The sequence below is a fragment of the Pirellulales bacterium genome, assembly GCA_035546535.1.
Classification (GTDB): Bacteria; Planctomycetota; Planctomycetia; order Pirellulales; family JACPPG01; genus JACPPG01.
The window spans coordinates 1-53,300 of the sequence record DASZWQ010000201.1; the positions used below are offsets into that span (position 1 = coordinate 1).

A 53,300-nucleotide genomic window follows, 5' to 3' on the forward strand; every position below is an offset into this window, starting at 1 on the left:
ACTAGCCGCGCACCGACCACTCTGATGGCGGCTCTGCCATCCATGGGCCGGAGTGGCCAGGAATTGGCGCGCTAGATGCTCTGCGCAGGAGTGCTTACATCTCATTTGCAGGTTCGTAAACGCCGCGGGCCGCTTGTGCGCTCAATGTGGCGCCAGGGTCCTGCTCAACGGGGAGAAAGAAAATGGCACCGAACTTCGTGAAGGCTCTGGCCTCGAACGTCAAGAACGGCTCCTTGAATGCGAACGCCGAAATGGCGAACCGTCGCGCCGTGGCGTTCCGGGGCGCCCACGCGGTGGCGGCGATCCTGCTGGCGCTCGGCGCATGGAGCTCGCTGTCCTGCAGTCTGGTTGCGCAGGCGATCAAGCCTGAGGAGCGTCGCACCGGCCCGCGCCCAGCGAACGAGCAAGTACGCTCCACCGAGGGCCCGATTTTTCGCGCGAGCGCTTTGGAGAAAGCCGGCGTGGAGACGAAAGACGGCAAGGATGCCGGTAAGATTCAGGATTTGATTCTGGATCTCGATACAGGTCGCGTAGCGCTGCTCGTGCTGGACGGCCAGGTGGCCGATGGCGGATCAGCCAGCGTTGTTGTGCCGATGAGCGCCCTCGGGGATATCAACGGCAACAAGGAGTCTCTCCGATTGTCGTCCGAACAGGTGCAAACTGCCCCACATCCACCGAAGGATAAGGGCGACATCACGCGCGAGTGGACGGCCGTGGCTCTCCAGCATTTCGGAGTTACTCCGTATTGGAACAGCGAAAAGCTCGACGTCGGGTCGAAAGATGTGCTGATGCCTGTCAGCCGTTTGCGCGGCGGCGTCGTCACCGGTAAGGACGGCAAGGAAATCGGCCGCATCGCCGACTTCGCAGTCACTATGCGCGGTGACATTGCTTACGCGGGCGTGGCCATGGAAGGCAACGACCAAAGGCTTCATCCCATTCCGCTCAGCGCCTTTGTCGTGCCGGCGGGGAATGCGGCCTGGCAGTTGAGTCTCGCGCGAGACATCGTAGCGAACACCCCCACATTCGCGGCCGCGGACTGGCCGAAAACGCTGGATCGCGGCTGGCTTGAATACGTCCACGTGCGTTATGGCCGATCGGTTTTCGACGGCGTCAACCGCACCGCCCATCCGAACCAGGCCCGTGCGGAAAAGAGTGAAGTTCGCTGAGGCCTTCCTCTTCACGGCCGAGGACCTCGATCGGTTGCGATCGGAAGATCTGCGCTATCCAAGGCCGGACCGTCAACGACCAGCCAGGCGCTATAGCATCCGGGGCCGCCGAAATCATTGAAGAAGAACAGAGAACAGAACGGCACGCGACGTGCATCTTTACGGGGCGGTCCGACCAGGTGATTCGATGAGAATCTCACTGACTTCCGTTCAAGGAGCATAATCATGTTGTACTGGACATTAGTATTTTTGGTCGTTGCGATGGTGGCAGCTCTGTTCGGCTTTTCGGGCATTTACGTGGCCGCTGCAGGCATCGCGAAAATCTTGTTCTTCATCTTCCTGGTGTTGTTCGTCGTCAGCCTGTTAGCCGGGGGAATCAATCGACGGCCCATCGCGTGACGGACAAGAGGAAGAGGGTGAATTGCCAATTCGCCGCAAGGCGGACGGAGGCCCGAGGATTTTCGCCAGAGATTCTCGGGCCTCTTGTTTGCGCGGTTGCCAAGAGGATCGCAGGCGGTGATGCTTTTGATCACAATTGGCAAACAACACTCCGCTGTCACAGAACCAAGGAGTCGAGATTTTGGCGGAAACATTGATCGGCGAGGTGGATGCGCTAACGGCGCCCTCGCAAGGAGCATTTCCGCAACCCGATGGCACGACCCGGTGGTGCGTGTGGGCACCCCACCATGAGCGAGCCTCGCTGGTATTGTGGGAGGGTGATCAAAGACGAACGCATGTCATGCCGCGCGACGAGGATGGCCATTTTCGCTGGCAAGGTCGCGCGGCCCATGGCCAGCGTTACGCGTATCTGCTCGGCGACGATCCCCGCGAGTATCCCGATCCTGCCTCACGCTGGCAGCCGAGTGGCGTTAACGAGCCGTCTGCGGTGTTCGATCCCACGCGATTTCGCTGGTCCGACAGGGGCTGGCGCGGTATCGCCAGCGATGCGCTCGTGATTTACGAATTGCACACCGGCACATTCACGCGCGAGGGAACCTTCGCGGCCACGATCGATCGCCTGAACGACCTGCGCGATCTGGGCGTCACCGCAATCGAGTTGATGCCTGTCGCACAGTTTTCCGGAACTCGTAATTGGGGTTACGACGGCGTGCATCCCTTCGCCGCCCAGAACTCCTACGGCGGCCCCGAGGGATTGCAGCGGCTGGTCGACGCGGCGCATCGGGCGGGCATGGCCGTGATTCTCGATGTCGTCTACAACCATCTTGGGCCCGAGGGAAACTACTTCGACCAGTTTGGCGGTTATTTCACGGACCGGTATCACACCCCGTGGGGTCGGGCGCCGAACTTCGACGGCCCGGGCAGCGACGTCCTGCGGAAACTAGTCCTGGACAACGCGGCCATGTGGATTCGCGATTTCCACCTCGATGGATTACGACTCGACGCGGTACAAACCATCTACGACACAAGCGCTTTGCACATCCTGGCTGAACTGCAGGAAATCGTGCAGCAAATTGCCCAAGAACAAGGACGCCGCGTGGTGGTGATCGGCGAGACGAATCAAAACGATATTCGCCTCGTTGCGCCCCGCGCCCAGGGGGGATACGGCCTGGATGGAATCTGGGCCGACGACTTTCATCACAGCGTACACGCGCTGTTGACCGGCGAGCGCGATGGATACTATCGGGCTTTCGGCGAATCCGAACATATCGCGAAAGCGCTGCGCGACGTATTCGTTTACGACGGCCGCTACAGCCCCTTCCACCATCGCCGCCACGGTAATCGCGCGGGCGGGACGCCGCGCGACAAGTTCGTGTTCTGCGTGCAAAATCACGACCAGATCGGCAATCGCGCGCTGGGTGATCGACTGACTGCTACCCTCTCGCCTGCACAGTTGCGGCTGGCCGCGTCGCTGTTACTGCTGTCGCCGGCGACGCCGCTGTTGTTCATGGGGGAAGAGTACGGCGAGACGCGTCCATTTCCCTTCTTTTGTTCGTTCTCGAATCCGGACCTTGTTGCGGCGGTAAGACGCGGACGGCGCGAAGAGTTGGCCTCCGTGAAATTTCGTTGGCGGCACGAGCCTCCCGATCCACAAGCCGAAAAGACGTTCCACAACGCTCGGCTGTCTTGGGACTGGAACAACGATCCGGACCGAGCCGGCCTCCGCGCGCTTTATAAGGAGCTGCTCTGGGCCCGACGAGCCTGGTTTGCCGCCAGGCCCTCGGAAATCACTCGGGCCGAAATCCTGGATACGGGCTGTGAGGCGGCGTGCCTGTGGTTCGAGCGAGGCATGGAGCAGCCCGTGCAAATCTGCGCGAATCTTTCCGCGCGCGAGGTACAAATCCCTGAGCTGGCCGCGGCCGATCGTCGCCTGCTTTTTTCGTCGGCGGCTCACGCGTACGGAGGTACGGGCGAGCGAACGACCATCTCGAAACTGCAGCCGTTCGAATGCGTGGCTTGGGGAGCGGTGGCTTTGCAATCTGTTCCCGCGCTACGCCGGTAATCGTCTCGACCGGAAGGGGTTGGCACGCGCGGCAACCATGCGCCACAGTATCACCGCTCGAATGATCGGCGCGAGGGGGCTGCTTTTCGCCAGCAGGGGGATGACACAACCTCGTCTACCGCGACCGTGTCAATCACCTTCAGCCCCGTCGCGAGTCGGCGGCACGAATGCAACACCAGTTGCTTGGCATGAAACGAACGGACGACCCCCGAAACCACCACCGAACGTCCCGGGACATCCACATCAATCGACACGTTTTGGCCTGTGGTCGGCATCGCGCGCAGCAACTCTGCCAGAATATGACGACGCAGTTCCTGCTCTGGAGAGGTTGTGGCACGCGCGCCCCGCACGACCGCGGAGACGGGGGCTAATCTTGTCAATGAGGTGACCTCATACGAGCCAGGCAGCATAAGTCGATAATCCTTTATTGCTGAAGGCAACTATTGCTGAAAACTATGTGGGAGCAGGCGGACAAAAGAGAAGCAGCGTTGGGTGCAAATCAAAGACCGAACCATTCGGATGGGTGGAAAGGATTCCAGATTTCGGGCCGCGTCTTGATTAGCACGGCAATATTCGCACCCAACGGGGCACCCTCGTATGGGAGAGGCGCTCAACCGGGTCCGAAGCCGCGCTTTGCCTGTGCCTCGCCGGCGACCAGCCTGACTGCGAAACGCACAAAAATCAGTACGTGTCGACCGCGCGGCCAGGTGCTAAAAATCGCACGAAAAACCTTGATTCCAGGTACGCAGGGCCCCCGAGTTGCGGTATCCTTCGGCGGGTACGAAAATTGCATAGTCAGCCAACCAGGACGGGGCTCATCACTTCGCGCGCCAGGGCCGGGACCTTTTGTGACTTCAGGGTTTTCCAGGGCAGAGACGTCGGTCGAGGTTCTGGTTGTCGCTGACGACGCAGTCCGGCGGCAATCTATTGCCAGCGGATTCTCCGGCGCCGGTTTTGTTGCGCGCGAGGCGGGAAACTGTCTCGAGGCGATTCGTGCCGTTTCGCGCCACCGGCCGGATCTTGTAGCACTCGATCTGCACGCGAGCGTGCTAGCCGGCGCGCAAACCGCGCGAATCCTCCGGAGTCTGGAAAAGCACGGACGCCGCGTGCCGATTTTGGCAGCTCCCCCGGCCGCGGAACGCGAGCGCGAAGGTTGCCTCGCGGCGGGCGTTGATCGCTTCCTGCCCCTGCCCTCCGACCGCGAATCACTTCGCAAGACAATGGTCGAGCTCGCGATGGAGGCGACACGCCGGCCTGGATCCACCTCGGTGACGGAAGATGCGGCGGCAGGCCGCCGAGCGGCAGCCATCGACCTGACCGGGACGCTCTCGCGCTTGGGCGGCGATCAGTCGCTGCTCGCGGACTTGACCCAGTTCTTCTTCGAGGATGCCTTCGGCCTGCTGGTGGAGATGCATCAAAGCATCGCTCGAGAGAGCTGGGACGAGGCACGGCGCGCGGCCCATAGCCTTAAAGGACTAGCATCGAATTTCGGAGCGGGCCCGGCCGTTGCCGCCCTACAAGCCGTGGAGATGTGCGACCGGTCGGCCGCGACGGCCGAAACTGCCGCGACGATGAATCAGCTTGCGTCTCAGGCCGATGAGGAGATTCTCTGGCTAGCGGCCGCATTGGCCGAGCATGCGCCCTCGGATGATCACGACCAGTCGTAAGAGGCGTTGGCAGCACCGCGCGCTATCCGCAAGGCCATGACACGGTAGATACCTGGGTCGCCCCCACCCAGTTATTCGGCGACCTCGACCTCGTCGGGATCGGATACGCCGTCGTCGATCTTGATTTGCCGATCGATCGACAAACCCAGCGCGTGAATCTTGTTGCGCAAGCTTCCGCGCGTGATGCCAAGTTTCTTGGCCGATCGCGAGATGTTTCCCTGCGTGCGATCCAAGACGCGCAAGAGTACGTACCGCTCCACGGCGGCAATAATGTCCTTGTAGAGGCCGTCGCCGTCGGAATCCAGCAACCGATCGATCTGCTCGGTCAAATCGCCTCCAGGGACTTCGCCTCCGGCGAAAGCGGGCGAGTCACTGTGTGTGACAGACGACGGCAGGAACTCCGGCAACAGCACCGGGCCGACGGTATTCAATAGTGCCTGGCGCAACACGTTCTGCAACTCGCGGATATTCCCCGGCCAAGGACACGCCAACAGGGCATCCAGCGCTTCGGGCGAAATTCCGCGGACGTCTTTTTCCAATTCGGCGGCAAATCTGCGCAGAAAGTGCTCGAGCAATAGCGGCAAATCGGCCGTGCGTTCGCGCAGCGGGGGTAAATTGATCGTCACGCCGCTCAAGCGGTAGTACAAATCGGCGCGAAATTCGCGCGCGGCCACCATTTGTTCGAGGTCGCGATTCGTGGCCGTGATCACACGCACGTCCGTCGAAATCGTCTGGTTGCCGCCCACGCGCTCGAACTGTTGTTGCTGCAGCACGCGCAACATCTTGGCCTGCAATAGGAGCGACATATCGCCGATTTCGTCCAGGAATAACGTGCCGCCGTTGCACTGCTCGAACTTGCCGATGCGCCGTTGATCGGCCCCGGTGAATGCCCCCTTTTCATGACCAAAGAGCTCGCTTTCCAAGAGTGCGTCGGGAATGGCCGCGCAATTCACGGCCAGAAAAGGCCGCTCCGAGCGCGGACTGTGCTGATAAATCGCGCGGGCAACCAGTTCCTTGCCCGTACCGCTCTCGCCGCGGATCAAGACGGTAACATTCTGTGGCGCCACACGGCCCACAGCCTTGTAGACGTCCTGCATGGCGGGACTACGCCCGACCAGCCGATCGGCCCGATCATTGGGCGAGGTTGAGCCGGGGACCGAGACCGGAACGTTCATCAACCGGCGGACCTCCACGGCCTGCCCGGCCAGCTTGCGCAAAGCCGCTACGTCCAGCGGCTTCATCACAAAATCGTAGGCCCCCAGGGTCATGGCCTGGATCGCCACGTCGCTCGAATCCAGGGCGGTCACGAAAATGATCGGCAGTTTTGGGTCCAGGGCGTGGAAGGCGCGAAACGCCTCGAGACCGGACATTTCCGGCAGGTTTATGTCCAACAGGACCGCGTCGGGCGATTTGCGACGCAGCACGTCCAGGCCGTCTTCGGCCGTGGCCACTTCGAGGACATTGATATCCGTGCCTTCGAAGGCCTGGTGTACAAGATGACGCACCGCGCGGTCGTCATCGACAACGAGCAAGGTAGGCATGCAGGAACTCAAGGATTATGGAATGCGGCGGAAGCGCCCGAAAAGATTCACGCCGGCAGGGACCCGAGCTTCTAGTCCATTGTGGTGGTTTGGCGCCTCGTTTCAATGGCCGTTGGGAATGCAGCTTGCATGCCGGAAACTTGAGCACGAGTCAGGAACGCCAATTGCACACCTTCGGAAAGCTGTTTTTGCACCGGCCTGAACGTCCAACGACCAAAGTGATCTCGTAACAGGCACATTGGTCGACGAACGCGGTTAGACGCCCACTTGCGACAGCCAATTGGGACGGGCGTTCTCAATGCTCGTGGGCCAGCTCTTCGCAGCCGAGGGGGAAGGCAGAGCGTCGATGAATCGATCTCGCATCGCGGTGCAGCGGCAGTTTGCGCACGTGGCCATCGCCACGGCTGCATTGCTTTCCATGGTTCTAGCTACGTACACCACGGTAGCCTATTGGCACCTGCGAAAGATCGCAGCCCATCAGGCGGGCGTGCGGCAATCAACAGCCGCGGTTTTGGCCGGCGGCCGGCTTCTGTCCGCAATGCACGCGGCCGAAGCCGGTGCTCGCGGCTATTTGCTGACCACCCGGCACGAGCATCTTGATTCGTACCAGACCGCGCTCGGGGACATTGCCCGAGCGCAGCGCGCGCTGCGAGAAACGGTGGCCGACGTTCCGGATCACGGCAGGCGTCTGCAGGCGATCGACGAGCATATCCGCCGCCGACTCTCGGATTTGGCCGCCGAGGTCGAGCTCGCAAGTCGAGAAGGCGGTGACCGCGCCCGAGTCAGGGAGGCCGAGAGTCACGGGCCGCAGGAGATGCACGAGATCCGTCAAAACCTTCGATCGATCGAGCAGGCGGAATTAACACGCCGCGATGCTCTCCGCGACGCCGCCGAGGTCAGCATCCACGACGCGGTTGTATCGCTGATCATTTCCACGATTTTCAGCTTCGCGATCATGGCGGTCGGTTTCTATGTGATCCAGCGGGAAATGGCCGCCCGTAGAAAGTTGGCCGAAAGCTTGCAGGCTGCCGATCGCAAGAAGGACGACTTTCTGGCCCTTCTCGGGCACGAGCTTCGCAATCCCTTGGCCGCGATTCGAAACGCGATCGACGTGCTGGACCTCTTGGGCTCCCCCTCGCAGCCGCTGGAAGAAATGCACGGCATCATCAACCGCCAAACCGCCGTCATGGGGCGCTTGGTCGACGATTTGCTCGATGTTTCTCGTATTGCCCACGGCAAGATCGAGCTGCGCAACTCCCAGCTTGATCTGATCGAACTTGTCGAACGCACGATCGCCGATACGAGCAGCGCTGTTCATGGGACCGACGTGACAATTACTCTCGATGCGCCCCACGAACGGGTATGGGTTCGCGGCGATGCGACGAGACTGGGCCAGGCGATCGGCAATCTGTTGCACAATGCCGTGAAATTCTCGCCGCCTGCCGGGCTGGTTTCCGTGCGCATCGAGCCTGTGCATGCCAAACACCAGGTAAGGGTCGCAGTCTCCGATCAAGGCATCGGCATGAACCAGCGGACGCGCGAACGTGTTTTTCACCCCTTTGCTCAAGGCGCGGCCAACGGCGATCGCAGCCAGGGGGGATTGGGGTTGGGTCTGGCATTGGCCAAAGGACTCGTCGAGTTGCACGGAGGCGAGATCGAGGCGTCAAGCGTCGGGTTGGGGCGCGGCTCGACGTTCACGATCGCTCTACCACTGGTACCGTATGTCGCGCCGGAAGAAGATCGTTGCGGTTGCACCGTCGATCCGCCCGAAAGCTGCCGCGTGCTGATCATTGACGATCGTCGCGATTCGTCGTTCCCCGTGCAGCGCATGCTGGAGCATGGCGGACACGAAGTCCACGTCGCAACGAATGGGGCCGCGGGTATCGCGCTGGCCCAGGAATTGGAACTCGACGTCGTGTTCTGCGATATCGGCTTGCCCGGCGGCATCAGCGGTTATGATGTCGCGCGGGCCTTGCGCGATTCCCCCAAGACCGCGACGCTATTCCTGGTAGCCTTGACCGCCTATGGCGACGAGGAGGCCCGACGTCAGGCCTTGGCAGCCGGGTTTGATCGTCATCTGACCAAACCGGCGTCGCTGCATGATATACGCAGCATATTGTCGTCCTTGCCCTGCGGAGCAGCCGCCGACCAGCGGGCCGGCATCGTGTCCTGAAAAAATCCAGCGCCTGGCTGGGGGCCGGTCAGATGGTAGGCCAACGATCGCCCGACGATACCTACTATTTCCGTCGGTTCCGGTTCCTACGGACAGAGCCCGCCGCGATTTGTACAATGGCCGCGCGGAACGCCGGGGCTGCGGTGGACGCATAGCGGCCACCCGGGGGCCTTTGAGAAATGCCGGCATAATTCTTGCATGACATTTGGTGGGCGGGACAGGAATCCTTCTGAGCATTGGGTGACGATGTGAACGGAACATTCGAATCTACCGAAACCGAACGAGATGGGCAGGCAGCGATCAACCGGGTTCTCGTGGTCGACGACGACCGCAGCAATTCCGAGATCGTTTCACGGGTGCTGGCCGCTCACGGTTACGCGGTCGACACGGCGCCCAATGGGCAAGCGGCCTTGGAATTGGTCAAGCGGCATCCGTATCGACTCGCTGTTGTCGATTACCAGATGCCGGGAATGAATGGCGTGGAGTTCTTTCGCTCGGCCCGAGAACTGCGGCCCGACCTGCGTGGGGTATTCTTGACCGCCTATGCCAATATCAACACGGTATTTCCGGCGATCGAAGCCGGCGTGGAACGCGTGCTTGCCAAACCGCTGGATTCTCGCGAGCTGATCCGCATCGCCGACACTTTAACGGCCCCCGGCGCGCCGCCGGACTAGCTTCCGGATTTCTGCCGGGCCGGCCACGGCCGGGCTCATGGGGAAAGTTCCTTTCGCACCCTTTGGAGGGCGCGGGGGGGTGTATATTGCACTGGGGCTTCCAGCCGAGCGAGCCCGTCGCTGTGTTGGCGCAGCGGGGTGGAGTAAGCCAGTTTCCCCTGGTTCCGTAATAGTAGACCGCTCGTGTCCCGTACGGGTCTGTCGTGATATGTCGTGGCGGCAATATTCGAAGCTTCTGCCTTATCTCGTCGCGTTTTTGATCATTGTCGCGTCGAGTCTGATCATTAGCCTCTTCGCGACGAGCAGCTCGGTGCTCATAGCGATTTACGTCGCGGCCGTGGCGGCCGTGAGCTGGTACGGCGGTCTCGGCCCGGCCTTGTTCGCCACGGGCCTGAGCTATCTGATCGCCAACTGGTTTTTCGTACCCAGCCAGGATGCGTTTCGCCCCAGCGCCGCGGCATTCGTGTATCTCTTCGTCTGCATGTCGATCGGTCTCTTCAGCGAGATTTCCAAGCGGGCCGTCCGCCGCGCCCGCACGAATGCCGAACAAGTCCGGCTGGTCGTCGAGAGCATCACCGACGGCTTCGTGGTCGTCGACAGCTCCTGGCGGCTGATCTACATGAATCGGGCCACCGAGGAATACAACCGGCGACACTTGCTCGATGGAAACTCGCCGGGCTCAGACGGCACCTTTCCCTTGACGGTCGGCGACGCGGCGCGGGACAGGCTGCGGCGAGCCGCGGCGGAACGCGCGACGATCGAGTTCGAGGACTTTTATATTCCCTGGCAGCGCTGGTTCGAATTCAAGGCCGCCCCCACCGATGAAGGAGGCCTTGCTATTTATTTTCGCGACGTCACCGAGCGGCGCCGCAGCGACGACGAGGCGCGCAAACTGGCCTTGATCATCGAATCGACGGAAGATGCCGTCATCGGACTGGATCTGAATGCCAATGTCACGAGTTGGAATCAAGCCGCCGAGAAGCTGTACGGATATAAGGCCGAAGAAATTGTCGGCCGATCAGTGCTTATGATTCTGCCTCCTGATCAGGTCGATGAAGAGAAAAGAATTCTGTCGGCGGTGCGCCGTGGCGAGTTGGTCCGTCATTTCGACACCGTTCGCATGCGGAAGGGGGGCCGACCGGTCGAGGTCTCGTTGAGCGTGTCGGTCATTCGCGATGACAGCGGACAGATCGTCGGGTTCTCGAAGATCGCCCGCGATGTCAGCGACCGCAAGCGTGCGGAAAAGGCCCTGCTCGAGGCCGACCGGCGCAAGGACGATTTTCTTGCCCTCCTGGGTCATGAGTTGCGCAATCCACTGGCCGGCATCGTCAGCGGGGTGGAGGTTCTTAACCAGTTGCCCGCGGGCGACCCGGACGTACGCAATGTGCTGGCGATTATCGAGAGGCAAGCGGCGCATATGAGTCGATTGATCGATGACCTGCTCGACGTATCACGCATCGTGCGTGGCAAGATCACGCTCGATCTCGCGCGCTTGGATCTGGCCCTGGTCGTGCGGCAGTCGGCGGCCGATCACAAATCGCAATTCGAACAGAAACAGCTCGCTTTCGACGTGCAAACGCCGTCTCACCCCGTGTGGGTCGAGGGAGATTCCGTTCGCCTGGCGCAGGTCGTGGGAAACTTGCTCGATAACGCTGTCAAGTTCACCGACGCCGGCGGACGTATCTCGACCCGCGTGAGCTTGGACACGGATACGTCGCGGGCCGTCGTCGAGGTGTGCGATACCGGCATCGGCATGACTCCCGACACGATCGGTTCGCTCTTCGAACCTTTTGCTCAAGCCGAAGAATCGCTCGAACGAAGTTCCGGTGGGCTCGGACTGGGATTGGCCGTGGTCAAGGGGCTGATCGAGTTACACAACGGTACCATCGAGGCCACGAGCGCCGGCGCCGGTCAGGGCGCGACATTTACGATCCGTCTACCGACGTGCATGAGCCCCCACCCGAAGAATCAACTTACCGACAATGGTTCGCAGGTGACGGATACTTTGCGGGTGCTGGTCGTGGACGACAATCGGGACGTACTGCACGTTGTCAGCAAGCTCTTGCAACTTGGCGGCCACACGGTCGCCACTGCCCACGATGGATCGAGCGGCGTGGAGCTGGCTCGGGAGTTTCAACCCGACCTGGTTCTCTGCGATATCGGGCTGCCGGGCGAGATGAACGGCTACAAAGTGGCCGAAGCACTACGTGCCGATCCGGCCACGCGCTGGACCCGGCTGGTGGCCGTTACAGGCTTCGGCCAGGAGGAAGACCGTCGGCGCGCACTGGCCGCGGGATTCGACCGACACCTGACCAAGCCGGTTGGCTACGCGGAGCTCGTGACACTGATCGCCGACATCGACCAGGGCTAGTGGATCAGGGGGTGATGCGGTAGCCGATCTCGGCCGCGTCGGCCGGCACTTCGCCGAAATGCACCCAACGGCAGGCCTTGTTTCCATCGCGACTCCCGTCGTTTCGTCGGATACCTCCGGCCGCCAGCCTGCTTCGTGGTCTCTTCCGGTGTATGCTACGAGGATTGCGACGCCGCGCTGGTTGCGCTCTTCGAGAGGTCGGCGCCGTATATCGGTCGTGCGACCCACACAGGCTCTGATGAAACGTCGTGGCATCATTGGCGGCTGGCTGTTTCTTCTGGCGCTGACCACGCCGGAACGCCTGGTCGCTGCGCCGGATGCTCCCTCCTTTGCCGAAGCGGTCCAGCCGCTGCTGGTGGCCAAGTGTAGTCGCTGCCACGGCCGGGAAACGCAGAAGGCCGAGTTGTCGCTGCACGCGGCGGGCGGTATTCAGAAAGGGGGCGAGTCGGGTCCTGTGATCGTGGCGGGTAAACCTGACGAAAGCCCTCTTTTTGAAAAGATTCATGCCGGCGAAATGCCGCCTGATCAGGAGAACCCGCTCACCGAAGCCGAGATCGAATTGATCCGCCGCTGGATCGAAGCGGGGGCCTCGTTCGGCCAAGACGCGCCGCAGCAAGTCGCCGTTACGTATCACGATATTCTGCCCATCGTTCTGTTGCGCTGTGCCTCGTGTCACGGCCGGCAGCGACAGGAAGGCGGGCTCGACCTGCGCTCGCGCGGTGGCATGTTGAAGGGGGGCAAATCCGGTCCGGCCATCGTACCGGGCAAACCCGACGAGAGCTTGATGGTCAAGCGGGTGCGCGCCGCGGAGATGCCACCTCACGCGCGACTGGTGGAAGCCATGGTCAAGCCGATGGAGCCGGCCGAGCTTGCCAGGCTCGAGCAATGGATCGCACAAGGCGCTCCCGACGCGGCCGCCGAGCCCGACCTCGCCGGCACGGCGCAAGATCCGCTGGTCAGTGCCGCGGACCGTGAGTTCTGGGCGTTCAAACGGCCGCAGGCGTCTGTGCCGCCAACCGTTTCGCAAACAGCGCTTGTGCGCAACCCGATCGACGCTTTCGTGCTGTCCAAACTCGAGGCGGCCGGCCTGTCGCTCTCGCCCGAGACGGACCGTCGCACGCTCGCGCGGCGCGCGTATTTCGATTTAACCGGCCTGCCGCCCGAGCCGGTCGAGGTCGAGGTTTTTGCCACCGACCCGGCACCCGATGCTTACGAGCATTTGATCGATCGGCTGCTGGCGTCGCCGCGCTACGGTGAGCGCTGGGGCCGGCACTGGCTGGACGTCGCTGGCTATGCCGACTGCGAAGGACGCCGCGAGCAGCACTTGCCGCGGGACTTTGCCTGGCGCTATCGCGATTACGTCATCCGCTCGTTCAACGCCGACAAGCCGTACGACCGTTTCCTCGTCGAACAGCTTGCCGGCGATGATCTCGTCGACATCGAGCGGCCGACCGCGCGGACGCAAGAGTTCGAAGATTGCGTCGTGGCAACGGGCTTTCTGCGCATGGCTCCCGATCCCACGTGGGCCAACCTGACCGGTTTCGTGCCGGATCGTTTGGAAGTAATTGCCGATGCCGTCGACGTGCTCGGCTCAGGCGTGATGGGTTTGACGTTCAAATGCGCGCGGTGCCACAGCCACAAGTTCGATCCGATTCCGCAGCGTGACTATTACCGGCTGACGGCGATGCTCAAAGGAGCCTACGACGAGCACGATTGGCTGAAGCCGCAATTGATCGGCTACGGTGGCGCGGTGAGCGCCGGCGCCGGAGAAAGATTTCTGACGTGCGTCGCCGATGACGAGCGGCGTCGCTACGAGGCCGAACGAGACAAAACGCAACAAGAGCTCGCCACGCTGCGTGCCACGGCCGAGACGCCGGAGCGGAATCAGCGGATCAAGGAACTCGAATCCCGCCAGCCGGCCGAGCCGAAGATCATGGCCCTGTGGGATCGAGGCGAACCGTCTCCGACGTATATCTATCGCCGCGGCGATTATCAGAATGCCGGCGCGCTGGTATCGGCAGGCGTGCCCGCGGTTCTAGCCGACCCTGCCAGGCCGCTTACGATCGCGCCACCGCGCGCAGGCGCGGCATCCACCGGGCGACGGTTGGCGCTCGCCCGCTGGTTGGTCGATCCGCAACATCCGCTTACTTCCCGGGTGATGGTCAACCGGATCTGGAAGCATCATTTCGGTCAAGGGCTGGTCAAATCGCTCGGCAACTTTGGGCGCACAGGCGATCCGCCGAGCCATCCCGAACTGCTCGATTGGCTCGCCTGCGAATTCATGCGGCAAGGATGGAGCATGAAGGCGATGCACCGGGTGATGATGACCTCGAGCGTGTATCGGCAGTCGTCCGCGGTCACGCCTGCGCACGAGAAGCTTGATCCCGACAATCGCCTGTTGTCGCGCATGCCACTGCGACGGCTGGAAGCCGAAGAACTGCGCGACACGCTGCTGCTGGCCGCAGGCCGGCTGGATGAAAAGCGTTTTGGGCCGGCCGATCCCGTGCAGGTGCTGCCCGATGGCATCGTGCAGTCGGGGCAGCGGCGCAGCATCTATGTTCAGCAACTGCGCAAGCACCCGCCGACGCTGTTGGAATGCTTCGACCTGCCGGCGATGAATCCGAATTGCCTGTCGCGAAGCGACTCGTTAGTTGCCCTGCAGGCGCTGCACTTGCTCAACGACACAACAGTGCGGGAATTGGCGGGCTACCTGGCCAAGCGCGTGCAAGTCGCGGCCGGAAGCCGGCCAGCGGATCAGGTCCGGCAATTGTATTTGATCGCGCTCAGTCGGCCGCCAACGGCCGAAGAGAATTCGCTCTTCCTCGAAACGCATGCGCGGCTGACCGAAGCCTGGCAGTCGCAGTTAGCCGCTGCCGGCGCGCCGGGTGATGACGCCGCGACGCGCGCCCTGGCAACCTTGTGCCACACGATGGTGAATTCGGCTATGTTCCTGTACGTCGATTGAAAGTCTCGCCCAGCGGATGAATCATATGTCCTCACTTGCCGAAGATGCACGCAGCGCGGTGCCTGTTTCGCGGCGCAGCTTCCTCGCGCACATGGGGGCAGGTCTGCAAGGGGCGGCCTTGCTCGATCTGCTGGGGCGCGAACTTTTCGCCGCCGCCGCTGCTGAGCCATCGCCCGCGCAGCCGGCGAACCTCTTGCCGCGGCCTTCACATTTCCCGGCGCGGGCCAGGTCGGTCATTCATCTATTCATGAATGGCGGACCGAGTCAAATGGACCTGTTCGACCCCAAGCCCGAGTTGGACCGCCGTCACGGCGAGGCGTATTTCGATCGCATTGCCGGCGAGGTTGAATCGCCGGCGGCGGCGGGCGCGCTGATGCGCAGCCCCTTCAAGTTCGCGCAGCACGGTCAGTCGGGGATGTGGGTATCGGACGCGCTGCCGCACCTGGCCCAACAGGCCGACGATCTCACGCTTGTGCGCTCGTTGTACACGACGAACATCACGCACGAGCCGGCCCTGTACCTGATTCAATCGGGACACATGCCCAGCGGATATCCGTCGCTCGGTTCCTGGGTGGTCTACGGGTTGGGGAGCGAATGCCAGAACTTGCCGGCGTATGTCGTGCTCGACGATCCGCGTGGTTTACCGATCAACGGCATCGAAAACTGGACGGCCGGTTTTCTGCCGCCGATTTGCCAGGGGACTCGATTCCGCCCAACTGGCTCGCCGGTGCTGAACCTCCGCGCGGCGGTGGATGATCCTGTGGCGATCACGGAATTGCAGCGCGACCTTTTAGGCCGTCTCGACGAGATGCACCAGTCGGCGCGGCCAGGGCAGCCGAATCTGGGCGCCAGGATTGCCAGCTACGAACTGGCAGCGCGGATGCAACTTTCGGCCACCGACGCGCTCGACCTGGCGCAGGAATCGGCCGCGACCTTGGAGATGTACGGCATCGGCCGCGAACCGACCGACTCGTACGGCCGCCGCTGCCTGTACGCGCGCCGACTGATCGAGCGGGGCGTCCGCTTCGTGCAGCTTTATATCAATCAACAAATCTGGGATAACCATTCGGCGCTGGCCACCGACATGAAGGCGGCCTGCGACCGTACGGACCTGCCGATCGCCGGATTGTTGCGCGATTTGAAGCAGCGCGGCCTGTTGGACGATACCCTGGTGGTCTGGGGCGGCGAGTTCGGACGACTGCCGATGGCGCAACTGCCGCCCGACAAAGATGAGCGCAAAGCAGGGCGCGATCATAACAAGAACGCGTTCTGTGCGTGGCTGGCCGGTGGCGGCGTCAAGCCCGGCGTGACGTACGGGGCAACCGATGACTTGGGCTTCGCCGCTGTCGAAAACCGCGTCAGCGTCCCCGACTGGCACGCCACGATTTTGCATTTGCTAGGTCTGGCGCACGATCAGTTGTACGTCGACCAAAACGGTTTGAAAGAAAAACTTACCAGCGTCAACCCCGCCCGCGTCATCGACGAAATCCTGGCTTAATCGCGGTCTTACCTTGCCTCTGCTCGTCGGCTGATCCCGCCTCGCTCGTCCTCTACGCCACCAACAAGCCCGGTACCATTCCCGATGAATTCTGTTCGCGCGACCATCGAACCCGCGGTCTCCGAGGAACCACTTGGCGAAGCCACGCGTCTGCGCGACTTGTCGCCCGAGCAATGGAAATCAGGCATCGCGGCATGGCTGGGCTGGATGTTCGATGGGCTGGACATGCACTTGTACGTGCTCGTGGCCGGCCCCTTTGTCGCCGAACTGCTCGGAGCAACGAGTACCAAAGACCCCGCGGTGGGTTACTACAGCTCCTGGATTCAGGCGGCGTTCTTGTTTGGCTGGGCACTCGGCGGCGGATTCTTCGGTCGCTTCGCCGATCGCATCGGGCGTAGCCGGGCCTTGGTCCTGACGATCCTCACGTACGCGCTCTTTACCGGGCTGTCATTCTTTGCGCAGGCGTGGTGGCACTTGCTCATTTTTCGCTTTCTGGCCGCCCTGGGGATCGGCGGTGAGTGGGCCGTGGGGGCTTCGCTATTGTCCGAGACGTGGCCGCGCCGCTGGCGACCGTGGATGGCCGCCGTGCTGCAGACCGGCGTCAACCTGGGCGTGATGCTGGCCAGCCTGGCGAACTTTTTGCTTGCTGATTATCCGCATCGTTCGGTATTCCTGGTCGGCGTGTTGCCGGCGCTGCTCGTGCTGTGGATACGTCGCAGCGTGCCCGAGCCCGAAGAGTGGCGAGAGGCGCAGCAACATTCCCACGGCGAGCGGCCCGCTTTCCCTGATTTGTTTCGCGGCGCCGTGCGGCGCACCACGATCCTGTCGCTCTGCGTTTGCGGACTATCGCTGACGGGACATTGGGCGTTTTTGTTCTGGTACTTGCAGCATTTGCGCAACCTGCCCGAGCTGAGCACGTGGAGCGAAGTCGAGGTGAAACAGTTGGTTAGCCAGTTCGTGTGGCTGGTGATGGTGTCGTCGATCGTCGGCAACTTCTTCGCGGCCTGGCTGGCGCGGCGGCTGAAGTATCGCCGCGCGATCGCGCTTTTATGTCTGGGGTATTGTGCCGGCATGCTAGTGACTTATGGAGTACCGCGCGAGTACAACCAACTGTGGTGGGGACTGGCGGTAATTGGCCTGTGCCAGGGAGTATTTGCGCTCTTCACCATGTACCTGCCCCCTTTATTTCCCACGCTCTTACGAACGACCGGCGCCGGCTTTTGCTTTAACTTCGGCCGCATCGCCGCCGGCATCGGCACGGTGTTTTTCGGCCTGTCCTCCCAGGCGAACACCTATGACGCCGGAGATTACCGCCTGACGCTCGTCTACGCCGGCTTGCTGTTTCTGCCCGCCGCCATCGTGGCGTGGATGCTGCCTGAATTGGAAGATGAGAAATCCCGATCGAGGCTGCGATGAACCCAGCCACCAGCAAATTGTCGATTCCTTGCCGGGATGCCGGTTACGGAGTCGTCGCGGAATGGCCTCGGCTGCCCTCGCACATCTCCTGGCCGGAGGTCTCGGGCGTGGCAATCGACTCGCGCGATCACGTGTACCTTTTCAATCGCGGTGAGCATCCGGTCGCGATTTTCGACACCGAGGGAAGATTCCTCACGTCCTGGGGCGAGGGAATCTTCGCCCGCCCGCACGGCATTACGATCGGTCCCGACGACGCCGTGTATTGCACCGATGACCTGGATCACACGGTGCGCAAGTTCACGCCCGACGGCGAACTGCTGCTCACGCTCGGAACGAGTGGCACTCCGTCGGATACGGGCGCCACGAGCGTCGACTATCGCACCATCCGTCAGGCAGCCGGACCGTTTCATTACCCCACGAACCTGGCACTCGGGCCGGCCGGCGAAGTGTACATCAGCGACGGGTACGGCAACGCGCGGATTCACAAGTTCGCGCCCGATGGCCGACTGCTTCTCTCGTGGGGTGAGCCAGGCGCGGGCCCCGGGCAGTTTCACGTGCCGCACGGCATCGCGGTCGATCGCCGCGGCGTGGTCTACGTGGCCGATCGCGAAAACAGCCGCATACAACTGTTCTCGCCCGAGGGCGAGTTTCTTTCCGAGTGGACCGATATCGCCCGGCCCAGCCAGGTATTCATCGACACGGCGGAAAACGTGCTGGTGGCCGAATTAGGATATCGTGCCGGCATGTGGCCCGGCACCAGCCCGCCAAACGACGAGGCGACGGGCGGGCGCGTGAGCATTTTTAATATCCATGGACAACTGAAAACTCGCTGGGGCGGAGGACAGAATCCGTGCGCGGCGGGCGACTTCTTTGCCCCGCATGATATCGGCATGGATCGCTCGGGCGCGATCTACGTGTCCGAGGTCACCTGGTCGGCCGGTGGTCGCCGCGGAATGGTGCCGGCCGATTGCCATGCGATCCAGAAGTTCTCCCGCTCGAAAAGCTAAGGCACAAGAAAGGTTCCTTGATGAAAGCGTGGCGATTCTACGGCTTCGGCGATATGCGACTGGATGAAGTTCCGGTGCCTGAGTGCGCACCGGGGCACGTGCTCGTCGAACCATTGTGCGTGCAGCCCAGCGTGACCGAGGCGCAGTTGGCCCTGGGCATACCGACACTGGCCTACGAGCGCGTGAAGCGTCGCTTGGAGCAGGATGCGCCGCTGCAACTTTTCGGCCACGAGTTCTGCGCGCGGATTGTCGAGGTCGGGCGCGGCGTCGCGCGATTTCGCGTCGGCGATCGTGTGGCCGCCCGCGCCAAACAGCCGTGCGGTCATTGCCCGTTGTGCCAATCGGAGCGCAGCCACTTGTGCCGAAAGGGGCCGGTGATCGGCTTCGATCTACCTGGTTGCTTCTCCGAGATCGCCATCCTGCCCGAGGTCGCGCTCGTGAAAGTCGACGAGCGGATTTCCGACAGTGAAGCAGCCTGCTTGCAGTCGCTTAGCGACAGTGTGGCCGCCGTCGAAACGGCGCAGCTGGCCGTCGGCGACACGGTAGTGATCTTGGGCCAAGGGAGCATGGGCCTGGAATGTCTGCAGATCGCGCGGTTGTGCGGCGCCGGGTTGATCATCACGGTCGATGTCCGCGACGAGGCATGCGCGATGTCGCGGGATTTGGGGGCCGACTACGCGCTGAATGCCACGCAGTGCGACGTCGTAAAAACGATCAGCGAACTGACCGAGGACATCGGCGCCGATGTCGTGTTCGAATGCGCCGGCGGCAGCCCGAAGCAGGGATTGGCCGGCCATGCCTCGCTGCTGCAGGCGATCGCGGTCGCGCGCTCGGGGGGCAAGATCATCGGCGTCTCGTTTTACGGTGGGCCCATCCCGATCGAGATCGACCTGTTACGCGAACGCAGCCTGCGTTACGTGTTTCCGGATATCAGCACGCAAGCGCACCTGGCGCACACCGTCCGGCTGGCGGCAACGGGCCGGATCCGGTTGAAAACCACTATTACACACATCCTGTCCGGACTGGAGTCCGTACCCCAAGCGTTTGAAATCACGGCGAATAAGGGGAAGTACAGAGCCATCAATCCCGCCCAGGTCATGATGCGGCCCTAAGAAGCAAGTACCGCTTATATCGACTGACGGCCCTTGATGTGAATCTAGGGTAAAGACCGGAATTCGACCAGTTGCTTTGCCCACTCCTGAGGGTTAGCATGAACCCTTCGATGGGGGGAACGTAGTTAGGGACCCTTCCAGACAGGTATTCGGGGTAAGAGTCATGGAGCAACCAAAGCTCCGCGCGCCTCTGGTAGACCTTGCAGATCCGTTCGAGGCCGCGCGACAGGGTTCCGTCGAGCAGTTTGGCGCCCTCGTCGGAGGTTTGCGCGATTACCTGTTGCTGGTCGCCCATCGGGAGTTGTCCCCGGAGCTGCGCGCTAAAGTCAGCCCCTCGGATGTGCTGCAAGAGACGTTCATGATCGCGCAGCGGAAGATGGCCAGTTTCGAGGGGGCGAGCGAAGAGGAATTGCTCGCCTGGCTGCGCGGAATACTGCTGAACAAGATCCACTCCGCCGAGCAAAGGTATCTCGGCGCGCAAGCCCGGGACGTACGGCGCGAGGTACTGCTCGACCTGTCGCGCGGCGGTCAGGACGGCCTGGCCGCCAATGTCGACAGCCCCAGCCGCTGCGCCATGGCCGCCGAGCGCTCGGTCGTGGTTGACGAGTATTTGCGCCGCTTGCCGCACGAATATGAAACTGTATTGCGTCTCCGCTATTGGGAGCAGCTTCCACTGGAAGAAATCGCCCATCGCATGCACCGCAGTACGGATGCGGTGCAGAAGCTCTGGTTTCGCGCCGTCGAGCGCATGAAGCGGGAGTTGAATCGTAATGAGCGACCGTAACGACGCCCGGTCGGCCCACGAATCCGACGTTGACGATCAACTGGTCAAGGCAGCCTGGGCCTATGACGAACGGTTGAGCGTTTACCGTCGTGACGAGGACGCTGTTTGGGCCGAGGACGTCCCGGCCGGCGTCGAGACGCTTTCGCGGTTATTACAAGCGCAACGGACCATCGAGCTCTTATTCCATGCGGGGAGGGATGCGGCGGAAGCGTCGCTGGCGGGCGAAGCCACGGCCGACTCGCCCAGCCGGGGTCAGGAAGAAACGCTCCCGGTGCGGGATGCAACGAAACACGCGCCCCTAGAGACGCCGGCCACCTTCGGCCGCTTCGAAGTGCGGCGAGAATTGGGCCGCGGCGGCTTGGGCGTAGTGCTGCTGGCCCGCGACCCGATCTTGAACCGCGACGTCGCGGTCAAAATCCCGCGCCCCGAGGCGCTGTTGACGCCGGAACTACAAACTCGCTTCCTGCGCGAGGCGCAAGCGGCGGCACGGTTGACTCATCCCAATATCGTGGCTGTCTATGAAGCCGGCCAGGTCGGCGTGGTCAGTTACATCGCCGCGGCTTATTGCCAAGGAAGCAATCTTGCCGACTGGATCAAGGGGCGCGGTTGCACGATCGCGCCGCGGCAGTCGGTCGAAATCGTCCTGCCGATCGCCGACGCCATCGAATACGCCCACGCGCACGGCGTATTGCACCGCGATCTGAAGCCAAGCAACATTTTGCTCGAGCCCTTCGAGTCGGCCATCGCCGCGAATGATTTCGATAATGTGGGCCTCGTTCCCAAGGTGTCGGATTTCGGCCTGGCCAAGATTCAGGACCTGATCAGCGACGAAACGCGCACCGGCCTGGTGATGGGAACGCCGGCGTACATGGCTCCGGAGCAAGCCGAAGGTCGACTGAGCGACATCGGCCCTGCAACGGACGTGTACGGGCTGGGAACGATTTTGTACGAGTTGTTGACCGGCCAGCCGGCATTTCGCGGCGGCAATGACGTGGATACGCTGCGCAAGGTGGTCTCGGAAGAGCCTGTGGCACCACGCGCGTTGCGAAGCGGTATTGCGCGCGATTTGGAAGCCGTATGCCTGAAGTGCCTGCACAAGGAGCCTTCGAGCCGGTATCCCACGGCGGGGCGATTGGCGGCGGATTTGCGACGAGTGCTGCGAGGCCACGTCACCGAGGCCCGGCCGCGGACTTTGCCCGAGCGCGTCTGGAAATGGGCGCGCCGGCGCCCGGCGATTGCTGCCATGCTGCTGGTGAGCATTGTTTCCGGCATAACGATCGCGGCGCTCTCGGGGCTGTATTCGTGGCGCATGGCGACGGCCCTGGCCCTCTCCGAACAGCGGCGGGTGGATGCAATGTCCGCCCGGACGGAAGCCGACGCGCATCGCCAGATTGCCGAGCACGAACGCGACGCCAACGAGCAATATGCCTATGCCGGGCGCATGGAAGAGGCGTTTCAGACGCTCCGACAAGGGAGCATCAAGAAGGCTGCTGAATTGCTCGACAAGTATGCATCGGGTAGCCGCCTGGCCGACATGCGCGGATTCGAATGGCATTACCTGCACCGCGCACTGCACGACGAACGGCTCGTCTTGCGCGGACATCGGGGCGAAGTTTACGGTGTCGCCTTTTCGCCAGATGGTGGCACGCTCGTCTCCGGGGGCGAAGATGGCACAATCCGCATTTGGGATCCGCGCAGCGGTGAGCAGCGGCACGTCATTCATGCCCACGAAAGTTGCACGAACGACGTCGATTTTTCGCCGGATGGCAAAGTCCTGGCCAGCGCCAGTTGCGATGGCACGATCAAGCTGTGGGATACGAGCAGTTGGACTCTGCTGCGTGTCGTAACCGAGCAGTCGAAGCCGCAACTGTGCGCGGCGTTTTCACCGGACGGTCACCTGCTGGCCGGCGAAGGGGCCGACAAAGGGCTGAGCATCTGGGATTTGCAAGGAACGCTGCTGACGATCCTCGACGTGGAAAATCCGCTGAACGTCGTCAGTTGGAGCCACGATTCACGTTATTTGCTGGTGCCCTTCGTTCACGGCTACACCATTTTCAACACGAGTGATTGGAGTAGACGCGACGTCGACGTTAAGGGACCTATCATGAGCGTGGCCTTTTCGCCAACCGGCGATCAGCTGGGATTCTCCTCAAACTATGCCGTTGGCATGGCAAGTTTCGCGGCAACCAGTCCCGGCCCAATCGTCGACGGGCACCGCGCACGCATTGACAAAGTCTTATTCCGGCCCAACGGTCGTGAGCTCTTATCTTGCGGCGCCGATTACACCGTAAAGGTATGGAAAGTGCCGGAGGCGCCAATTCCGTCCGCTTCGGCAATGCAACCGGCACTCGTCGAGAGCCGTACGTTGCTGGGGCACACCGGCCGTGTTCAGGACATGATCATCGCTCCCGATGGTTGTACCCTGGCGACCGCTAGTTACGACGGCACAGTACGCCTATGGGACCTGGATGCCCCCGGTGCGTCCGTGCCGATGCTGCGGTGCCCTGTCGCAATTCAGAGCGACTATCGATTCGCACAACCCGAATTGTCGAGTGATTTAAGCCGCCTGGCGGTTCACACCGATGACGGGCGCATGCACATTTGGGACGTGACTCAGCAACAGTTGGTGCTCGATCGCGACATCGAGGCAGAGGCCGCATCGGCGATGGCCTTTGGCCACGATCTGCAGCGGTTCGTCGGGTGGGACTGGGTTCGTGGCAGGGTAATCTTCAGCGATGTGGCAAGCGCCGAAGGATTGATCACCGCTACCGTGCCGCGGGGACCCATCCACAGTACATGCTTTAGCCGGGACGGAACGCGTGCCGTGGCCGTCGAATGGACTGGGCACGCACGTGTCTGGGATACCACCACCGGTGAACTGCACTGCACGTTCGGGCGCCCCGGCGAGGGCAAAATCGAGGAGAGTTATTATGCCGATCATCTGCGCCCCGCACTATCAGACGACGGGCGCCGACTAGCCATATGTAACGTCGAGAATGCCGGCATTCTCGACGTCGATTCCGGATCGTGGACCGACATCAAGAGCATCGAAGGAGCATGTTCTGATGTCCAGTTTTCGCCCGATGGACGGTACTTGCTCATCAACGGCTATCCGAGCGGCGTGAACCTGATTGACGCCCACACGGGAGAGTTGTCGCGCGTGCTCCGCCTGCAGTCACCGGTTACGGCCTTGACCGCCTCGCGCGACGGCAAAACCATCGCCACGGCGGTCGGACGGCGCGTGCATTTATGGCACAGCGAAACAGGGCAAAGGATCGGAACGCTTGCGATCGACGAAGACGCCGGGTCGACCTTGCGTTTGCAGTTTTCCGAGGATGGCCGGCACCTGGGGGCGGTGACGACAAAGGTCTTGGAGGACGGCACCGGCCTGGCGACCTTGTACGTCTGGTGACGGCCGGTTCTGCTAATGCCGATGGTGTTCGCGACGACGCAAGTCCAGGCAGCACGGCTGGCGATCGCCGGTGTCTAAAAACCACAGATTTCCCTTGCATCTGACAATCCGAACCCCTATAAGGGTTAGACAGTTCCTCTCTTTCGGAACATGGGCCCGCTAACCAAACGTCGCTCGTAAGCGTTTGCTCTTCTGTGCGGTGCCCGGCCTTGCGCTTTGTTCATCTTCTTCGGTGCGCACTCGATCTGCCGCCGCACGTCGGGGAGCTCTGACGTTGCTTTTTATCTCGTGGCGTTTCGTGCATCCATATTTCTTTCGGGAAATCATCGAAGAGGTGTTCCTATGCTGGCCGCTCGATTTCCGAGTGTCACATTTGCTCTGCTCGCGGCGACGCTCGTCGCGCTTGTTCCATCGTCCGCCTGCGCTGCCAACCAGGACGTGGTTTTCACTATCGATCCATCGCAAAGCACGTTTAATTATTCCACCGTGGGCGGCATTTATGGGACATATGTCCCGGTTTCTCCGGGCAGCGACACCACGAGCGTTAGCGGACATTTTCTGGTGAGCTTCGATCCAACGACCGATACGCCGACGAGCATTCAGTTCATCGGCGGCGATGGCTACTACCAGCAAGACGGTTCGATGACCGTGAAGAGTCAGTCGCCGGGCGTCGTCGTCGACTACACAGGCCTGAGCTTCGATTTCAGCAGCCCGGTCTTGACCAGCAACAATGGCGTCTACCAGGCTAACACAACTACGTTCGATGTCTTGGGCGGCGCGTTAACCGAAACCTTCACCGATAACTCCAGCGAAGTATTCCCAGCACAGGGTTACACCGACAAAGTCACCGCCGGTCAGTGGACGCTGGCCGAGACCGGTGGTCCGGGGTCCGGCGATTGGACGTTGAGCGTTTCTGGGCATTACACCGAGCCCGTTGGTTCCGGTCCGCGCAATTCGACAGGCACGTTCACGCTCAATGCAGTGTCGACGGCACATTTCGGCACGTCGAACATCACGACCGTCGCGCCGGACGCCACGCAAGCCAGCGTGCTGGGGGGCGCGGCAGCCACGGGCGGAGTGACGATCAACCTTAGCGGCAATACCAACGGCGGAACCTTCACGGCGCAGCAGATTCCGAATTCCGGTGGCCTGTCGCAACAGGCGATCGCTGCCGCGCAGGTGAACCCGATCTTCGCGCTGTCGACGAGCTCGCTGTCGGCCGCGCCGCAGATTTGGAGCGTCGAGTACACCGGCCTGCCGACCGGCCAGACAGCGACGCTCGTTTTTCATTACGATCCGTCGCAATTGCCGGGCGGATTCGACCAGTCGCAACTAGGCCTGTGGCATTTCGACAAAACGGCTAATGCCTGGGAGTTCGGCGGCACGGTGAATACGACCGACCATACGATCACGTTCGTCACCAGCAGCTTTTCGCCGTTCGAGCTGGGGCGAGCCGTACCCGAGCCGTCTTCCCTCGCCCTGTTAGGCCTGGGGCTCTTGAGCCTTGCCGGTTGTCGGTATCGCCGGCGGGCGAAATAGCCGTGGTCGAAGATAAAAACCTGCACGATCGAAAGGCCACCTGCGCGGGTGGCCTTTCCTTTTGCGCTCCTAGCTCGCCGGCGGTCGGATCTCCTGGGCGTTCGGCCGATTCGGACGAACGCCGCGCAATACGTCGACGGCTTCGGTCAGCCCGTCGATCGTTAATTCGTACATCGGATACAGGCGGCGAATCATGCGAATCGTTGCCGCGTTCCATCGCTCGCGCGGCTCGGGATTAAGCCACACCGAGTTCGGCACGCGCTCGCGGATGCGCACCAGCCACGCCAGGCCTGTCTCGGAATTGCGATAGTCGAAGCTCAGGGCGCCCCCCAGGTGCGTCAGCTCGGAGGGGGCCATCCAGGCGTCGCCGACGAAGATTACCGACCAGGTGTGATCGAGGTTCGCGAGCAAATCGACCGTGGGCTCCCCCTTCCAGATCTGGATGTCGGTGTATACCCGCTCGTACACACAGTTGTGAAAGAAGCGATGCTCGAATTTCTTGAAATGATTCGCGGCATGGGCGGCGCTGAACAACCGCTCGCACAGATGCGTGTAAGGATCCATCGAGCCCCCCACGTCCATCAACAACAGCAGCTTCACGCGATTGCGCCGCGGCGGTCCGAAGACCAGCTCGATCTCGCCGCCGTTGCGGGCGCTGTGATCGATCGTGTCGTCCAGTTGCAGTTCCTCGGGCCCCTCGTCTTTGTTCAGCCGCTTCAGCCGGCGCAGCGCAATGCCGATTTGCCGCGTGTCGAGAATGCGGTCCGAGCGCAGATTGCGAAAACGTCGCTCGCCGGCGACCTGTACCGCCGAGCGTCCTCCCCCTTCGCCTCCTACGCGCACGCCGGAGGGGTGCTCGCCGCCGTGGCCAAACGCCGATGTGCCGCCGGTGCCAATCCAGCGGTTGCCGCCGTCGTGCCGTTCCTTCTGCCGCTCGAGAAGCTCACGAAAGCGCGAGGCCAGCTCGTCCAGATCGAAGGCTTGCAGCTTTTCCCGGTCGGCATCGCTGATGTTCGGCAGGATCGGATTTTCGAGCCACTCGAGCAATTCGTCGCTCAAGTCGACCGATGTTTCGATGCCGGCAAAAAACGACGCAAAGGCCCGATCGTACGCGTCGAAATCCGCTTCGCGCTTCACCAGCAGGCACCGCGCCAGGTAGTAAAACGTGTTGAGATCTGCCCGCGCGTGCCCCCCGGCCAGGGCCTGCATGAGTGCGAGCCATTCGGTGCTGGCGACCTTCAGGCCGAAGCTGCGCAGATGGTAGAAGAAGTCGATGAACATGCGCGCATGCCGTCTGCGATGTTATCTGCTCAACTCACCCGTCCGAAGCGGCGATTCGAGAGCACGGTTTCGATGTCGGTCTCGCGTTTGAGCAGCACCCCCAGGAAGGGCAGCTCCTTTTCGATCGCGGCCGCCGCAATGCCACCGCGCCGAAGGGCCGCGATCCAATCAATCAGTTCGCTGGTCGAAGGGCGCTTGCGCACCTCGGGCAGGTCGCGCAACCAATAGAATCGCAGCAGCACTTGGCGCAGCAAATCGCTTTCGACGTCGGGATGATGAACCCGCACGATTTCGGCCATCGTTTCCTTGCCCGGGAATTCGATGTAGTGGAACACACACCGGCGGAGGAACGCGTCGGGCAGCTCCTTTTCATTGTTCGATGTGATGACGACGATAGGGCGCTGTTGAGCCGTGATCTGATCACCGGTCTCGGCGACCGTGAAGCTCATGCGATCGAGCTCGTGCAAGAGGTCGTTGGGAAATTCCATGTCGGCTTTGTCGACCTCGTCGATCAAGAGGACCACGCGCTCTTGCGCGCGCAGCGCCCGGCCGAGCGGCCCGAACTTGATGTACTGGCGGATATCGCTGATATCGCGATCGCCGAAACGAGCATCGTTCAGCCGCTGCACCGTGTCATAGACATACAGGCCATCTTGGGCCTTGGTGGTCGACTTGATATTCCAGGTCACGAGCTCGCGGCCGAGATTCTCGGCCACGGCTTCGGCCAGCACGGTTTTGCCCGTCCCCGGCTCGCCGCGAATCAAGAGCGGCTTCTCCAGCGCGCAGGCGACGTTCACCGCGTCGCGGAGCTCGGGCGTGACGAGATACGTATCCGTTCCGGTGAAAAGATGGAACGACATGTGTGCTCCTGGTTAGAAATCCGCTGATGTCTGCCGATCGTCCCGCCGGAATGCAACGAGAGGCCCCCTTCGGTATCGGTCACGACTCAGTGTATGCGACCATGACTTGCGGCATAAGCCGGGCGCCGGATCTTGATGAGCGAACGATGTACCACCCGAGTTTGTGCCCAATTTTCCGCCGTTCCGGGCTACCACTGCTTTGCTGGCGGACCGTTGGGCTCGTGCTAGAATAGGACTGCATGTTCGCTGGGGAGGGTTTCCGATGCTTTCCGCTTAGCATTGCGAACATGTCCCTTTGAGAGACGCCTTTCATCTCTTCCTGGCACCGGACGGCTGAGGATTCTTGCATGCACACTTCCCTGGCACATCTTGCTGCGCCGCCGACCTCGGCATTCCGAATTCTTCTGACCGTGGCGACGATCTTGGGGGTCACGGCAGCCAGCCGCTGGGCTCGGTCTGAACCACTACGTATCGATGCGGCCACCGAGAAAAAGGTCTATCCCGAGATCGAGGAAGCCAAGCAGCGGCTCGCGAAACAAGATATCGAAGGAGCCTTGGAATCATTTAATGCCGCGGCCAAAGCTCACTCAGAGTTGCCGAACGGGCGCGTGCAATTGGCCAACGTTTATTTTTCCATCAATCGCCCGCGCGAAGCACGTGCCCAGTTGGAGAAAGGCATTACGGATTTTCCGAATGATCCGGAAACCTACCTGGTCATGGCCGAGATTGCCTTGCGTGAAGGGCGCTGGACCGATGCGGGCCTGCTGAGCGAAAGGGGGGTCGGGCTTTTGAAGGGATTCAAAGGCGATGCCGACAAAAAGAAGGATCTGATGACCCGAGCCTTCCTCGGCGCGGCGATGACTGCCCAGCAACACGAACGCTGGGAAGACGCACGCAAACTACTCGCGGAACTGATCAAGGCGAACCCCGACTCCGCCGCGGCGCATTACCGGCTGGGGCAGGTGCTGTTCGAGATGGATAAAGAGAAAGACGCCTACGCCGAGCTTCAGGCAGCGGCCCGCATGGACGAAGACATTCCATCGCCCGAGATGACCATGGCCCAGCTCTTCGAGAAGGACAAAGACCGGGCGAATGCCGAGAAATGGATGAAGCAAGCCGTGGCCGCCGACCCCAAGAGACTGAAGACACGCCTCGACGCCGTGCAGTGGATGCTGCGCACCGGCGACCTGGAGGGGGCCAAGGCACAAGTGGCGGAGGCGCTAAAGATCGATCCGGAATCGCAGGATGCTCTGTTCCTCGCTGGCCGCGTGGCGCGCTTCTCCAAGGAATACCCCCAGGCCCAGAAATACCTCGAGCGGGCGTACCTGGAATCGCCCGGCGCGGGCAGCGTGGCCAACGAGTTGGCGCTGACGCTGTGCGAAATCGGCGAAGACGAGCGCAAACGCGCCTTCACGCTGGCCGAGGCCACCTATCGCCAACAGCGCGACGTGGAAACGGCGGCCACCCTCGGTTGGATTTGCTACCGCATGGGACGCATGGAGGATGCCGAGCGGATGTTCAACGCCCTGGCCACGGCGAATCAATTCTCGCCCGACGCCGCCTATTACTTCGCCGTCTTCGCGGATGACCGTAATCGTGGCGAGGCCGCCAAGGGGCTCTTGGAAGCGGCGATCAAGGGAGACGCCCCCTTCGCCCATCGGGCCGAGGCGCAGAAGCTGTTCGATCGACTGACGAAGAAGTCATCGGCGGTACCGGCCAAGACCGAACTCAAGCCGGCCGCAGACAAATTGGAGCTATTCGACACTTCGAAATCGGCTCCCTCAAAAGCTCCGGCAAAGGCTACGCCTGCCAAAGCGCCAGCCACGAAAGCGCCGCCGGCAAAGGGCAAAACGCCGACACCCTAAAAGATCTGCGCGACAGAAACCCCGCGGGACGGGTACCCCACGGCGCGAGATCATCCGCCCGTCTGCCAATTGGGGCGCGGCCAGGGGTACTCCATGTGCCTGGCCGTCTGCTCGGCCTGTGCTTGCCCTAGCAGCCTGGCTACGACGTAGAGCGACATATCGATGCCGGCGGCGATCCCGGCGCTGGTGATAATGCGGCCGTTATCCACCACGCGCTCGTTGGCGTCGACTTGCGTTCGCGGCGCTGTTGTACGCAGCAGGTCGATCGCACCGTGATGCGTGGTGGCACGCAGCCCGTCAAGCAGGTTGGCCTTCGCCAACAAAAGCGCGCCGGTGCATACCGACAAAATGAGTTCGGCCGCTGCCGCGCGCTCGGCGATCCATGCCAGAAGCGCCGCGTTGTGCATTTCGCGCCGCGTTCCCTGACCGCCGGGCACAATCAAGACATCGGCCGGCGGGGCGTCGGCCAGCGTAAAATCGGGCACGACCTTCAGTCCGTTTCTAGCCGTGACCGTAGCTAACCGCTCGGCCACGGTATAGACCCGAAACGGCCGCGGCGATTCCTGCTGCCCGGTGACGGAGAAGACCTCGAATGGCCCACAGAAGTCGAGCACTTCGACGTCGTTGAAGAGGAGCAGGGCCACCTGGCGAGTTTTCGTGACGGTGGTCGTGGGCATTAGAGATTCCTTCTTGCGGAGACGCCCAGCCGCGGGCGGGAGCCTCGTCTTTGGTCGGCGCTTCGGGGTATGTGTCAAAAGAGGGTGCGATGACTCGAGGGGATCGCAACTCGGCCGTTTGCCCCCGTAGACTGCGGATGTTACCTTGCTTTCGCTGGAATCAAAACGACGCGCCGCACGGGGCGCAATCCACCGAGGGGACCTAGGGTCATGGCCGAATCGATTAAAGCGCGTTTCAATCTCACCGGCAAGGTGGCCATCGTCACCGGAGCGAGCAAGGGGATCGGCGAATCGATCGCCCGCGGCCTGGCCGAGTTCGGCGCCAAGGTCATGGTCAGCAGCCGCAAGCAGGACGCCGTGGACGCGGTGGCGAAAACGATCCAAGCCGCGGGGGGTGAAGCCGACGCTTTTGCGGCCCACGCCGGCAGCACCGCTGATCTTCACGCCTTGGTCGACAAGACCGTCGCGCGCTTCGGGGGCGTCGACATCATCGTCAACAACGCCGCGGCCAACCCGGTGTTCGGGCCGATTGTCATGGCCGACGAGGGGGTGTTCGACAAGATCATGGCCGTGAACGTCAAAGGGCCGTTGGAACTGGCGAAAAAAGCCTTTCCCATCATGGTCGAGCGCGGCGGCGGGTCGGTGATCAATATCAGCAGCATCGGCGGTATCAGTCCCGAGCCGATGCTGGGCATTTATAGCGTGAGCAAGGCGGCGCTGATCAGCCTCACCAAGGTGCTGGCCGCCGAATGGGGCGCCGTGAAGATTCGCGTCAACGCCATCTGTCCGGGCCTGGTGCAGACGAAATTCAGCAAGGCGTTGTGGGAGACCGAGAGCAACCTCGAAAAGTTTACCTCGCAACTGCCGCTGGGCCGCATGGCACAGCCCGATGAAATCGCGCCCTTGGCAGTCTTTTTGGCCGGCGACGCGGCATCGTACTGCACCGGCAGCGTCTATCTGGCTGACGGTGGCCACGTGATCTAGGGAATGTCGAATGTCCAAGCTCGCACTGTCTAAGACCGGCCTGGAGGTTCACCTGGATGGGGTGCCACGGGGTGGCTTGCCCGTCAGTGGAGTAGTTAGGACAAGGACTGGTAGGCAAGCTTGAGCAATCTCTACGCCATCCGTCATGGGCAGGCTTCGTTCTTTGCCGAAGACTATGACCAGTTGTCGCTGATTGGCGAGACGCAGGCGCGTTTGCTTGGCGAATACTGGGCCCGCCGCCGCGTGATCTTCGACGAGGTGTACACCGGGCCACGCCGCCGCCACGTCGATACGGCGCGGTTGGTGGGCAACGCATACCGCGAGGCCGGCCTTCCCTGGCCCGAGCCGGTCATGCTACCGGGGCTCGACGAGTACGAAGCCGAGGCGGTGCTCAAGCAGGCCCTGCCACAATTAGTCGCTGAGCACGAGCCGATTCGCCGCCTCCACGAAGCGGTCGAGCGGGCCACCGATCGCGCCGCGAAGCTGAGGGCCTTCCAGAAAATGTACGAGGTCGTGATCGACCGCTGGGTGCATGGGCAGCTGAATCTCCCCCAGGTCGAATCGTGGGACGCGTTTTGCCAGCGCATGCACGAGTCGCTCGACCGGATTGCCGCCAACCCGGCCGGCGGGCGGCAGGTGGCGGCCTTCACCTCGGGGGGGCCGGTCGGAATATGCATGCAGCGGGCTTTGGGGCTCACGCATCGCACTACGCTGCAAATGGCCTGGATGGTGCGAAACGCGGCTTTCAGCGAGTTCATCTTCTCCGGCGAGCGGTTCACGCTCAGCCGGTACAACGCCTTTCCGCATTTGGACGATCCCGAGCATTTGACGTACCGGTGAACGGCGCTGCGCGTAACCGCATGGCGGGAGTCTTCTGTAGCCGGAATCTTCGAGGCAGGGCGCCCAACCACCGGTTCCGGCTCACAGAGCCCGGCTACCGCATCGACCCGACCGCTTTACAGCGGCGCTGGAAATGCGACGATTGTGTCAGCTGCGGAACCACTGATGCGCTAGCTCGGATAACTTGCGCCAAATTCATTTCGAGGGGGGATTCGGATGGACTTCTCTGTTTCGCCAAAGATGCAGGAGATCCTCGCGCGGATGCGCGAGTTCGTCGAGAAGGAGCTCTATCCCCTTGAGCCGCACGCACGTGATCGCGGGTTCAAGGCCACCGTTCCGCAACTGCGCGAAAAGCGCGCCAAGGTGCGTGAGATGGGCCTGTGGTGCCCGCAGATTCCCAAGGAGCACGGCGGAATGGGCCTGTCGCTGCTTGAACACGGCATGGTCAGCGAAGTGCTCGGTCGCAGCACGCTGGGACATTATTGCTTCAACTGCCAGGCGCCGGATGCGGGCAATATGGAAATCCTGATGATGTTCGGCACCGACGAGCAGAAGAAGTCATGGCTGCGGCCATTGCTCGCCGGGGAGATTCGCAGTTGCTTCTCGATGACCGAGCCCGACCGTCCCGGTTCGAACCCCGTGTGGATGGACACCCTGGCCGTGAAACAGGGCAACGACTACGTGATCAACGGCCGCAAGTGGTTCACCTCGTCGTACGACGGTTCGGCCTTTGCCATCGTGATGGCCGTGACGAACCCCGAGGCGCCGCCGCACAAGCGGGCCAGCCAGATCATCGTGCCGGTGAACACGCCGGGCTTCAAATTCGTTCGCAATATCGAGCTGATGGGGCACGCCGGCGACGATTACGACAGCCACGCGGAAGTGGTCTACGAAGATTGCCGCGTACCGCAAAGCAACCTGCTGGGCAAAGAAGGAGAAGGGTTTGCCATTGCCCAGGAGCGGCTCGGTCCCGGCCGCATTCACCATTGCATGCGGTGGATCGGCATCTGCGAGCGCTCGTTCGATCTGATGTGCCAGCGCGCCGCCAGCCGCGAATTGGCGCCAGGCAAGCCATTGGGCACGCAGCAGATCATCCAGCAGTGGATCGCCGACAGCCGCGCGGAAATCAACGCCGCCCGACTGATGGTGCTGGAAGCCGCCTGGAAAATCGACAATCAGGGGATGGCCGCGGCGCGCGAGGAGATTTCGTGCATCAAGTTCTTTGCCGCCGACGTGCTCTTGAAAGTCATCGACCGGGCCATCCAGGTACATGGCGCACTCGGCATTACGACCGACACCCCGCTGTCGATTTATCTGCGCAACGAGCGGGGGGCGCGCATCTACGACGGAGCCGACGAGGTCCACAAAATGGTCGTTGCCAAGCGCATTCTCGGCCGTTACGGACTGAAGATTTCCTGACCCGCCCGCCTCATGCACGCCACGGAGCCCCTCCTTTGACCGACATTCTCGACAAGACGCGCGCTGTTCGCTCGGGCGAGGAACTCGATCTCGCCAAGCTCGAAGCCTACCTGCGCAAGCATTTGCCGCAGGCCGCCGGCTCGCTCACCATCGAGCAGTTTCCCGCCGGCCATTCGAACCTCACCTATTCGGTCCGCCTGGGCGATTTGGATATGGTGCTGCGGCGTCCTCCGTTTGGCAGCAAGGTGAAAAGCGCTCACGACATGGGACGTGAGTACCGCGTGCTCTCGAAATTGCACAAAGCGTTCGCGCCCGCGCCGGAACCGGTTTTGTATTGCGAAGATGAGGCCGTCCTCGGCGCACCCTTCTACTTGATGAAGCGTATCCGCGGCGTGATTATCCGCCGCGAGCCGCCGCAGGGCCTCGACTTTTCGCCGAATGTCGCTCGCCGGCTCAGTGAATCGTTCGTCGATACGCTGGCCACGCTGCACGGGCTGGACTACGAAAAAATCGGCCTCGGAGACCTCGGCAAGCCAGTCGGCTATATGCAGCGGCAGGTTGAGGGGTGGGTGAAGCGCTATTACGGCTCGCAAACGCACGACATCCCCGAGGTCGAGCCGGTCAGCCGCTGGATGGCCGAGCACATGCCGGCCCATTCCGACGCGACCCTGATCCACAACGATTACAAGTACGACAATGTGATCGTGGCGGCCGACGACGTCACGCGCATCATCGGCGTGCTCGATTGGGAAATGTGTACGCTCGGCGATCCGCTCTCCGACCTGGGCACGGCGCTGTGCTACTGGATCAACGCCGACGATCCCGGCGAGATGCAACTGATCCGCTGGGCCCCCACGACCGAGCCCGGCAGCATGACCCGGGCGGAACTCGCCACCCGTTATGCCGAGAAAACCGGCCGCGACACGTCGGGTATGGCGTTCTACTACGTCTACGCCATGTTCAAAACGGCCGTCATCGCGCAGCAGATCTATTACCGCTACCACCACGGCATGACCAAGGACGAGCGCTTCGTGGCATTTTTAGAGGCCGCGAAGATCATGATGCGCGCCAGCCTGCGGGCGGCAGAGACGGGAAAGTACTGAGTTCCTGTTGGGCATTAATCCCGAGTGCCATGCTTTTTCGCGGCACGCGAACAAGCATGTTTTAAGATTCGCGGAGGGCGCTCTTTCGTTGCTACGCATGCTTATTCGGCTTGCGAAAACGCATCGCAGGACACAAGCAGGCGAAACGCGCTTATTGGCCGAATTCCGCGTCAAAACCGCGGCGCAAAAATAGAGCCGCCCACCTTGTGCAGGCGGGCGGCTCGTCACCGTTGTTGCTTTTAGATTCACACAATCGGGACCGTAAAATCGGCCTCGATCGCGGACCACCTACTTCTTCTTGGCGGTCTTCTTCTTGGCGGCCTTCTTCTTGGCACCTTTCTTGGCAGCTTTCTTCTTGGCCACTCTTACGTCCTCCTAACTAAGGGTGCTGGTGAGGCCGATGAGAACTTTCCTAGCAGTTCCCGTGTGGCCGACACTCACCTCTGATCAAAAACTTCGTGTTGTTGCGACGACCAAAACGCAGTAGCGTTGCAGTCGTTGCTGCCACATGCATCCATTTGTACGGGGGGCTTGCAAATTGTGCAAGCCCAGTTTTGCCAAACTCGCGCGATCCACCTCGATCGCGCTCTTCTCGATGTTCGCGCATCGGTGAGCCATTGCGCATCGCGCGCGTCCTTTGATCGCGCGACGCAACGACCCGATGCGCGGCGCAGAGATATGATGCGCGGAGCGAGTTCGTCATTGTGCGAAAGCGCGCTTACGCCCCGATCGCTCGTCGCATCGCGCACGATCGAAGCCACGTCTCCAATGCTGCGCCGAGCGCTGCAGAGGAGCGGCGCATGAGATCCATCACGAGGCAAGAAACCGCAAAAAAGGCTTATCTTGCTTGCCTCTCGCGCCCAGAGTTACGCATTTTCGCGCAAAATCGCGCCGAAGGACGCAATTCGAGAGATGCCACGCACCGCGATTCGCTACGCCAGCGCGGCCGAAATCACTTCGCCATCGACGAGCGGCAACGGGCGCCCCTGCGCGTCGTGTACCATCGTGCGGTGGTCGATGCCCAGCAAGTGATACATCGTGGCCAGCATATCCTTCGGGCTGACTGGATCGTTGGCGACGTCGCCGCCATGCTTGTCCGAGGCCCCCACGACCCGGCCTCGCGCCGTGCCACCGCCGGCAAAAAGTGCCGAATAAACTCTCGACCAATGGTCCCGCCCGCCCCCTTGGACATTGGCGATATGTGGCGTGCGGCCATGTTCGCTGGTACAGACGACCAGCGTATCGTCGAGCATGCCGCGCCGGTCGAGGTCCGAAATCAGGCCGTACCAGGCCAGGTCCAGTCCCGGACAAAGCTCCTGGCGCATGCGCGGATAATGGTTCCAATGCGTGTCCCAGCCGCTGCCGGCCAGGCCGTACTCGTCCCAAAAAACGCTCACCATCCGGCTGCCCGCTTCGACCAGCCGTCGCGCCGCCAGGCACGCCTGGCCAAAGAGCGTCCGGCCGTACATATCGCGCATCTGGTCCGATTCGCGTCGCACGTCCAGGGCAGCGCGCAGGTCGTCCGATTCCAGCAGCGTATAGGTCATCTGTCGATAACGATCGAACTGCCGGCCGCCGGCGCTACTGTTCAAATCAGCCCGAGCCTGATCCAACTGGGCCAGCAAAGTTCGCCGCCGATCGAGCCGATCAAGCGTCAACTCCGGCAATAACGCCGTCGCGGAGGGGACAACGAAGTGGCTATCCGGCGTGAGGCCGATGTACGGGTCATTGTCCTCGAACTTTTGCTGGGCGAGGGTCTTGGTCAGGGCCTTCGTGCCTTCGCCGACGAAATCGGTCCACACCGGGTCGTACTCGTTCCCCAGGAACGACGCGTACGGCCCGGCGCGCGGCACCTCGCCCACCCGCCGGCTGCTAAAGCGGAACGGCAGGGCGATATTGTTCGGCACGCGGCGTTTCGGTGCAGCCGCGCCGGCCGTTCGCTCGCGCTGCGACTCGACGTAATCGACCACCGAGCCGAAAAACGGCCAATGCCGCGGATCGCGTGGGCTGAGTTCCATCGGCGCGTCGATCGCCGGCACGCCTGTCAGTGCGTACGCCACGCCATGCAGCGGATAGGGGTGCGTGACCGAACGCAGAACCGTGGTCCGGTCCATCACCTTGGCGAAGTTCGGCAAGAGCTCGCACACGTCGCAGCCAGGCAGGCTGGAGGCGATCTGCCCCAGCTCGCCACGAATCTCGACCGGAGCGTTCGGCTTCGGGTCGACGAACTCGATCTGGCTCGGCGCGCCGTACAGATGGATGAGGATGACGGACTTGGCCCGCCCGAATGACCTGGGCCGCGCTTCGCTGGTCGCGGCGGCCGCGTCTTGCAATCGCAGGAGATCGGCCATCCCTAAACCGGCCAGCCCCAGCCCGCCCACGCGCAGCAACTCACGCCGCGTGAGACCATCGCACAGGGCACGGGATGAACCAAGGACGCGAAGCATGGCGAGTCCTGGCATTGAGGCAGGTTGGAAACTGGCGAGCATTGGGCGCCGGCCGCACGAAGACGTCCGACGGAGCTGATCGGCCCTTATCGTACCACAGCCGGAAGCTGATTTACCACCCTGGCCGGGGCTGTATTTGGGCGGACCAAGACAATCGTAGGCGTAAGTGCCGCTGGTGGCTCGCCCACCAGTGCGGAATGCTGGTTAAGTCGACCGATAACCGGCCAGCGGCAGATCCCCTCACCACTTCCCCACGTGCGCACCGGCGTCGACGCGCAGGATTTCGCCCGTCACTGACTCGGCCTCGGTCAGGTACACGATCGCGTCGACAATGTCGCGGACGCTGACAATCCGACCCATTGGCGACAGGCTGGCAAGCGCCTCCCGCGGCGCTTTCTCGTGCATCGGCGTATCGACCGTACCCGGTGCGACGGCGTTAACCCGGATGCCTTCTCTCGCGTACTCGATGGCCAGGTTCCGGGTCGCCGCTTCCAGGCCGCCCTTGGTAATCATTGGCACCACGCAGTCCACTCCGGCGATCGGATGCTGGGCTAAAGTGGTCGTTACGTTGACAATGCTACCGCCGGACTTCCGCCGCAGCATCTGCCGCGCGGCCAACTGCGTGATGTACAAGAAGCCTTCCACGTTCGTGTGCACGAGCGATTGGAAATCTTCGGCCGTGTAATCGATGAAGGCCTTGGGCAGAAAGATGCCGGCGTTGTTGATCAGGGCGTCGATCTTGCCGAACCGATTAATGGCGGTTTCGGCAACCTTAGCCGCCGTCGCCGGGTCACCGATGTCTCCGTTGACCAGGGCCAGTTGATCGGTCGAAGTAAATGCGCCCGATCTGGTGATGCTACGCGAATTGGCCACGACGTTGTAGCCGCGCGCGACAAAGGCGGTCACGACACCGGCCCCGATGCCCTGCGAAGCCCCGGTGACGATCGCTGTCTTGGATGGGGTGGTCACAAGGTTTTCTCCCTTCGCAAATAGCAGCGCCCTCGGGCATGCCATGTGCCACGCGGGCGGCGGGACTTATTCTTTGCGGTCCTGCGCCGGGCCATCATCCGGCGCAATTACGATCCGCACGGCGTCGGCCTCCACGCGCGCCCCTTCGGCGATCTGCCAATCGCCGGCATCGCTCTGATAAAGAATATGCGTACTTTCGACAGCCTGCGCGAGCGCCTCGCGCCAGTTGATGCCCTCGCCGACGATTTGCAGTTCGAACTCCTGTCCCGCAACCTGCATTTTTCCAGCGGCGCTCTTAACCGCGACGCTCAACGCCCTTTGGCCCGGGTCGGCGAAGGTCATTGGCATGCTGGCCCAGGCGCGCCACGGAGGACCACGCTCGGCGGGCTCGACGAGAAACTGGAAGGCGAATTCGCCAGGCAGGTCTGACAGTTCGAATCTCCCTTGGTCGTCGGTCGTGTCGTGCTCGATGACGTTCTGCGCCGGCGGCAATTCCTTTCCGGTGAGCGAGACCGAGTAACCCGCCAGTGGCTTCCCCTCGGCGTCAACCAGCCGGCCCGACGCCCGGGCGGCCGGCACCATCACGAAGTTGATCTCCTTGCGCACTCCCGGCAGAAAGACGCGCTCGGCCGGCTTGCCCCACGTGTCGAGCTTGCTCAGGTCGATCGGCGCGTCGAGAACCCGGCTTAATGCCGCCACGCAATCGCCTTGCCGGTTCATGTTTCGTTCGGAAAGACCCGCTTTGGTAGCCCCGATTGCCGCCGCCTGACAATACGGACCCTCGTTGACGATCAAAATGCCCGGCCCGAAGCGCAATTCGTACTTTCCTTCGGCGTCGGTGAATGTCGTCCCTCCGCCCAAGAGCGTGCCCATGCCCGTCGCGGCGCGAACCTTCACGTCGGCCATTGGCTCGCCGCTGCCGTCGGTTACGCGGCCGACGGCGATCCACGGCTTCGCGTCGTCGGCTCGAGCGGCGTTCCGCGGGCACAGAAATCCGGACGGCAACACGCCGAGAAAAAGCGCGATCGCCGCGAGGCAGAGATAGCAATCTCGCGCGATCGGCGCGATACGTCGCCCACCTAGCCCACCCAAGCGGCACCTCCGTGATTGCAACGAAGCCTCCCCGCCTTCGCGTTCAACTCTCGGCATTATTCTCGAACTTCACGTCGATCGGGGCGTCGGGGCCGCCGTTGAGGTGAATCTTTTCCTTGTTCTTCGCGATGCGGCCGTTGCGGAAAGTGAGCGAGCGGACCCAAGAGTTGACCGCCACGCCGGTGTCAAAACCCTCGACGTCGACATTTTCGAACATCGCGCCTGTCGTCGCCGCCGCATAGACGCCGCGCGAATGCGGGGCGCCGGTGCCGCGCAATACCACGTTGCGGATCACGGGCTGGTCCAGGCCGGGATGCACCGGGTCGCGCAGCGAGTCGTAACCGAAATCGCGCCGCGAGCGATACACGTTGTCTTCGGCCCCGTTCATCACGATGCCGTACATCCGGGCTGCGCCGATCTTCACGCCGTCGATCAGGTAGCCCTTGTGGGCCTGGCTACGCTCGTGATCGGGCGCGAACTCGAAACCGAAATCACCCCCGAACAGGGCGACGGCGGCCATCGCGGTTTCGACCTGCAGATTGCGGATCGTGATGTGATGGCAGCCCGAGCAGCGCACCCCGGCGTCGTTGCCATCCATGCTGCGGCCGAGCTTGCCGACTGTGATGTTCTCGATGAGCACGTGCTGCGGATGCGTGGAAGAGATTTCGTTCTTTTCCCACAGCTTGCGCATCTGCGGCACCAGGTGATCGGCCGTGGCGACCGGCCCGACGGTTCCCCAATCGAGGCTGATGCCCAAGAGTGCCTTCTCGGAATCGAGCATGCGAATGTTGCGGATCAGGCCGTGATGCGCCTCGGACATGAGCTGGATGAACGCCGCTTCGAAGGGCTGTTCGAGGGTCATGTCCTCGATGCGCCAATGCCCGACGGACGAAAAATGGCCCGGCTTCGCCACAGTGCCCCCGTCGCCGTAGGCGGCCCCCACGCCGATCGGCGCGTGCCAGATCGCTTGCGATCCCTTCCCTTCGCTGCGCACCACCCTCACGGTGCCGTTACGGATCGTCGCATGCGAGGCCAGTCGCACGCCGTAGCTGTTGGAGCGCAGATCCAAGAGGACCGTGCCGCCGTTCAGATCCAAGTCGACGTTCGCTGGCACCAAGAGCGCATGGATCGACGTCTCGCCGGCAATCGGCACGTTCTGAACCGTGCAGGTGATCGTGCTCTTTGGCTTCAGACGAACAAGTCCGCCACCGGCGGCTAATTGCTTGTCGAGCGCCCTTTGCAAATCATCGGCCGTGCGCGGGGCGATGATGGTGGCAGGCTTGTTGGCGGCGCCCTTCGCGGCGTCGTCGGCAGATTTCTCGGTGGCCTTTGGCGGATCGGCAAGCGTGTAACCCCCGAGCGACGTCGCTGTACAGCTGGCCGTGATGCCTGCCGCAGCGCTTGCGAGAAACTGTCGGCGACTGAGTGAGTTCATCGCGATCTGTCGTTGTTGCTTCCGTTTTATTGGTTATAGAAGATTATTGCTGTGACCAAGCCATAAAAAATCGCCTCAGACGAGATGTCGCCCACTTGACCGTGCGAAGCCTCATGCCGGCACCACGCGATTCGTTCTCCAATGTCCAGAATCGTGCCGCGGGACCCGACGATCGTGGGCGTTGCGAACAGCGTCCGATCTAAGTCATCGAAGACGCCTGCCGCGCGCTGCGACGTATTGAGTTTCATTAGCTTGTACGCCGTCGAAACGTTTGAGACGCCTTTCTTGCAGTTCTTGAGCGAATGCTCTCCGAGCGCGGCTTGTGCCCGATCCCTACCGTGCAACGGGTCAACCCAAGTGCCATTTGGGTTTAAAACACCGGAAAGCATTCGAAAGAAGAATTCAAATCGCGTCGACAGATATACCGCTGCGATCGCCGCGGGTGGCTCTAGGAATCGATGCTGAGCGACCATGCTAAGCGCATACGCGACATGCTCCTTATAACGCCCAGGGAAAAGGTCCGAGCAATCGGCGGCGGCTAGTTCATCCGCGACTTCGGCGAGAAGAAGCTGCGGAGCGTTGTCGCCTGCGAAGCTACCGATCCTCGGGCAATGCGATTTTATGTAGCCTACGGCCTCATTCGACCGGCACATGGCTGTAACCAAGCATTGACTGTACGAAAACCGCGTGATCAACGCGAAAGGAGCGAGCGCCCTATTCCCCCAGCACGTACGCAAACATCAAGGGCGCCACGATTGACGCGTCGGAGTTGATCATGAACTTCGGGGCGTCGCGGTCGAGTTTCCACCAGGTGATCTTTTCGTTCGGCACGGCGCCCGAATACGAGCCGAAGGACGTGGTCGAATCCGAGATCTGGCAGAAGTAGCTCCACAGGCTGACGTCTTTTTCCAGGTCCTGGATGATCAGCGGAACGGCGCAGATCGCGAAGTCGCCGGCGATGCCGCCGCCGATCTGGAAAAAGCCGATCTGCGATTTTTCGACCGTGTCGAGATACCAGCGCACCAGGTGCTCCATCTGCGCGGTGCCACTCTTGATGACGTTGTGGCTCTTCACGCGCCCCTCGAGCACGCGGGCGGCGAAAATATTGCCCAGCGTGGAATCTTCGTAGCCCGGCGTGTAAACCGGAATCTTCATGTCGTAGGCGGCCCATACCCAGGAGTGCTCCTTCGGGATGTGGCGAACCTTCTCTAACACTCCGTCCTTGATCAGGCGGTAGAAGTACTCGCAGGAGAAGTACGACTCGCCTTTCTCGCCGGCCTCGATCCAGTATTCCAAGAGCTTGCCTTCGATGTGGCGGATAACGGTTTCCGGAATGCAGGTATCCGTGACCCGGTTAAAGCCCTTGTCGCGAAGCTCGACTTCAGCATCGGGGGACAGGTCGCGGTAGTGGGGCACCATGCAGTAATCTTTGTGCGCGACCAGATTGAAGATGTCCTCTTCGAAATTGGCAGCCGTGCAACTGATGGCGTGAATCTTGCCGGCGCGGATCATCTTGGCCAGCGAGATGCCCAGCTCGGCGGTGCTCATCGCTCCGGCCATGGCCAGAAACATCTTGCCGCCGTCGTCGAGATGTTTCTTCCAGGCGCGCGAGGCGTCGACGGTTTCGCGGGCGTTGAAGTGCCGGAAGTGCTGATCCATGAACTGCGAAATCGACATTCCCAAGAGCCCTCCCAAATGCGCCTGCCGCGTGTCGTGCAAGCGTTGTTGCCCCAAGTCGGATGACCCGAGTCAAGCGCGCGACGCAACACAGCAAGCTTTCGTAGCGACTATGCGAAGCTGCCGCGCGCCGGTGCGCGGCGGTAAGTAGCGATTTCAAAACTTCATAAGGCCGCGCCTCGTGTGCCACTGGTAGCTTGTCTACCAGTGCTCCACCGGATTTTTGCACTGGTGGACGAGCCACCAGTGGCACCCGATTCAGGTTTTGAAATAACTACTCGCGAATTTTAGCGGACGCTCATTTCGCAGCTCACACCGCCGGCGGCCGGCAGGTACGAGCGGCGAACGTAGTCCATCACCATGCGGTGGGCGCTAAAGCGCCAGGCCAGCGAGCCGATCGAGTTCATCATGCGGCGGATCCACATCCGCGGCAGCCCGTCGACGTCGCGATCGTAGTATAGCGGAATCACCTGCTCTTCGAGCGTGCGGTACAGGTCCTCGGCGTCGCGCCGATCGTTGACTTCGTCCGACACGTGGCTGGTCCCCTTGCCGATGGCAAAGCCGTTCGAGCCGTCGAACGCCTCGGCCCACCAGCCGTCGAGCACCGACAGGTTCAGGCCGCCGTTGAGCACGGCCTTCTGTCCGCTCGTGCCCGAAGCTTCCAGCGGGCGGCGCGGATTGTTGAGCCACACGTCAACGCCCTGCACCAGGTGGCGACAGACGTTGATGTCGTAATCCTCGATGAACGCCACGCGCGAGGCGAAGCGTTCGTCGTGCCGCAGGTTCGAAATTTTCTTGATCAATTGCTTGCCCGGCTCGTCGGCCGGATGCGCCTTGCCGGCGAAAACGATCTGAATGGGCCGCTCGGGGTCGGCGATCAAATCGTAAAAACGATCGATGTCCGTCAGCAGCAAGTCGGCCCGTTTGTACGTGGCGAAGCGGCGGGCGAAGCCGATCGTCAATACGTTCGGGTCGAGCATGTTGCGGGCCATTTCGATCGAGTCATCCGCCTCGCCGCGGCGGCGCCTTTGCCGGCTGACGCGGCGGCGCACGAACGACAGCAGCAGGTTCTTCAGCGTGTGGTGGATTTCCCACAGCTCGCCCGGGTCGACGTTGTGAATATCCTGCCAGACCTCGGGCTCGCCCATCCGCAGGAACCAGTTGACGGGGAACTTGCGGTCATAAAGTTGTTGCATCTGCCAGGCCAGCCAACTGCGCACGTGAACGCCGTTGGTGATGTGGCCGATGGGGATTTCTTCTTCGACGCGCCACGGCCACAGGTGGGCCCACATCCGCCGCGAGACATGCCCGTGCAGGGCGCTCACGGCATTGGCGCGGCGCGAAAGCTTGAGCGCGAGTACCGTCATACAGAAGGTTTCGCCTTCGTTCTGCGGCTCGACGCGTCCTAGTCCCATGAGTTGCTGGAAGGAAATTCCCAGCCGGTCGCGCAGCGGACCCAGGTGCTCTTCGATCAAGCCGCCATCGAAACGGTCGTGCCCGGCCGGCACCGGCGTGTGCGTCGTAAAGCAGGTGTGCTGGGCCACGTCGCGCAGGGCTTCGTCGAAGCTCAGGCCGTCGGTCTCCATCATTTCGCGAATGGCTTCCAGCGACGCGAACGCGCTGTGCCCTTCGTTGAGATGGAACACGCCGGGCGAGATGCCCAGCGCTCGCAGAGCACGGACACCCCCCACGCCCAAAACCAGTTCCTGGCGAATGCGGGTGCGATGGTCGCCGCCGTAGAGGCGGCTGGTCAGCTCGCGATCCTCGGGCCGGTTGCCTTCGACGTCGCAATCCAGCAAATACAAGTTCACGCGGCCGACGTGCATCAGCCACACCTTGGCGAACAACTGCCCTGTGCGCGTGTCGATCGAGACCGTGATCGGCTTGCCGTGCATGTCGACGGCGGGCCGCATCGGCAGGTTTTCGACCTTGGTGACGATATATTCTTCTTGCTGGTAGCCGTTGACGTCGAGCTGCTGCTTGAAGTAGCCCTGGTCGTAATACAAACCGATCGCGACGAACGGCACGCTCAGGTCGCTGGCGCTTTTGACGTGGTCGCCGGAGAGAACGCCGAGACCGCCGGAATAGATGGGCACCGATTCGTGAATGCCGAACTCGGCCGAAAAATAGGCGACCGGCTTGGCGCCCAGCACGCCCGTGTGCGTGGCCGCCCAGGCGTTTTGCGTGGCCAAATACTCCTTCAAGCGGCGGAACGCCTGGTTGATGCGGCTGTGCAACACCAACTCGCTGGCGCGGGCTTCGAGCCGCTCGGGCGTGAACTCGGCCAAGAGCGCGATTGGATTATGGTCCAACTGCCGCCAGCGAATGGGATCCAGGTCGCGGTATAATTCCACGACCTCGGGATGCCAGCTCCACCACAGGTTATTCGCCAAGGCGACGAGCTTGTCGTAGATCGATTCGAACTCGACACCGCCTTTGGACAGGCCTTCGATAGACTTGCTGGGCGCGATTTCGGTCCGGCTCATCGATTTTTGATCCTTCAACTGCAGGCAATTCCTGGTTTGCCATCGACGCACAAAGTCCCTGATTTTAGCAAGTTACGGTCATCGTCGCGACCCCATTGCCGACGGCAAGCGGCCGGGCTTTGTCAGGTCGGCAACGTGCCTGCCGTGGTCGCGCTGCGAAGCTATGATTCTCGCATAACGCCGCGCGATATCCGACTAAGCCGTGTTCAAGAAAAAAAACCAACGGAACGAAGAACCGTATGGCTGCCAAGAGTAAGATAACGTCGCCCGATTCCCCCGTACTCGACGAACTGTGTCGCGAGCTAGCGGCCCGCACCGACGCGCTGGATTTGTCCGGCGACTGGCCGGCCGAGCAATTCCGGCTGCTCGGCGCCTATGGCGTTTACGAGTGGTTCCTGCCCAAGGAGTGGGGTGGGCAGCAATGGAGCGAAGTCGATTGCATCCGCGGCTACCTGCGGCTGAGCGAAGCTTGCCTGACCACGACCTTTGTCCTGACGCAACGCACCGGCGCGTGCCAGCGAATCGCCGATGGCGACAGCCCGCGAAAGGCGGAATTACTGCCGCCGCTCGTCTCGGGCGAATCGTTTGCGACGGTCGGCATCTCGCACCTGACGACCAGCCGGCAGCATTTGGGACGCCCGGCCCTGGCGGCGCGCGAGACCGGTGGGGGTTTTGAGCTCGACGGATTCAGTCCCTGGGTCACCGGCGGGACAAATGCCGACGCGATCGTCACCGGGGCGACGCTCGACGACGGGCGGCAGATCCTGGCCGTGGTGCCCACCGATTTGCCTGGCGTGTCCGCCGATCCTCCGGCTCGCCTGGTGGGTTTATCGGCCAGCCACACCGGCGCCGTACATTTCAAAAACGTCATGATCGAGCACGACTTGCTCCTGGGTGGACCGATCGAGAATGTCATGGCGCGCGGCATCGGCGGGAACACGGGCGGATTGCAGACCTCGACGTTGGCGATCGGCCTGGCGCGAGCGGCGATCGCCTTCCTTGAGAATGAAGCAGTTAAGCGCGAGGACCTGGGCGAGCCGACCGCGGCGCTTGCGCGTGATGCGGCCCGTGCGGCCGATGATCTCTTGGCTTTGGCGGCCGGCAGCGCCTCTTGCACGCAGCAAGATTTGCGGTACCGAGCGAACAGCCTGGCGCTGCGCGCCACGCAAGCCGCGCTTACCGCCGCGAAAGGGGCCGGCTACGTCGCCGGGCATCCGGCGGGGCGCTGGTGCCGCGAGGCGCTTTTCTTTCTGGTGTGGAGCTGCCCACAACCGGTCGCCGCCGCGGCATTGTGCGATTTGGCCGGTTTAGGGTAGGGCAGAATCTGGTTAGTCCGTTCGAGTAAAGAAATTAAGAGTTTAGTCGAAATTCCGACAGACAACGCCAAAGGCGTTGCACAAGCTAGCCCAGGGCAACGCCCTGGGTACGGGATCCCGATAAATGTCGGAGCCCTGCAAGGGCGAAACAGGTAGTAGCCCACGATGCCGCAATCTCTCGCCAAGAATTCGATCCATTTGGTGTTTGGCACGAAGGGGCGCCGCCCTTATTTGACCAGCTCGGTCGGTCCGCAGGTTTTTGCTTATCTCGCAGGTGCGTTCCAGAAATGGGAGAGTCCGGCGATCATCGTGGGCGGGCACGTCGATCACGTTCACGCGTTGTTCTTGCTCAACAAGAATGTCTCGCTGGCGAGAATTGTCGAGGAGATCAAGAAGGGCTCGTCGAAATGGATCAAGACTCTCGGTGTCGGACTGGATGATTTCGCTTGGCAAAATGGCTACGGTGCGTTCTCGGTCAGCGAGTCCAATAGCTTGGAAGTTCGCAAGTACATCGAAAATCAAGAGGAGCATCACCGCCGCCGATCGTTCCAAGACGAATTTCGCGAGCTGTGCGCACGCCATGGCGTCGAGATAGATGAGCGGTACGCTTGGTCGTAAAGTCGGCGATGCGTGGACTTGTTTCGCTCTTTCAGAGCTTACGTCCTTTCTTTGTGGCCCGTCTACCCAGGGCGTTGCCCTGGGCTATCTTGTGGAACGCCTTCGGCGTTCGAGCGCGGCCGCTTGCCGGTCGCGGTCGATTCGGTGCCTTGTTTCACGTGAACGCGTAGGCGTAACTATGCGAATCACCACTCAGCGCTCGAGCTAGCCGAGCGCCCAGCTTCCGGAGCGGCGCCGCATCGCGGCGCAAAAAAACGCCCCGTGTGAATTGAAACTCACACAGGGCGCGCTCGTTGCTCGGAATAAAACCGGCGACGATCTTCAACGACTACTTGTCGCCGTCTTTATCGCCGTCTTTGCCGTCGTCGCTCTTGCCTTCGCGAACGGTCACCTTCTCTTCGACTTCCTGGGTGATTTCGCGATTCGGGGCGGTGATGGCGATGACCTGCTTCTGTACGCCCTCGGCCTTCACGGTGCGGCCGGTGTTGACGTCGAAGTAGATCGTCATATCGCCTTCCTGCTCTTCGATTTCGATATCGACCTGCGATTGCTCGGCCGGTTCGAAGGTGATATCGCTCTTGGCGGCGATCTTCTGGATCTCGTGCCCTTCGGCCGAGGTCTTCTCCGAGGTCGAGTAGGTAACCTCGGTCTTCTTCACGCCTGCGCCGCGCATCTCTTCGGCGAAGCTCTGCGACCACTTCACGTCCGGCGTGACCGGCTTCTCGGGCAGCGGGACGATCGAGCGGGTGATCATTTCCTTGATGCTGTTTTCCGACAGGCCGCCCATCATGCCGCCCAGTCCACCGCCGCCACCGCGACGGCCGCCGCCACCACCGCCACCACCGCCTTGCTGCTTGGCGAGATGCTCGGCGACCTTTTCCGGCAACTTGATGTCGCTGACCTGTCCGGTTGCCGTGGCCTTGAGGGTGAAGGTGCCGCCGACCAACGATTCGATCATCGGGCCCATCATGTCCCAGATCTGGCCGGTGCCGCTGCCGGGCTTCTTCGAATCGTAATCCAGTCCGCCGCCCAGCGGAGAATCCATCTTCATCTGGATGCGATCGACGGTCTGTTCGATCGTGGCGGTGCCGTCGGCGTCGACGGACTTCACCTTCCAACTGGTGTCGAAGATCATGCCCGACTTGACTTCGATCAGCGAGCCGCTGAGATCGATTTTCATATCGGTCTCGCGGTCCATGACGTAATTGAGCGTGTCTCCTTCCTTGAACTTCCAACGCAGCGTGTTGTCACCACGCGCGGTGCCGGCGGACAGGATTCCGCTGGCCGCGATCGTGGCAGCGAGCAAGCAACAGTAACTAGTGCGAGAGCACAACATGACGTTCGCCTTTCGTGTTTTAATGGGCCGACGCTTGGTGAGTGACACACGAACGCACAACAAAACACCTTCCACGCCAGACCCGCAAGATCGCGCCGACGACCGACAACGCGCGTCGGCGGTGGTCATTCAGGTCGAGACACCGCAATCGCTACCGCCAGGGCCAGTGGATTTGGCCCGCTGCATTTTAGCCCTCCGGCGGCGCGACGCAATCAGGGCGGCACGCTTGCATCTTCCGGCCTGGCGCGGTGGCCATTTGGTCGTCCGTTGCCGCCGGGCTGAAAACGGTGCGACGCGGGCGCCCCTGTGCTACAACGCTGGCTGCGAAGAACCCTTGGAACGCGCAAGCACGGTACGTTTTCAATCGATATTCAAGCCGTGGAGATTCATGCATGAACGTTGAAGGAAAAGCGGCCATCGTCACCGGGGGAGGCACCGGCGTGGGCCGGGCCACGGCGCTGGAGCTGGCACGCCGCGGTTGCGCCGTGCTCATCAACTACTCACGATCGCGCGACGAAGCCGAGCAGACCGCCGCCGACGTCAAGGCGCTTGGCGGACGGGGCCTGGCCATCGAAGCAGACGTAGCCGACGACGACGCCTGCCGCCGCATGGTCGAGACGGCCGTGAGCGAGTTCGGCCGACTCGACGTGCTCGTCAACAATGCCGGCACGACGCGCTTCATTCCGCACGACCGGCTCGAGGATGTGAAGGCCGAAGACTGGGAACGCATCATGGCCGTGAACTTGCAGGGCCCTTTCCAGTGCGCCCGCGCGGCGGCCGCGGCCATCCGTGCCAGCGGTGGCGAGGGCGAGATCGTCAATGTCGCCAGCACCGCCGGCATCGCCGCGACGGGCAGCTCGATCCCTTACTGCGCGTCGAAGGCGGCCCTATTGAATTTGACGGTCGCGTTGGCGCGCGTGCTGGCGCCAAAGATACGCGTCAACGCCGTGGCGCCGGGCTTCATCGACGGACGCTGGCTGCGAAACGGTCTTGGCCCGGCCTTCGAGTATGCGCTGAAGATGTACGAAGAGCGGCTACCGCTCGGACGCGTTTGCCAGCCCGAGGACGTGGCCGCCGCGATCGTCAGCTTGATCACCGGCTCGGACACCATCACCGGGCAGACGATCGTCTGCGACAGCGGCATGCTGATTGCAGATTTTCTTGCCCGGCCGAAGCAACCCTCGTAACGGGCGAGGGGGGCCACTCGTGGCTCGCCACCAGTGCGAAGCTTCGGAAAATCACTGCACTGGCACCCACACAGGCAAACTGGTTTGCAAGGAGATCAAATAATGGCCAAGGACCATGTGTTTACCGAAGCCGAGTTGCAGGCCGAGCTCAAAAAGTTGCCGGGCTGGGAAGTACGCGACAACTGGCTGCGCCGCAAATTCGGCACGCCCGGGTGGCCGCATACGCTCTTGCTGGCCAATACGATCGGCTACCTGGCCGAGGCGGCCTACCATCATCCTGACCTGACGCTGGGTTATGCCGAAGTCACCGTAAAGCTGCAAACCCATCGCGTTCATGGCATTACGGCCAGCGACACCGAGTTGGCGGCCAAGATCGACGAGGTGGTGCTGTGGAAACCCACCGGCGGCGCCCTGGAGGGTTTTCCGAAAAAATGGGTCCACTAGCTGCGTAAGGAAAGGTAGACCAACTTCGGCGCCGCTACCGCGATTCGCAGGTCGAATCGGGACTGTTCGTCCACCGTCCGCTTTAAGAAATGGAACCCTCATGGGGCTATCGATCGCCAGGTTCTTGACCGCTTTCGCGATACTTTTGCCGCTCCCTGGGACTTGTCGCGCCATGGCGGCCGATGATACGGCCAGCAAGCAGTTGGCTGCGTTATTCGCCGAGAGCTGGGAATTCGCGCTCCGCGAAGACCCGCTCTTCGCCACCAGCACGGGCGACTCGCGCTACAACGACCGGCTGCCGCGCGAGACGCTGGCCGATCAAGCGCGCCGCTTGCAGGCCGAGCGCGAGTTTCTCGCGCGACTGCAAAAGATCCCGTGCGACGAACTCTCGCGCGGCGAGCAGGTGAATTACGACATCTTCGCCCGAATCAAACGCGATGCGATCGCCGAATACGAGTTTCAGGCCAACCTGATACCGATCACCAATCGATCCGGCTTTCACATTTCCTTCCCCGAGCTGCCCCTGGAAATGCCGCTGGCGACCGTCGGGGACTATGAAAACTACGTTTCCCGATTGGTCGCCTTTTCGCAATTCGTCGACGACAACATCGAACTAATGCGGGCCGGCATCAAGCAAGGGATGGTCTTGCCCGCGGTTTCGATGGTCGATTTCGACAAGGCGATCCAGCCGCATATCGTCGACGATGCGACGAAAAGCCTGCTCGACAAGCCATTCGAGAAGTTTCCGGAGACCGTGGCGGCGTCGGAACATGCCCGGCTGACCGAGGCCGGCCGCAAGGCGATCATGACGAGCGTGGTGCCCGGCTATCGCAAGCTGCTGGAATTCTTGAGCAAGGAATACGTTCCGGCGTGCCGGCAGCAGATCGGCGCCAGCGCACTACCACGGGGCCGTGAATTCTATCGCCACCGCGTGCGTCAGTTCACCACGCTCGACCTGGAACCGCAGCAGGTTCACGAAACAGGCCAGGCCGAGGTGCGGCGCATCAAGGCCGAGATGGAAGCCTTGATGCGCGAAGTCGGTTTCCAAGGGGACTTCAAGGCGTTCGTCGAGCAGCTTCGCACCGACCTGAAGTTTTATGCCGACTCGCCCGAGCAGTTGCTCAAGGAAACTGCCCTGGTTTTGAAGCGCATGGACGGCGAGCTGCCGAAGCTGTTTCGCAAGCTGCCGCGCACGCCCTACGGCATCCGCGAAGTTCCGGATTTCATCGCTCCGCGCACCACGACGGCCTACTATCAGCCGCCGGCGGGCGACGGAAGCCGGGCCGGCTTCTATTACGTCAACACGTACAACCTGAGCAGCCGGCCGCTGTTCGAAATCGAAGCTCTTTCCCTGCACGAGGCCGTGCCCGGCCATCACTTGCAGATCGCGCTCGCGCAGGAGCAGGACGAGATGCCTCCGTTCCGCCGGTTTGTCCTGTTCACGGCCTTTGTCGAAGGGTGGGGGCTGTATGCCGAGCGGCTCGGCCTCGAAGTCGGCTTCTACACCGACCCGTATCGCAACTTCGGCCGATTGAGTTACGAGATGTGGCGGGCCTGCCGCCTGGTCGTCGATACCGGCATGCACTACCTGGGCTGGACCCGCGAGCAGGCGATCCAGTTTATGGCCGACAACACGGCCCTCTCGATCCATAACATCACGGCCGAAGTGGATCGTTACATCGCCTGGCCCGGCCAGGCGCTGGCCTACAAGACGGGGGAATTGAAGATTCGCCAGCTGCGCAAGCTGGCCGAGGAGCGACTGAAAGACCGCTTCGACGTCCGCGAATTTCACGAGGTGGTGCTTGGCGCCGGCGCCATTCCGTTGACCGTTCTGGACGAGAACGTGCGGACGTGGCTGGACGCGAAGGATACGCCTGACAAGGCCGGCGACTAGGCCGGATTGGGGACGCTTCCGCGCGGCAAAAAACGTTGCATTCCCTTGGGCACAGGCTTAAGATACGCCAGTGTGGCGGCGGTGACTTTCTGCGCCCAACTTCTCAAACCGCCATTCTTCTTGGGGGTCACGAATATGAGTTCGCGCTGCGCTCTCTCGCTCGCACTGGCGTTGTCCTTGGCATGCTCGGGTCTGGCTTGGGCGGCGGAAATTCGCCCCGCCGAGAAGCAAGACTTCCTGGGCACGAAGCTCGATAAGCTGTCGGCGGACGACTTCCGCGGCAAGACCCACACGCTCTCTGATTACAAAGATGCGAAGGTCGTGGTGCTCGCCTTCCTGGGCGTTGAATGCCCGTTGTGCAAGATGTATGGGCCGAGGCTCGAACAGCTTTCCAAGGAATTTGCCGACAAGGGCGTCGTCATCCTGGGTGTCGATTCCAATCGCCAGGATTCGCTCACCGAGATGGCCGCTTACGCCCGGCAACACGACATCAGCTTTCCGCTGCTGAAAGATCTGAATAACGCGATCGCCGACAAAGTCGGCGCCGAGCGGACGCCCGAGGTGGTCGTGCTCGACCAGGATCGCGTGGTGCGCTACCGCGGCCGGATCGACGACCAATATGGTTTCCAGTCGGGCACCGGCTACGCGCGGCCGAAAATCACACGCAGCGATCTATCGGAAGCGATCAACGAGCTGCTGGCCGGCAAGACGGTGAGCCAGCCCACGTCGGAAGTCGCCGGTTGCCTGATCGGTCGCGTGCGCCCCGTCAAAGAACAGGGGGGCGTGACCTATTCGGACCAGATCGCGCGCATCTTCCAGAAGCGCTGCGTCGAATGCCACCGTGAAGGGCAGATCGGTCCGTTCGCCCTCACCAGCTATGAAGAGGCCGCCGGTTGGTCCGGAATGATCGAAGAGGTGGTTCGCGATCAGCGCATGCCCCCGTGGCATGCCGATCCGCATTTCGGCAAGTTCTCGAACGATTCGAGTTTGACCCAAGAAGAGAAAGATCAGATCTATACGTGGGTCGCCAACGGCGCGCCCGAGGGGGATCCGAAGAACCTGCCCGAGCCGCGAAAGTTCCCCGGCACCTATATGATGCCGTACGAGCCGGACGTCATCGTCCACATGGCTGACGAAGCCTTCGACGTGCCGGCCGAAGGGACAGTCGAATACAAGTATTTCGCCGTCGATCCCGGCTTTACCGAAGACAAGTGGGTGAAGGTGGCCGAGTGCCTGCCCGACAATCGCGGCGTGGTACATCACATCATCGTCTTCATCAAGCCGCCGGATGGAACGGCCAAGGGTGTCGAGGCCTTTGGACATCTGACCGGTTACGCACCGGGCACGCGCCCGCACGTGTTGCCCGAGGGGATGGCCAAGTTCGTGCCGGCCGGCTCGAAGCTCGTTTTCCAACTGCACTACACTCCCAACGGTTCGCCGCAAAAGGACCGTAGCGCCGTGGCGATCAAGTTCGAGGATCCGAAGAACGTGAAGTGGCGCGTGGCGACGGTCGGAGCTTCGAACGCCAACTTTGCCATTCCGCCGCACGCGGATAACTATCCCGTCGAATCGCAGCAGAAGTTC

38 protein-coding genes are annotated in these 53,300 nt (G+C 62.0%); 26 read left to right on the forward strand and 12 right to left on the reverse strand.

Annotation, left to right across the window (positions count from 1 at the left end; genetic code table 11):
- Window positions 1-182 precede the first annotated feature (182 nt).
- The 4 genes from VHD36_23195 to VHD36_23210 all read left to right on the forward strand — a co-directional run bounded on the left by VHD36_23195 (window position 183) and on the right by VHD36_23210 (window position 5,294).
- Window positions 183-1,166, forward strand: a complete 984-nt coding sequence (locus VHD36_23195) for a PRC-barrel domain-containing protein (GenBank protein HVU90256.1) — start codon at window positions 183-185, stop codon at window positions 1,164-1,166.
- Window positions 1,167-1,391: 225 nt separating this feature from the next.
- A complete protein-coding gene (locus VHD36_23200) occupies window positions 1,392-1,565 on the forward strand; it encodes a DUF1328 domain-containing protein (protein ID HVU90257.1) in 174 nt (57 codons plus the stop codon).
- A gap of 205 nt (window positions 1,566-1,770) precedes the next feature.
- On the forward strand, window positions 1,771-3,627 hold the full coding sequence (gene treZ, locus VHD36_23205) for a malto-oligosyltrehalose trehalohydrolase (protein ID HVU90258.1): 1,857 nt from the start codon (window positions 1,771-1,773) through the stop codon (window positions 3,625-3,627).
- Window positions 3,628-4,082: 455 nt separating this feature from the next.
- The gene (locus VHD36_23210; GenBank protein ID HVU90259.1) at window positions 4,083-5,294 is read left to right on the forward strand and encodes an Hpt domain-containing protein; all 1,212 of its coding nucleotides are present in this window, start codon (window positions 4,083-4,085) and stop codon (window positions 5,292-5,294) included.
- 71 nt (window positions 5,295-5,365) lie between these two features.
- On the opposite strand, the gene VHD36_23215 is transcribed toward VHD36_23210, so the two are convergent.
- Window positions 5,366-6,835 carry a sigma-54 dependent transcriptional regulator gene (locus tag VHD36_23215; protein HVU90260.1) on the reverse strand — a complete coding sequence of 490 codons (1,470 nt, stop codon included), beginning with the start codon at window positions 6,833-6,835 and terminating at the stop codon, window positions 5,366-5,368.
- Between the two features lie 346 nt (window positions 6,836-7,181).
- Between VHD36_23215 and VHD36_23220 the strand changes: the two genes are divergently transcribed.
- The 11 genes from VHD36_23220 (at window position 7,182) to VHD36_23270 (ending at window position 25,786) form a co-directional block, all read left to right on the forward strand.
- The gene (locus VHD36_23220) at window positions 7,182-9,008 is read left to right on the forward strand and encodes an ATP-binding protein (GenBank protein HVU90261.1); all 1,827 of its coding nucleotides are present in this window, start codon (window positions 7,182-7,184) and stop codon (window positions 9,006-9,008) included.
- 248 nt (window positions 9,009-9,256) lie between these two features.
- Complete coding sequence (locus tag VHD36_23225; GenBank protein ID HVU90262.1) at window positions 9,257-9,682, forward strand: response regulator; 426 nt, start codon at window positions 9,257-9,259, stop codon at window positions 9,680-9,682.
- 208 nt (window positions 9,683-9,890) lie between these two features.
- Window positions 9,891-12,053, forward strand: coding sequence for a PAS domain S-box protein (locus VHD36_23230; GenBank protein HVU90263.1), 2,163 nt, complete (start codon window positions 9,891-9,893; stop codon window positions 12,051-12,053).
- 238 nt (window positions 12,054-12,291) lie between these two features.
- On the forward strand, window positions 12,292-15,018 hold the full coding sequence (locus VHD36_23235; protein HVU90264.1) for a PSD1 and planctomycete cytochrome C domain-containing protein: 2,727 nt from the start codon (window positions 12,292-12,294) through the stop codon (window positions 15,016-15,018).
- A 25-nt stretch (window positions 15,019-15,043) separates the two neighbouring features.
- A complete protein-coding gene (locus VHD36_23240) occupies window positions 15,044-16,516 on the forward strand; it encodes a DUF1501 domain-containing protein (protein HVU90265.1) in 1,473 nt (490 codons plus the stop codon).
- 84 nt (window positions 16,517-16,600) lie between these two features.
- The gene (locus tag VHD36_23245; protein ID HVU90266.1) at window positions 16,601-17,932 is read left to right on the forward strand and encodes an MFS transporter; all 1,332 of its coding nucleotides are present in this window, start codon (window positions 16,601-16,603) and stop codon (window positions 17,930-17,932) included.
- Window positions 17,929-18,939, forward strand: coding sequence for a peptidyl-alpha-hydroxyglycine alpha-amidating lyase family protein (locus VHD36_23250; GenBank protein ID HVU90267.1), 1,011 nt, complete (start codon window positions 17,929-17,931; stop codon window positions 18,937-18,939). The genes VHD36_23245 and VHD36_23250 overlap by 4 nt, the downstream gene beginning before the upstream one ends.
- Window positions 18,940-18,959: 20 nt before the next feature.
- The gene (locus VHD36_23255; protein ID HVU90268.1) at window positions 18,960-20,051 is read left to right on the forward strand and encodes an alcohol dehydrogenase catalytic domain-containing protein; all 1,092 of its coding nucleotides are present in this window, start codon (window positions 18,960-18,962) and stop codon (window positions 20,049-20,051) included.
- A 163-nt stretch (window positions 20,052-20,214) separates the two neighbouring features.
- On the forward strand, window positions 20,215-20,835 hold the full coding sequence (locus VHD36_23260) for a sigma-70 family RNA polymerase sigma factor (protein HVU90269.1): 621 nt from the start codon (window positions 20,215-20,217) through the stop codon (window positions 20,833-20,835).
- Window positions 20,822-24,247, forward strand: coding sequence for a protein kinase (locus VHD36_23265; protein HVU90270.1), 3,426 nt, complete (start codon window positions 20,822-20,824; stop codon window positions 24,245-24,247). Before VHD36_23260 ends, VHD36_23265 begins: the two co-directional genes overlap by 14 nt.
- A 342-nt stretch (window positions 24,248-24,589) precedes the next feature.
- The gene (locus VHD36_23270) at window positions 24,590-25,786 is read left to right on the forward strand and encodes a PEP-CTERM sorting domain-containing protein (GenBank protein HVU90271.1); all 1,197 of its coding nucleotides are present in this window, start codon (window positions 24,590-24,592) and stop codon (window positions 25,784-25,786) included.
- 69 nt (window positions 25,787-25,855) lie between these two features.
- On the opposite strand, the gene VHD36_23275 is transcribed toward VHD36_23270, so the two are convergent.
- The gene (locus tag VHD36_23275) at window positions 25,856-27,067 is read right to left on the reverse strand and encodes a VWA domain-containing protein (protein HVU90272.1); all 1,212 of its coding nucleotides are present in this window, start codon (window positions 27,065-27,067) and stop codon (window positions 25,856-25,858) included.
- Between the two features lie 29 nt (window positions 27,068-27,096).
- The gene (locus VHD36_23280) at window positions 27,097-27,927 is read right to left on the reverse strand and encodes a MoxR family ATPase (GenBank protein ID HVU90273.1); all 831 of its coding nucleotides are present in this window, start codon (window positions 27,925-27,927) and stop codon (window positions 27,097-27,099) included.
- Window positions 27,928-28,274: 347 nt separating this feature from the next.
- Here VHD36_23280 and VHD36_23285 point away from each other — a divergent pair, with 347 nt between their 5' ends.
- A complete protein-coding gene (locus VHD36_23285; GenBank protein ID HVU90274.1) occupies window positions 28,275-29,792 on the forward strand; it encodes a tetratricopeptide repeat protein in 1,518 nt (505 codons plus the stop codon).
- Window positions 29,793-29,842: 50 nt separating this feature from the next.
- Here VHD36_23285 and VHD36_23290 read toward each other — a convergent pair whose 3' ends face one another.
- A complete protein-coding gene (locus VHD36_23290) occupies window positions 29,843-30,469 on the reverse strand; it encodes a DJ-1/PfpI family protein (protein HVU90275.1) in 627 nt (208 codons plus the stop codon).
- A 210-nt stretch (window positions 30,470-30,679) separates the two neighbouring features.
- Here VHD36_23290 and VHD36_23295 point away from each other — a divergent pair, with 210 nt between their 5' ends.
- The 4 genes from VHD36_23295 to VHD36_23310 all read left to right on the forward strand — a co-directional run bounded on the left by VHD36_23295 (window position 30,680) and on the right by VHD36_23310 (window position 34,815).
- Window positions 30,680-31,453: a glucose 1-dehydrogenase gene (locus tag VHD36_23295; protein HVU90276.1), complete on the forward strand. Its 774-nt coding sequence runs from the start codon at window positions 30,680-30,682 to the stop codon at window positions 31,451-31,453.
- A gap of 120 nt (window positions 31,454-31,573) precedes the next feature.
- Complete coding sequence (locus VHD36_23300) at window positions 31,574-32,293, forward strand: histidine phosphatase family protein (protein ID HVU90277.1); 720 nt, start codon at window positions 31,574-31,576, stop codon at window positions 32,291-32,293.
- Window positions 32,294-32,509: 216 nt separating this feature from the next.
- Window positions 32,510-33,712 (forward strand): acyl-CoA dehydrogenase family protein, encoded by a 1,203-nt coding sequence (locus tag VHD36_23305; GenBank protein ID HVU90278.1) that lies wholly within the window; start codon window positions 32,510-32,512, stop codon window positions 33,710-33,712.
- A gap of 35 nt (window positions 33,713-33,747) precedes the next feature.
- Window positions 33,748-34,815, forward strand: coding sequence for a phosphotransferase family protein (locus VHD36_23310; GenBank protein ID HVU90279.1), 1,068 nt, complete (start codon window positions 33,748-33,750; stop codon window positions 34,813-34,815).
- Window positions 34,816-35,747: 932 nt separating this feature from the next.
- Here the strand turns inward: VHD36_23310 and VHD36_23315 are convergent.
- The 7 genes from VHD36_23315 to glgP all read right to left on the reverse strand — a co-directional run bounded on the left by VHD36_23315 (window position 35,748) and on the right by glgP (window position 44,921).
- Window positions 35,748-37,262 carry a DUF1501 domain-containing protein gene (locus tag VHD36_23315; protein HVU90280.1) on the reverse strand — a complete coding sequence of 505 codons (1,515 nt, stop codon included), beginning with the start codon at window positions 37,260-37,262 and terminating at the stop codon, window positions 35,748-35,750.
- Window positions 37,263-37,502: 240 nt separating this feature from the next.
- Window positions 37,503-38,231 (reverse strand): SDR family oxidoreductase, encoded by a 729-nt coding sequence (locus tag VHD36_23320; protein HVU90281.1) that lies wholly within the window; start codon window positions 38,229-38,231, stop codon window positions 37,503-37,505.
- A 66-nt stretch (window positions 38,232-38,297) separates the two neighbouring features.
- Window positions 38,298-39,323, reverse strand: a complete 1,026-nt coding sequence (locus tag VHD36_23325; GenBank protein HVU90282.1) for a carboxypeptidase-like regulatory domain-containing protein — start codon at window positions 39,321-39,323, stop codon at window positions 38,298-38,300.
- A 43-nt stretch (window positions 39,324-39,366) separates the two neighbouring features.
- On the reverse strand, window positions 39,367-40,758 hold the full coding sequence (locus VHD36_23330; GenBank protein ID HVU90283.1) for a hypothetical protein: 1,392 nt from the start codon (window positions 40,756-40,758) through the stop codon (window positions 39,367-39,369).
- A 26-nt stretch (window positions 40,759-40,784) separates the two neighbouring features.
- Window positions 40,785-41,411, reverse strand: coding sequence for a hypothetical protein (locus VHD36_23335; protein HVU90284.1), 627 nt, complete (start codon window positions 41,409-41,411; stop codon window positions 40,785-40,787).
- A gap of 61 nt (window positions 41,412-41,472) precedes the next feature.
- On the reverse strand, window positions 41,473-42,435 hold the full coding sequence (locus VHD36_23340) for a deoxyhypusine synthase family protein (protein ID HVU90285.1): 963 nt from the start codon (window positions 42,433-42,435) through the stop codon (window positions 41,473-41,475).
- A gap of 287 nt (window positions 42,436-42,722) precedes the next feature.
- On the reverse strand, window positions 42,723-44,921 hold the full coding sequence (gene glgP, locus VHD36_23345) for an alpha-glucan family phosphorylase (protein HVU90286.1): 2,199 nt from the start codon (window positions 44,919-44,921) through the stop codon (window positions 42,723-42,725).
- A gap of 239 nt (window positions 44,922-45,160) precedes the next feature.
- Between glgP and VHD36_23350 the strand changes: the two genes are divergently transcribed.
- On the forward strand, window positions 45,161-46,237 hold the full coding sequence (locus VHD36_23350) for an acyl-CoA dehydrogenase family protein (GenBank protein HVU90287.1): 1,077 nt from the start codon (window positions 45,161-45,163) through the stop codon (window positions 46,235-46,237).
- A 165-nt stretch (window positions 46,238-46,402) separates the two neighbouring features.
- A complete protein-coding gene (locus VHD36_23355) occupies window positions 46,403-46,855 on the forward strand; it encodes a transposase (GenBank protein HVU90288.1) in 453 nt (150 codons plus the stop codon).
- Window positions 46,856-47,183: 328 nt separating this feature from the next.
- On the opposite strand, the gene VHD36_23360 is transcribed toward VHD36_23355, so the two are convergent.
- On the reverse strand, window positions 47,184-48,191 hold the full coding sequence (locus VHD36_23360; protein HVU90289.1) for a DUF6263 family protein: 1,008 nt from the start codon (window positions 48,189-48,191) through the stop codon (window positions 47,184-47,186).
- 392 nt (window positions 48,192-48,583) lie between these two features.
- Here VHD36_23360 and VHD36_23365 point away from each other — a divergent pair, with 392 nt between their 5' ends.
- The 4 genes from VHD36_23365 to VHD36_23380 form a co-directional block, all read left to right on the forward strand.
- Window positions 48,584-49,378, forward strand: coding sequence for a glucose 1-dehydrogenase (locus VHD36_23365; GenBank protein HVU90290.1), 795 nt, complete (start codon window positions 48,584-48,586; stop codon window positions 49,376-49,378).
- 102 nt (window positions 49,379-49,480) lie between these two features.
- Window positions 49,481-49,822: a 4a-hydroxytetrahydrobiopterin dehydratase gene (locus VHD36_23370; protein ID HVU90291.1), complete on the forward strand. Its 342-nt coding sequence runs from the start codon at window positions 49,481-49,483 to the stop codon at window positions 49,820-49,822.
- Window positions 49,823-49,994: 172 nt separating this feature from the next.
- Window positions 49,995-51,716 carry a DUF885 domain-containing protein gene (locus VHD36_23375; GenBank protein ID HVU90292.1) on the forward strand — a complete coding sequence of 574 codons (1,722 nt, stop codon included), beginning with the start codon at window positions 49,995-49,997 and terminating at the stop codon, window positions 51,714-51,716.
- A gap of 135 nt (window positions 51,717-51,851) precedes the next feature.
- Window positions 51,852-53,300, forward strand: a 1,449-nt coding sequence (locus VHD36_23380; GenBank protein HVU90293.1) for a redoxin domain-containing protein, incomplete at its 3' end; no start/stop codon positions are given.

What these genes read in the sequence shown, in the direction of transcription:
- VHD36_23305 (HVU90278.1), top strand. Translation starts at nt 32,510, where the DNA reads ATGGACTTCTCTGTTTCGCCAAAGATGCAGGAGATCCTCGCGCGGATG.
- VHD36_23285 (HVU90274.1), top strand. Translation starts at nt 28,275, where the DNA reads ATGCACACTTCCCTGGCACATCTTGCTGCGCCGCCGACCTCGGCATTC.
- VHD36_23330 (HVU90283.1), bottom strand. Translation starts at nt 40,758, where the DNA reads ATGAACTCACTCAGTCGCCGACAGTTTCTCGCAAGCGCTGCGGCAGGC.
- VHD36_23245 (HVU90266.1), top strand. Translation starts at nt 16,601, where the DNA reads ATGAATTCTGTTCGCGCGACCATCGAACCCGCGGTCTCCGAGGAACCA.
- VHD36_23275 (HVU90272.1), bottom strand. Translation starts at nt 27,067, where the DNA reads ATGTTCATCGACTTCTTCTACCATCTGCGCAGCTTCGGCCTGAAGGTC.
- VHD36_23215 (HVU90260.1), bottom strand. Translation starts at nt 6,835, where the DNA reads ATGCCTACCTTGCTCGTTGTCGATGACGACCGCGCGGTGCGTCATCTT.
- VHD36_23230 (HVU90263.1), top strand. Translation starts at nt 9,891, where the DNA reads ATGTCGTGGCGGCAATATTCGAAGCTTCTGCCTTATCTCGTCGCGTTT.
- glgP (HVU90286.1), bottom strand. Translation starts at nt 44,921, where the DNA reads ATGAGCCGGACCGAAATCGCGCCCAGCAAGTCTATCGAAGGCCTGTCC.
- VHD36_23260 (HVU90269.1), top strand. Translation starts at nt 20,215, where the DNA reads ATGGAGCAACCAAAGCTCCGCGCGCCTCTGGTAGACCTTGCAGATCCG.
- VHD36_23250 (HVU90267.1), top strand. Translation starts at nt 17,929, where the DNA reads ATGAACCCAGCCACCAGCAAATTGTCGATTCCTTGCCGGGATGCCGGT.
- VHD36_23340 (HVU90285.1), bottom strand. Translation starts at nt 42,435, where the DNA reads ATGTCGATTTCGCAGTTCATGGATCAGCACTTCCGGCACTTCAACGCC.
- VHD36_23240 (HVU90265.1), top strand. Translation starts at nt 15,044, where the DNA reads ATGTCCTCACTTGCCGAAGATGCACGCAGCGCGGTGCCTGTTTCGCGG.
- VHD36_23220 (HVU90261.1), top strand. Translation starts at nt 7,182, where the DNA reads ATGAATCGATCTCGCATCGCGGTGCAGCGGCAGTTTGCGCACGTGGCC.
- VHD36_23265 (HVU90270.1), top strand. Translation starts at nt 20,822, where the DNA reads ATGAGCGACCGTAACGACGCCCGGTCGGCCCACGAATCCGACGTTGAC.
- VHD36_23335 (HVU90284.1), bottom strand. Translation starts at nt 41,411, where the DNA reads ATGTGCCGGTCGAATGAGGCCGTAGGCTACATAAAATCGCATTGCCCG.
- VHD36_23315 (HVU90280.1), bottom strand. Translation starts at nt 37,262, where the DNA reads ATGCTTCGCGTCCTTGGTTCATCCCGTGCCCTGTGCGATGGTCTCACG.
- VHD36_23350 (HVU90287.1), top strand. Translation starts at nt 45,161, where the DNA reads ATGGCTGCCAAGAGTAAGATAACGTCGCCCGATTCCCCCGTACTCGAC.
- VHD36_23290 (HVU90275.1), bottom strand. Translation starts at nt 30,469, where the DNA reads ATGCCCACGACCACCGTCACGAAAACTCGCCAGGTGGCCCTGCTCCTC.
- VHD36_23360 (HVU90289.1), bottom strand. Translation starts at nt 48,191, where the DNA reads ATGTTGTGCTCTCGCACTAGTTACTGTTGCTTGCTCGCTGCCACGATC.
- VHD36_23200 (HVU90257.1), top strand. Translation starts at nt 1,392, where the DNA reads ATGTTGTACTGGACATTAGTATTTTTGGTCGTTGCGATGGTGGCAGCT.
- VHD36_23235 (HVU90264.1), top strand. Translation starts at nt 12,292, where the DNA reads ATGAAACGTCGTGGCATCATTGGCGGCTGGCTGTTTCTTCTGGCGCTG.
- VHD36_23365 (HVU90290.1), top strand. Translation starts at nt 48,584, where the DNA reads ATGAACGTTGAAGGAAAAGCGGCCATCGTCACCGGGGGAGGCACCGGC.
- VHD36_23375 (HVU90292.1), top strand. Translation starts at nt 49,995, where the DNA reads ATGGCGGCCGATGATACGGCCAGCAAGCAGTTGGCTGCGTTATTCGCC.
- VHD36_23255 (HVU90268.1), top strand. Translation starts at nt 18,960, where the DNA reads ATGAAAGCGTGGCGATTCTACGGCTTCGGCGATATGCGACTGGATGAA.
- VHD36_23370 (HVU90291.1), top strand. Translation starts at nt 49,481, where the DNA reads ATGGCCAAGGACCATGTGTTTACCGAAGCCGAGTTGCAGGCCGAGCTC.
- VHD36_23355 (HVU90288.1), top strand. Translation starts at nt 46,403, where the DNA reads ATGCCGCAATCTCTCGCCAAGAATTCGATCCATTTGGTGTTTGGCACG.
- VHD36_23270 (HVU90271.1), top strand. Translation starts at nt 24,590, where the DNA reads ATGCTGGCCGCTCGATTTCCGAGTGTCACATTTGCTCTGCTCGCGGCG.
- VHD36_23195 (HVU90256.1), top strand. Translation starts at nt 183, where the DNA reads ATGGCACCGAACTTCGTGAAGGCTCTGGCCTCGAACGTCAAGAACGGC.
- VHD36_23295 (HVU90276.1), top strand. Translation starts at nt 30,680, where the DNA reads ATGGCCGAATCGATTAAAGCGCGTTTCAATCTCACCGGCAAGGTGGCC.
- VHD36_23280 (HVU90273.1), bottom strand. Translation starts at nt 27,927, where the DNA reads ATGTCGTTCCATCTTTTCACCGGAACGGATACGTATCTCGTCACGCCC.
- VHD36_23210 (HVU90259.1), top strand. Translation starts at nt 4,083, where the DNA reads ATGTGGGAGCAGGCGGACAAAAGAGAAGCAGCGTTGGGTGCAAATCAA.